The 43,428-nt window shown below is 67.0% G+C and carries 38 protein-coding genes and 1 tRNA gene (1 of these 39 cut by a window edge); 13 read left to right on the top strand and 26 right to left on the bottom strand.

The window, feature by feature from the left end:
- Window positions 1-366 precede the first annotated feature (366 nt).
- From AB0280_RS20015 to AB0280_RS20005, 3 genes are read right to left on the bottom strand one after another with little or no spacing between them, the layout of a single operon-like run.
- Entirely contained in the window at window positions 367-4,065 is a 3,699-nt protein-coding gene (locus tag AB0280_RS20015; protein WP_275180834.1) for a 1,4-alpha-glucan branching enzyme, read from the bottom strand.
- A 1-nt stretch (window position 4,066) separates the two neighbouring features.
- On the bottom strand, window positions 4,067-5,860 hold the full coding sequence (gene treS, locus AB0280_RS20010) for a maltose alpha-D-glucosyltransferase (RefSeq protein ID WP_275180835.1): 1,794 nt from the start codon (window positions 5,858-5,860) through the stop codon (window positions 4,067-4,069).
- Window positions 5,857-7,899 carry an alpha-1,4-glucan--maltose-1-phosphate maltosyltransferase gene (locus tag AB0280_RS20005; protein ID WP_307488084.1) on the bottom strand — a complete coding sequence of 681 codons (2,043 nt, stop codon included), beginning with the start codon at window positions 7,897-7,899 and terminating at the stop codon, window positions 5,857-5,859. The genes treS and AB0280_RS20005 overlap by 4 nt, the downstream gene beginning before the upstream one ends.
- A 191-nt stretch (window positions 7,900-8,090) precedes the next feature.
- Here AB0280_RS20005 and glgP point away from each other — a divergent pair, with 191 nt between their 5' ends.
- Complete coding sequence (glgP, locus tag AB0280_RS20000) at window positions 8,091-10,709, top strand: alpha-glucan family phosphorylase (protein ID WP_366368515.1); 2,619 nt, start codon at window positions 8,091-8,093, stop codon at window positions 10,707-10,709.
- Between the two features lie 75 nt (window positions 10,710-10,784).
- Here glgP and AB0280_RS19995 read toward each other — a convergent pair whose 3' ends face one another.
- The 8 genes from AB0280_RS19995 to AB0280_RS19960 form a co-directional block, all read right to left on the bottom strand.
- A complete protein-coding gene (locus AB0280_RS19995) occupies window positions 10,785-11,141 on the bottom strand; it encodes a barstar family protein (RefSeq protein ID WP_275180837.1) in 357 nt (118 codons plus the stop codon).
- Window positions 11,142-11,148: 7 nt separating this feature from the next.
- Window positions 11,149-11,637: a ribonuclease domain-containing protein gene (locus AB0280_RS19990; protein ID WP_366368512.1), complete on the bottom strand. Its 489-nt coding sequence runs from the start codon at window positions 11,635-11,637 to the stop codon at window positions 11,149-11,151.
- A 48-nt stretch (window positions 11,638-11,685) separates the two neighbouring features.
- Window positions 11,686-13,785, bottom strand: coding sequence for a glycogen debranching protein GlgX (glgX, locus tag AB0280_RS19985; RefSeq protein WP_366368510.1), 2,100 nt, complete (start codon window positions 13,783-13,785; stop codon window positions 11,686-11,688).
- 89 nt (window positions 13,786-13,874) lie between these two features.
- Entirely contained in the window at window positions 13,875-14,864 is a 990-nt protein-coding gene (rlmB, locus tag AB0280_RS19980; RefSeq protein ID WP_159632908.1) for a 23S rRNA (guanosine(2251)-2'-O)-methyltransferase RlmB, read from the bottom strand.
- Between the two features lie 79 nt (window positions 14,865-14,943).
- Window positions 14,944-16,410: a cysteine--tRNA ligase gene (cysS, locus tag AB0280_RS19975; RefSeq protein ID WP_159632909.1), complete on the bottom strand. Its 1,467-nt coding sequence runs from the start codon at window positions 16,408-16,410 to the stop codon at window positions 14,944-14,946.
- A gap of 31 nt (window positions 16,411-16,441) precedes the next feature.
- On the bottom strand, window positions 16,442-16,948 hold the full coding sequence (gene ispF / locus AB0280_RS19970; protein WP_159632910.1) for a 2-C-methyl-D-erythritol 2,4-cyclodiphosphate synthase: 507 nt from the start codon (window positions 16,946-16,948) through the stop codon (window positions 16,442-16,444).
- Window positions 16,945-17,727, bottom strand: a complete 783-nt coding sequence (ispD, locus tag AB0280_RS19965; protein WP_224024978.1) for a 2-C-methyl-D-erythritol 4-phosphate cytidylyltransferase — start codon at window positions 17,725-17,727, stop codon at window positions 16,945-16,947. Before ispD ends, ispF begins: the two co-directional genes overlap by 4 nt.
- 109 nt (window positions 17,728-17,836) lie before the next feature.
- Window positions 17,837-18,319, bottom strand: a complete 483-nt coding sequence (locus AB0280_RS19960; protein WP_011690592.1) for a CarD family transcriptional regulator — start codon at window positions 18,317-18,319, stop codon at window positions 17,837-17,839.
- Window positions 18,320-18,590: 271 nt separating this feature from the next.
- Between AB0280_RS19960 and AB0280_RS19955 the strand changes: the two genes are divergently transcribed.
- Window positions 18,591-19,178, top strand: coding sequence for a hypothetical protein (locus tag AB0280_RS19955; RefSeq protein WP_159635768.1), 588 nt, complete (start codon window positions 18,591-18,593; stop codon window positions 19,176-19,178).
- 80 nt (window positions 19,179-19,258) lie between these two features.
- Here the strand turns inward: AB0280_RS19955 and AB0280_RS19950 are convergent, their stop codons facing one another.
- Together AB0280_RS19950 and AB0280_RS19945 are read right to left on the bottom strand one after the other, a co-directional pair.
- Window positions 19,259-19,939: a response regulator transcription factor gene (locus tag AB0280_RS19950; protein ID WP_142119926.1), complete on the bottom strand. Its 681-nt coding sequence runs from the start codon at window positions 19,937-19,939 to the stop codon at window positions 19,259-19,261.
- Window positions 19,936-21,195 (bottom strand): sensor histidine kinase, encoded by a 1,260-nt coding sequence (locus AB0280_RS19945; RefSeq protein WP_275181025.1) that lies wholly within the window; start codon window positions 21,193-21,195, stop codon window positions 19,936-19,938. The genes AB0280_RS19950 and AB0280_RS19945 overlap by 4 nt, the downstream gene beginning before the upstream one ends.
- Before the next feature lie 206 nt (window positions 21,196-21,401).
- Between AB0280_RS19945 and phoU the strand changes: the two genes are divergently transcribed.
- On the top strand, window positions 21,402-22,064 hold the full coding sequence (phoU, locus tag AB0280_RS19940) for a phosphate signaling complex protein PhoU (RefSeq protein WP_159632912.1): 663 nt from the start codon (window positions 21,402-21,404) through the stop codon (window positions 22,062-22,064).
- Window positions 22,065-22,209: 145 nt separating this feature from the next.
- Here phoU and AB0280_RS19935 read toward each other — a convergent pair whose 3' ends face one another.
- The gene (locus AB0280_RS19935; protein WP_159632913.1) at window positions 22,210-22,956 is read right to left on the bottom strand and encodes a phosphoglyceromutase; all 747 of its coding nucleotides are present in this window, start codon (window positions 22,954-22,956) and stop codon (window positions 22,210-22,212) included.
- 133 nt (window positions 22,957-23,089) lie between these two features.
- Between AB0280_RS19935 and AB0280_RS19930 the strand changes: the two genes are divergently transcribed.
- Window positions 23,090-23,914, top strand: a complete 825-nt coding sequence (locus tag AB0280_RS19930; protein WP_307488044.1) for a class I SAM-dependent methyltransferase — start codon at window positions 23,090-23,092, stop codon at window positions 23,912-23,914.
- Between the two features lie 16 nt (window positions 23,915-23,930).
- Here the strand turns inward: AB0280_RS19930 and AB0280_RS19925 are convergent, their stop codons facing one another.
- Window positions 23,931-24,284 carry a DUF2516 family protein gene (locus AB0280_RS19925; RefSeq protein WP_159632915.1) on the bottom strand — a complete coding sequence of 118 codons (354 nt, stop codon included), beginning with the start codon at window positions 24,282-24,284 and terminating at the stop codon, window positions 23,931-23,933.
- Between the two features lie 9 nt (window positions 24,285-24,293).
- A complete protein-coding gene (locus tag AB0280_RS19920; protein ID WP_307488041.1) occupies window positions 24,294-25,484 on the bottom strand; it encodes a trans-sulfuration enzyme family protein in 1,191 nt (396 codons plus the stop codon).
- 133 nt (window positions 25,485-25,617) lie between these two features.
- Here AB0280_RS19920 and tmk point away from each other — a divergent pair, with 133 nt between their 5' ends.
- The 4 genes from tmk (at window position 25,618) to AB0280_RS19900 (ending at window position 29,246) form a co-directional block, all read left to right on the top strand.
- Window positions 25,618-26,343, top strand: coding sequence for a dTMP kinase (tmk, locus tag AB0280_RS19915; RefSeq protein WP_307488039.1), 726 nt, complete (start codon window positions 25,618-25,620; stop codon window positions 26,341-26,343).
- Window positions 26,340-27,503 (top strand): DNA polymerase III subunit delta', encoded by a 1,164-nt coding sequence (locus AB0280_RS19910; protein WP_224024971.1) that lies wholly within the window; start codon window positions 26,340-26,342, stop codon window positions 27,501-27,503. The genes tmk and AB0280_RS19910 overlap by 4 nt, the downstream gene beginning before the upstream one ends.
- Window positions 27,500-29,068 carry an alpha/beta hydrolase gene (locus tag AB0280_RS19905; RefSeq protein WP_307488037.1) on the top strand — a complete coding sequence of 523 codons (1,569 nt, stop codon included), beginning with the start codon at window positions 27,500-27,502 and terminating at the stop codon, window positions 29,066-29,068. The genes AB0280_RS19910 and AB0280_RS19905 overlap by 4 nt, the downstream gene beginning before the upstream one ends.
- Before the next feature lie 105 nt (window positions 29,069-29,173).
- Window positions 29,174-29,246 (top strand) — tRNA-Thr (locus AB0280_RS19900).
- A gap of 103 nt (window positions 29,247-29,349) precedes the next feature.
- On the opposite strand, the gene AB0280_RS19895 is transcribed toward AB0280_RS19900, so the two are convergent.
- The 3 genes from AB0280_RS19895 to AB0280_RS19885 all read right to left on the bottom strand — a co-directional run bounded on the left by AB0280_RS19895 (window position 29,350) and on the right by AB0280_RS19885 (window position 30,670).
- Complete coding sequence (locus AB0280_RS19895) at window positions 29,350-29,757, bottom strand: hypothetical protein (RefSeq protein ID WP_275180870.1); 408 nt, start codon at window positions 29,755-29,757, stop codon at window positions 29,350-29,352.
- Between the two features lie 28 nt (window positions 29,758-29,785).
- Complete coding sequence (locus AB0280_RS19890; protein ID WP_224024965.1) at window positions 29,786-30,277, bottom strand: HAD domain-containing protein; 492 nt, start codon at window positions 30,275-30,277, stop codon at window positions 29,786-29,788.
- Window positions 30,278-30,454: 177 nt separating this feature from the next.
- On the bottom strand, window positions 30,455-30,670 hold the full coding sequence (locus tag AB0280_RS19885; RefSeq protein ID WP_224024964.1) for a hypothetical protein: 216 nt from the start codon (window positions 30,668-30,670) through the stop codon (window positions 30,455-30,457).
- A gap of 380 nt (window positions 30,671-31,050) precedes the next feature.
- Between AB0280_RS19885 and AB0280_RS19880 the strand changes: the two genes are divergently transcribed.
- Window positions 31,051-31,962 carry a polysaccharide deacetylase family protein gene (locus tag AB0280_RS19880; protein WP_275180875.1) on the top strand — a complete coding sequence of 304 codons (912 nt, stop codon included), beginning with the start codon at window positions 31,051-31,053 and terminating at the stop codon, window positions 31,960-31,962.
- A gap of 142 nt (window positions 31,963-32,104) precedes the next feature.
- Window positions 32,105-32,746: a hypothetical protein gene (locus AB0280_RS19875; protein ID WP_224024960.1), complete on the top strand. Its 642-nt coding sequence runs from the start codon at window positions 32,105-32,107 to the stop codon at window positions 32,744-32,746.
- 84 nt (window positions 32,747-32,830) lie between these two features.
- On the opposite strand, the gene AB0280_RS19870 is transcribed toward AB0280_RS19875, so the two are convergent.
- Window positions 32,831-34,072 (bottom strand): NAD(P)/FAD-dependent oxidoreductase, encoded by a 1,242-nt coding sequence (locus AB0280_RS19870; RefSeq protein ID WP_159632924.1) that lies wholly within the window; start codon window positions 34,070-34,072, stop codon window positions 32,831-32,833.
- A 130-nt stretch (window positions 34,073-34,202) separates the two neighbouring features.
- On the opposite strand from AB0280_RS19870, the gene AB0280_RS19865 reads away from it, so the two are divergent.
- The 3 genes from AB0280_RS19865 (at window position 34,203) to AB0280_RS19855 (ending at window position 36,688) form a co-directional block, all read left to right on the top strand.
- Window positions 34,203-35,237, top strand: a complete 1,035-nt coding sequence (locus AB0280_RS19865) for a hypothetical protein (RefSeq protein ID WP_307488031.1) — start codon at window positions 34,203-34,205, stop codon at window positions 35,235-35,237.
- A 72-nt stretch (window positions 35,238-35,309) separates the two neighbouring features.
- Complete coding sequence (locus tag AB0280_RS19860; RefSeq protein ID WP_307488030.1) at window positions 35,310-36,401, top strand: hypothetical protein; 1,092 nt, start codon at window positions 35,310-35,312, stop codon at window positions 36,399-36,401.
- Window positions 36,402-36,502: 101 nt separating this feature from the next.
- Window positions 36,503-36,688, top strand: a complete 186-nt coding sequence (locus tag AB0280_RS19855; protein ID WP_307488028.1) for a hypothetical protein — start codon at window positions 36,503-36,505, stop codon at window positions 36,686-36,688.
- Between the two features lie 137 nt (window positions 36,689-36,825).
- On the opposite strand, the gene AB0280_RS19850 is transcribed toward AB0280_RS19855, so the two are convergent.
- The 6 genes from AB0280_RS19850 to AB0280_RS19825 all read right to left on the bottom strand — a co-directional run.
- A complete protein-coding gene (locus AB0280_RS19850; protein WP_307488026.1) occupies window positions 36,826-37,671 on the bottom strand; it encodes an aldo/keto reductase in 846 nt (281 codons plus the stop codon).
- Between the two features lie 116 nt (window positions 37,672-37,787).
- Entirely contained in the window at window positions 37,788-38,231 is a 444-nt protein-coding gene (locus tag AB0280_RS19845) for a hypothetical protein (RefSeq protein WP_307488024.1), read from the bottom strand.
- Between the two features lie 7 nt (window positions 38,232-38,238).
- Window positions 38,239-38,865: a bacterial proteasome activator family protein gene (locus AB0280_RS19840; protein ID WP_159632930.1), complete on the bottom strand. Its 627-nt coding sequence runs from the start codon at window positions 38,863-38,865 to the stop codon at window positions 38,239-38,241.
- A gap of 78 nt (window positions 38,866-38,943) precedes the next feature.
- Complete coding sequence (locus AB0280_RS19835; RefSeq protein WP_307488022.1) at window positions 38,944-39,147, bottom strand: YbdD/YjiX family protein; 204 nt, start codon at window positions 39,145-39,147, stop codon at window positions 38,944-38,946.
- Entirely contained in the window at window positions 39,147-41,444 is a 2,298-nt protein-coding gene (locus AB0280_RS19830) for a carbon starvation CstA family protein (RefSeq protein ID WP_307488021.1), read from the bottom strand. Before AB0280_RS19830 ends, AB0280_RS19835 begins: the two co-directional genes overlap by 1 nt.
- Before the next feature lie 147 nt (window positions 41,445-41,591).
- Window positions 41,592-43,428, bottom strand: the 3' portion of a protein-coding gene (locus AB0280_RS19825; protein WP_366368499.1) for a hypothetical protein. It continues 1,019 nt past the right edge of the window; 1,837 of the gene's 2,856 nt are visible here — the last part of the coding sequence; its start codon lies beyond the right edge, outside the window; it ends in the stop codon at window positions 41,592-41,594.

The raw sequence follows: 43,428 nt of genomic DNA, 5'->3' as shown, positions 1-43,428 counted from the left end.
GGGGCGGCACGATTCGGCAAATTCAACCAATTACATACATAATCGGTATCAACAAACTTGGCACACTATTGAGTTCTCAAACAACAGACACACCCAGCACCACCCAAACCAACGTTCAGGATCGCTCCGGAGCAACTTTTCAAACTTACCGGCTGGCTTCCTGCGTGTCAAACCGGCGTCCGCGACCATCCTCAGCATATGCTTGGGGGATCGGTTTTCCGTCTGACTCCGTGGAGCAGCGCGGAAACAAACTCTACCACCACTCCTCCCGGATCGCCAGTCGGCCCTCGCGTGGTGTCCCGCAGGCAGCCGAAAGGCCCGGAATCACGCGGATTCCGGGCCTTTCGTGGATGACCGCCGTGGGGGTCAGCCAGCCGTTGATGCTCCCGGCTTGAAGTAGGACGCCCCGAGCGGAGGCAGCGTGACAGTCAGCGTCGCCGGCTGGCCATCCTGTCCTTCGTCCACTGCCTTCAGCTCGCCGTCGTTCAGTACACCGGATCCGCCGTAGGTGGTGTGGTCGGTGTTCAGGACCTCGGTCCAGGCCCCGGCAGTGGGGACACCCAGGGTGTAGCCGACATGCGGGGCGCCGGAGAAGTTGATGGCACAGACAACCGGGTTGCCGTCGGCGTCCCACCTGATGAAGGACAGGACGTTGCGGTCCGCGTCGCCACCGTTGATCCACTGGAAACCAGCCGGAACATTGTCCTGCGTGTACAGCGCCGGGGTGGACGCGTACAGCTCGTTGAGGTCCTTGGTGAGCAACTGCAGTCCCCTGTGTGCGGGGATGTCGGCGAGCCACCAGTCCAGGCCGTGCTGTTCAGACCACTCGGCTTCCTGGCCGAACTCGGTGCCCATGAAGATGAGCTGCTTGCCGGGGTGGGCCCACTGGTAGGCGAAGAAGGCCCGGAGGTTCGCCAGCTGCTGCCAACGGTCACCGGGCATCTTGCGGAGCATGGAGCCCTTGCCGTGGACAACCTCGTCGTGGCTGATGGGCAGCAGGAAGTTCTCCGTGAAGGCGTAGACCAGGGAGAACGTCACCGTCCCGTGGTGCCACCTGCGGTTGTAGGGGTCCTCGGAGATGTACTTGAGGGAATCGTGCATCCAGCCCATGTTCCACTTCAGGCCGAAGCCCAGGCCGCCGTGGCTGGTGGGCGCAGTAACGCCCGGGAACGCCGTGGATTCTTCCGCGATCATGACGGCGCCGGGGTGGGTCTTGTAGACGGTGGCGTTGACTTCCTGCAGGAAGGAGATGGCCTCGAGGTTCTCCCTGCCGCCGAAGCGGTTGGGCCGCCATTGTCCTTCCTGGCGTGAGTAGTCGAGGTAGAGCATGGAGGCCACCGCGTCCACGCGCAGGCCGTCGATGTGGAATTCCTCCAGCCAGTAGAGGGCGTTGGCCACCAGGAAGTTCCGGACCTCGGTGCGCCCGAAGTCGAAGATCAGAGTGCCCCAGTCGGGGTGTTCGCCAAGTGCCGGGTCCGAGTGTTCGTACAGGGGCTCGCCGTCAAACCGGGCCAGGGCCCAGGCGTCCTTCGGGAAGTGTGCGGGCACCCAGTCCAGCAGGACGCCGATTCCTGCCTGGTGGAGGGCGTCCACCAGGTAGCGGAACTCGTCCGGGTGTCCGAACCGGGATGTGGGCGCGAAGTAGGAGGTGACCTGGTAACCCCAGGAACCCCCGAACGGGTGCTCTGCGACGGGCATGAATTCCACGTGCGTGAATCCCAGCCACTTGACGTACTCCACCAGTTCCTTGGCGAGCTCGCGGTAGCCGAGGCCCAGGCGCCAGGATCCGAGGTGCACCTCGTACACGCTCATGGCGGAGTTGTGGGGATCGCGTTTGGCCCGCGCTTCCATCCATTCCTCGTCCTTGAACGCGTAGGAGGGTTCCACCACCCTGGACGCGGTCAAGGGGGGAACTTCGGTGCCGAACGCCAGCGGGTCGGCCTTTTCAACCCAGTAGCCGCCCCGGGTCAGGATTTCGTACTTGTAGCAGGCCCCCGCGGCGACGCCGGGGATGAAGACCTCCCACACGCCGGAGGAACCCAGGGAGCGCATGGAGTGTTCCCGTCCGTCCCAGGCGTTGAAGTCACCCTTGACGCGGACGGCCTGCGCGTTGGGGGCCCAGACGGCAAAGGACACACCGTTGACGTCTCCCAGCGCCGACTTGTAATGCCGGACATGGGCGCCGAGCACCTGCCACAGTTTCTCGTGCCGGCCTTCACCGATGAGGTGGAGGTCAACTTCACCCACGGTGGGCAGGTAGCGGTAGGGCTCGTCAACGGTCACCGGGTCCTTGCCCGGGTAGGCGACCGTGAGGCGGTAGTCGGGAACGTGCCCTTGCTCCAGCGGTTCCAGGACGGCAACCCACACGCCGTGGGCCTCGTGTTCCATGGGAACTTCACCGGCACGGGTGACCACGGTGACTGCTTCGGCGAGGTGCTTCACGGTCCGGATGGTGACGTGCCCATAGTCGTCCAGGTGCGCGCCCAGGACGGAGTGGGGGGCGTGGTGTTCACCGTTCGCGATCCTGCCCAGGGTGCCTTCATCCACGTGCAGGGGCACCCCCGGGCGGTCAGTTCGTGCTGAGCCAGTCATTTCGTTACCTTCCGATGCTGCACCGGCGGAGTCGCCGGCACCGTTACTGCCCAGGAGCCGCCTGGCGGCGTTTACTGGAATCGCCACCCAGTCGGGCCTGTTACGCATTTCATAAACAACTTCGTACAGCGCCTTGTCCAGCCACAATGCCACAAACAGCGGCGAGGTTTGGTCCACCGTTCCAGGAATGACCCCGGCGTACCCTGCCAGGAAGGCGTCGGCGCAGTCATCCACCCAGCTGTCCGGCACCTGGGCACCCTCCTGCTCGCGCTGGGCTGCGCCGGCGGCGTAGTCGAAGGAGCGCAGCATGCCGACGACGTCGCGCAGGGGCACGTCCGGCACGTTCCGTTCGGCGATGGGCCGCAGGGGCTCGCCCTCGAAGTCGAGGATGGCCCAGCGGGACCCGTCGCCCGACTGGCCGGTGACCTGGAGGATCTGGCCCAGGTGCAGGTCGCCGTGGATGCGCTGGAGGGGCCCCTCGGGTGCCTTGTCCAGGTTTGCCAGCAGGGCGTCCAGGGCATCGTCGTAAGGTCCGACGGCGGCACGCGCCTCCGCCCAGGCGGCCCGGACGCGCTGGGCAACGGCGGGTCCTGCACCCTTGCCGGGTTCAGGCCCGCTCGACTGCCCCAGGGCCTCCGCAAGGCGCTTGTGCACCGTGGCGGTGGCGGCGCCAAGGGCCCTTGCTTCCGCCGTGAAGTCCGTGCCCGAGCGGGCTGCGTCCACCGCCAGCCGCCAGGCATCGCGTCCACCGGCGAGGAATTCGTGGGCCACCGCAAGCTCACCCTGGACGTACCGGGTAGCTTGGCCGGTGCCGGTTGGGGTGTGGTTGCCGTGCCCCAGCCACTCGCCCCGGACCCAGCCGAGGGTGGCGGGGACTTCCGACGTCCCTGCCTTGGTCAGGGCCGCTCCCACCTCGATCTCCGGGTTGGTTCCGTCCGACAGGACCCGGAAGAATTTCACCATGGCGGCCGATTCGCCGTCGTCCACAATGACGGAACTGTTGGACTGCTCACCGGAGAGCACCTTCACGACGCCCTTCGCCGTGGGCAGGCGGTACGGTCCTTCCACGCGGAATCCCGTCGCGGTGCCGCTGTCCGCCTTTCCTTCCTGCCGAATGAGCTCCAGCCACGCGCCCACGAAGTCGGGGTCGTGGACGGCGTCGTACACCCAGGGGCGGGTGGGATCCATTCCTGCCGCTTCACCCACCAGCGCACGCTCCATGCCCCCTGCCGGCGCCGGCCGGAAGCTCAAGGGAACCTGGACGACGGCGGTGCGCTGACCGCCGTCGGGCCCCTGGGTGGTGACGTTGAGGAGGAATACGGCCAGCGCCGCGTGTCCGCTGGGGTCCGCCAGTCCCAGGCTGCCGGCCTGGGAGATGGCGAAATCGGGGGTTTTGACCGGGAACCAACGCTGCTGCGGCAGCCATTCCTTGAGCAGCGCGGTGAGGGCGGGAGTGAGGATTGGCTGGTTCATCTCAGTTCTCTATCGACAGGATGGGCATGGCCTGGGTGTACGGCGAGGACGGGTTCGACCCCGCCGAGCGCATCCGAAGCCAGAAGAAATCGTGGCTTCCGATGGTCAGGGTAAGGGTGCCGTCGTCGCCGATGCCGGGGAAGATCTGTCCGCCGAACACATCGCGGAGCCCCCGGCCTGCATATTCGGGGATCCGCAGCGTGGCAGCGACCGGATGCTGGGAGAGGTTGAAGGCACACAGGATGGTCTCGCCGTCTGCCCCGGCAGGGTTGGTGTCCGACAGTTCGCGCAGGTACGCCAGGACGGCGTCGTGGTCTGCTTCCACATGCTTGAAGCCGCCCAGTCCGAACGCCGGGTGGTTCTTGCGGACGCTGAGGATCTGCCGGGTCCAGCGCAGCAGGGACCCGGAGTGGGCAGCCTCAGCTTCGACGTTGGCCATGGCGTAGTTGTACACCAGGGACTGGATGGGCGGCAGGTACAGCTTGCCGGGATCGGCATGGGAAAAGCCGGCGTTCCGGTCCGGGTTCCACTGCATGGGGGTGCGGACGGCATCGCGGTCCTCCAGCCAGATGTTGTCCCCCATGCCGATCTCGTCGCCGTAGTACAGGAACGGGCTGCCCGGAAGCGAGAGCAGGAGGGCGTTGATCAGTTCGATCTCGGCCCGCGAGTTGTCGAGCAGGGGTGCCAGCCGGCGGCGGATGCCGATGTTGGCCCGCATGCGCGGGTCCGGGGCGTACCAGCCCAGCATTGCCGCACGCTCATCGGCGGTGACCATTTCCAGGGTCAGCTCGTCGTGGTTGCGGAGGAACGTGCCCCATTGCGCGCCCTCGGGGATGTCCGGGGTGTCGCGCATCGTTTCGATGATGGGCGCCGCCTTTTGGTCCCGCAGCGCGTAGTAGAGGCGGGGCATGATGGGGAAGTGGAACGCCATGTGGCACTCGGGTTCATCGACGGTGCCGAAGTATTCCACCACCTCGTTGGGCGGCTGGTTTGCTTCGGCGATGATCACGCGGCCGGGATAGCGTTCATCCACCATTTCCCGCAGCCGGCGGAGGAACTCGTGGGTGGCCGGAAGGTTTTCGCAGTTGGTGCCCTCCTCCTCGAAGAGGTAGGGAATGGCGTCCGCGCGGAAACCGTCAATCCCCTGGTCCAGCCAGAACCGGACAACGTCGAAGACGGCCTCGATCACCTTGGGATTTTCGAAGTTCAGGTCCGGCTGGTGGCTGAAGAACCGGTGCCAGAAGAACTGCCGGCGGATGGGATCGAACGTCCAGTTCGATTCCTCCGTGTCAACGAAGATGATGCGTGCGTCCTGGTATTTCTCGTCCGTGTCGCTCCAGACGTAGAAGTCGCCGAAGGGACCGTCCGGGTCCTTCCGGGATTCCTGGAACCAGGGGTGCTGGTCGGAGGTGTGGTTCAGCGGGAGGTCGATGATTACCCGGACGCCGCGGGCATGCGCTTCTGCCACGAGCCGCTTGAAGTCGCTGATGGTGCCGAATTCATCCAGGACCGAGTTGTAGTCGGAGATGTCGTAGCCGCCGTCCCGCAGCGGTGACTGGAAGAACGGGGGCAGCCAGAGGCAATCCACGCCCAGCCACTGGAGGTAGTCCAGCCGGTCGATGAGTCCGGAGAAATCCCCGGACCCATCGCCGTTGGCATCCGCAAAGGCCCGGACCAGTACTTCATAGAACACTGCCTTGCGGTACCACAGAGGGTCATGCTGAAGGCCAGGCGCATTTAGCTCGAACGTGCTCTTGGGAGTGAAGTGGCCGGAACTCTGCGGGTTGAAACTCACTGATGCATTCTCCTCACGCTCAGGATGTGGGCGGGCTCCACGTGCGGATCAAGCCGCACGTAGTTGAACTCGCCCCACTCCCAGCTTTGGCCGGAGATGAGGTCATCCACATAGAAGCCGCCGCCCGGGGTGATGTCCTGCGGGTCCAGTTCGAGGGCCGCCAGGTCCAGGGAGACGCTGCACTCCTTGGTGACGTGCGGGTCCACGTTGACCACCACGATGATGGTGTCCTTGGAGCCGTCGGGAAGGGTCTTGTGCTTCGAGTAGACAACAGTGGAGTCGTCGGTGCTCTGGTGGACCGTGAGGTTCTGCAGGTCCAGCAGCGCGGGGTGGTCCCGCCGGATGTGGTTCAGCCGGGTGATGTACGGGGCCAGCGTGCGTCCGGACTCGGCGGCGGCGTCCCAGTCGCGGGCCTTGTACTCGAACTTCTCGTTGTCGATGTACTCTTCCGCACCGGGCCGGGCAACGTGTTCGTACAGTTCATAGCCGGCGTAGACGCCCCAGAGCGGGCTTCCGGTGGCGGCCAGGACAGCCCTGATCCGGAACGCTGCCGGTCCGCCGTACTGCAGGTATTCCGTGAGGATATCCGGGGTGTTGACGAAGAAGTTGGGCCGGAAGAACGCCGGTGATTCGTGGCTGACTTCCTCGAAGTAGGTCTCGATTTCCTTCTTGGTGTTGCGCCACGTGAAGTACGTGTAGGACTGCTGGAAGCCGGCCCTGCCCAGGGCGTGCATCATGGCCGGGCGGGTAAAGGCTTCGGCCAGGAACACAACACCTGGTTCGGCTTTTTCCACTTCCGCAATGAGCCATTCCCAGAACCACACGGGTTTGGTGTGCGGATTATCCACGCGGAAAATCTTTACGCCGTGGCTGACCCACAGCAGCACGATCCGCAGAATTTCCCGGGAAAGTCCTTCCGGATCATTATCGAAATTGAGCGGAAAGATGTCCTGGTACTTCTTTGGCGGGTTTTCGGCGTAGGCAATGCTGCCGTCCACCCTGGTGGTGAACCATTCCGGATGGGACTGCACCCACGGGTGGTCCGGGGCGGCCTGGAGTGCGAGGTCCAGGGCTACCTCCAGGCCCAGTTCGTTGGCACGCGCCACGAAGGCGTCGAAGTCCTCGAAGGATCCGAGGTCGGGGTGGATGGCGTCGTGGCCACCTTCCTTGGCTCCGATGGCCCAGGGTGAGCCGGGATCATTGGGGCCGGCCACCAGGGTGTTGTTGGGTCCCTTGCGGAACTGCACGCCGATGGGGTGGATGGGCGGCATGTAGAGGACGTCGAAGCCCATGGCTGCCACGGCGTCCAGCCGTTTGGCGGCGGTACGGAAGTTACCTGACGTCCAGGCGCCGGTGTTGTGGTCCTTTACGGCGCCTTCGGACCGGGGGAAGAACTCGTACCAGGCGCCCCGCCCGGCCCGGTCCCGCTCCACCAGGAGGGGGTATTTTTCAGAAAGGGTGACGAGTTCCCGGATGGGCTGGCGGGACACGATGTCCGCGACTTCCTGGCTGAACCCGGCCCCAAGCCGTTCCTCCGTGCTGCGGGACTGGTCGCCCAGGACCTCCGAGGCATGCCGCAGGGCTGCCCGGTCCACCTCGTCCCGGAAGTCCTCTGCGGACGCTTCGCCCAGCAGTTTGGCACCTTCGGCGAGCATGAGTTCGACGTCGACTCCGGCGTCGATCTTCACTTCGGCGTTGTGGTGCCAGGTGCCGTAGCGGTCGTGCCAGGCTTCGATGACAAAAGACCAGTTCCCCGTTTCCGACGGCGTGAGCACGCCTTCCCAGCGGTCCGTGCCCATGCCACGTTCCCCGCGCGGTGGCGCAAGCCGGACGCGCTGGCGCTCGGCGCCGGAGGGGTCAAGGAGCACGGCGCTGACGCCGAGCTGGTCATGCCCCTCGCGGAAGGCGGTGGCGCCCACGACAATGGCCTCGCCGGGCAGGGCCTTGGCCGGGAATTTGCCGCCCTCGACGACGGGCTGCACGGCAGTGATGGGAAAACGCCCAAACCGCAAGTCCTCGGTGATACTGCGCTGGGGCATTTTGGTGGATGCGGCACTGGTTCCTGAGTTAGTCGTCACAGGCTCGACGTTAGCGAGAAATGACCCGGATTGCTAAGCCTGCTCCCTAAAATCGCCGTGCCGCGGCCTAATTTCTTCATGCCCCTGTCATTTACCCAAAAGAAACCGAAAGCTGGTTCCGGCCGCGCATGTTGTCGGTTAGTGTGACGCAGGTGAAGGCAATCCGCAGGTTTACGGTCCGTACAGTCCTCCCCGAACCCATTCGGCCTTTGGCCAGGCTGGCCAGCAATTTGCGGTGGTCCTGGCACCGCCCCACCCGGGAGCTTTTCGCCGGGCTGAACCCGCGGCTGTGGGAGGAAAGCGGGCAGGACCCCATCGGTTTCCTGGGCATGGTCAGCCGGGAGGAATTCCAGCAGCTCGCCGCGGACCAGTCGGTGGTGGACCGGGTGCGCGCCGCAGAACAGGACCTTGACCGGTACCTCCAGGAACCGCGCTGGTATCAGGGCCTGGGCCCGGATGCACCCGCCTCCATCGCCTACTTCTCCCCCGAGTTCGGCATCACCGAGGTCCTCCCCCAGTACTCGGGCGGCCTGGGAATCCTCGCCGGCGACCACTTGAAGGCTGCCTCGGACCTCGGCGTCCCCCTGATCGGGGTGGGCCTGCTGTACCAGGCGGGCTACTTCAAGCAGTCACTGTCCCGCGACGCGTGGCAGCAGGAGACCTACCCCGTCCTGGATCCGGACGGCCTGCCGCTGACCCTGCTCCGGGAACCCTCCCCCGACGGCAACGGCAAGGCCCTGGAGGTCTCCCTTCCCCTGCCCAACGGGCGCCGGCTGCTGGCACACATCTGGCGGGCCGACGTCGGACGCGTTTCCCTGCTCCTCCTGGACTCCAACGTGCCGGGCAATGACGACGCCGCCCGCAGCATCACCGACCGTTTGTACGGCGGAGGCGGCGACCACCGGCTGCAGCAGGAGCTGCTGCTGGGGATGGGCGGGGTCAAGGCCCTGCGCGCCTTCCAGAAGCTGACGGGCAGCGCCGCGCCGGAGGTGTTCCACACCAACGAAGGCCACGCGGGGTTCCTTGGCATCGAGCGCATCCAGGAACTGATGTCCGGCGAACAGGCCCTGACATTCGACGAAGCACTCGCCGCCGGGCGGGCCTCCACCGTGTTCACCACGCACACGCCGGTGCCGGCCGGCATCGACAGGTTCGAGATTAACCAGATCAGCCATTTCTTCCAGGCCGGACTGGCTCCGGACGTGCCCGTGGACCGTGTCCTGGAATTGGGACGGGAGAACTACGCGGACGGTAACCCGGCCGTGTTCAACATGGCGGTCATGGGCCTGCGCCTGGCCCAGCGCGCCAACGGCGTGGCCAAGCTCCACGGCGAGGTGTCGCGCGGCATGTTCTCCGCCCTCTGGCCGGGCTTCGACCACTCCGAGGTGCCCATCACCTCGGTCACCAACGGCGTGCACGTGCCCACCTGGGTGGACAGCCGCATCTCCAAGCTCGCCCGCGACCAGTTTGGCAGCGAGGCCGAAGCGCTGGGCAAATGGGACCTGGCCTACAACGTCAGCGACGCCGACGTTTGGGCGCTGCGCCGCGAGATGCGCGCTGCCCTGGTGGAGGACGTCCGCCGCAGGCTGCGGGCGGCCTGGAAGAAGCGCGGCGCGGCGGACGCAGAGCTGGGTTGGACAGACAACGTCCTGGACCCGGACATCCTCACCATTGGCTTTGCCCGCCGCGTGCCCACCTACAAGCGGCTGACCCTGATGCTGCGGGAACCGGCGCGGTTGAAGGCGCTGCTCCTGCACAAGGACCACCCCATCCAGCTGGTTATCGCCGGCAAGTCGCATCCTGCCGATGACGCCGGGAAGAAAATGATCCAGGACCTGGTGCGGTTCACGGATGATCCGGAGGTCCGGCACCGCATCGCGTTCCTGCCCAACTATGACATCGCCATGGCCAGGACCCTGTTCCCGGGCTGCGACGTCTGGCTGAACAATCCGCTGCGTCCGCTGGAGGCCTGCGGCACGTCGGGCATGAAGGCAGCCCTGAACGGCTCGCTGAACCTTTCCGTCCTGGACGGCTGGTGGGATGAGATGTACGACGGCGAGAACGGCTGGGCGATTCCCACGGCCAACAACGACGCTTCCCCCGAGGAGCGGGACGACATCGAGGCGGCGGCGCTGTACGAGCTGCTGGAAACACAGGTGGCGCCGCGCTTCTACGGCGGAACGGTGTCCGAAGGCGCTGGTGCTGCGGGGCCCTCGACCACGCGGAGCGAGAAGGTGCCCACGCACTGGGTGTCCATGATCAAGCACACCCTCTCGCACCTCGGCCCGGCCGTGTCCGCTGAGCGCATGCTCCGCGACTACGTGAACATCCTGTACCGCCCCGCCGCGGAAGCGGGACGCAGCGCCACTGCCAACTCCTACGCCCAGGCCCGTGCGCTGGCATCCTGGTCCGCCAAGGTACGCGGCGCCTGGCCACAGGTCCACGTTGAGCACGTTGATTCGGTGGGGGTATCCGAGGATCCGCAGATCGGTGACACGCTCCAGGTCAACGCCTACGTGGCGCTGAACGTCCTCACCCCGGAGGACGTCTGCGTCGAGGTGGCCTACGGCCGGGCCGAGGAGAACGACGCCCTTGCCGACATCACCATGATGGAGCTCGAGGTGAAGGAAGACCTGGGCAGCGGGCGGCACCTGTTCAGCGGCTCCCTGGTCATCGACCGCTCCGGGCCGTTCGGTTACACGGTCCGCGTCCTGCCCCGGCATGATGCCCTGGCCTCCAAGGCGGAGCTCGGGTTGATCGTCAACGCTTAGCCCATTGCGGATAAGGACCGGCAGGCCTGCTTCCTGGCAGGCCTGCCGTTCCGTTTAAGGAAGCACCGCGGTCACTTAAAGAAGCACTGCGGTGACGGCCAGGTCCTTGCCCGCATACCGTTCCGCGTCCTGCAGGATCTCGCACAGGATGCCGAACGACCTGTCGGCGCGGAACGGCGCCGCCACCTGCCACAGGACCGTGACAGGCGGGGTACCGTTTTCGCTGATGCTGTCCGCAAAGTCGTGGAGCGAGTCGTTCAACGCATCCAGGTTCACGCCGTAGTGCTCGGGAAAATCCAAAACCTCGCCGAAGGTTTCCAGGACGGCGCGCTTGCTGTCCGCCGGGGGAACCACCACGCTGCGGCGCCCGGCGTCGGCCACCTGTTCCTGCAGTTCTTCAAGGGTCCAGGTGTCGCCGGAGAAGATTTTCATGGTTGTGCTAGCTGCCTTCCGCTATGTACTTGAACGTTGCGTAGTGATCGCCGGTGTAATACTTCTCCCCGCCATTGCCCGCCACGATGCGCCGTGCACCCCGGTCCGGTTCACCGGGGGTGGGGACGGTGTACTCGCGGTAGTAGCCGCGGTCCCGGGCTGGGAGGACCCGCTCGAAGTTTCCGAACACCTGGTCATCCTGCCCGTACTGGAACGGGCCGCCCGCCCGGATCAGCGCCAGCACCCGGCGGCCCTCCACCGGAAGCGCGGATTCCCTGATCTCCGGGAGGCTGGACGGGTTGGCTCCCCGGTGGGGCGCTGACTGCTTCGCTGCCGGGGACGTGGCCGTTCCAGCCGGAGTGGACGCGCGGCTGGAACCAGCGTCCGGCGTCGCGCCGTCCGTCTGCCCGCCCAGCAGCCCGGCACCGCCGAAGGCCACCACGGCCAGGACCACCAGGGTGGTGAGGAGCAGCGGGAGGATGGAGCGGTTGCGCATTCGGGATTACCTGCCGGATGGGTGGACTGGCGTCTGGTGATGCTGTAGCTACGTGCGGTAGATGCTGATGGAGTTGGCCTCGGCCAGGTCGACGTCCCCGGCAGCCACCTGGATGCCCTGCCGCTGCTTGTGGCGGGGTGAGGTGGTCAGCCGGAGCTCGAACAGGCTCGGAGCCGGCCGTCCGGCGTCGGGCAGGGTGACCTCGACGTCATGGGCGCCTCCGTTGACCACCACCAGCCCGGCAAGGTCGCCGCCGTCGTCGCGGAGCAGGAGCTGCAGGACGCGGTGGTGCGGATCGTTCCAGCGCTCGGCGGACATGGGCTGGCCGTGCTGGTCGAACCAGTAGAGGTAGGACTGTTCATCCCGGACCGGGAAATCATGCGGCTGGGCGGCCAGGAACTCCTTGCGCAGCCGGATGTACCGCTTGGTACTGCGCAGCATCTCGTGCGCCTCCGGCGTCAGCGTCCAGTCCAGCCAGGTGATGGCATTGTCCTGGCAGTAGGCGTTGTTGTTCCCGTGCTGGGTCCTGGCCAGCTCGTCCCCGGCAGTGATCATAGGAACGCCGAGCGAAACCATCAGCGAGGCCATCAGGTTGCGCCGCGACTGCGCACGCCGTGCCAGGATGGCGCTGTTCTCGGTGGGACCCTCCACGCCGTGGTTGTAGCTGCGGTTGTCCCCGTGCCCGTCCCGGTTCTCTTCGCCGTTGGCCTCGTTGTGCTTGCGGTCGAAGGACACGAGATCGTTCATGGTGAAGCCGTCATGGGCGGTGACGAAGTTGACCGAGGCCAGGCGCGAGCGGCCGGACGCCTGGAAGAGGCCTGCGGAACCGGACAGGGCGTCGGCGAGTTTCGCCATCGTCCCGCCGTGCCCGCCGGAATCGATGGCCGCGCGGTCTGCCAGCCAGAAGGTCCGGACAGCATCGCGGAAGTGGTCGTTCCAGTCAACCCACCCCCGGGGGAACCGGCCCGTCTGCCAGCCTCCGTAGCCAATGTCCCAGGGTTCGGCAATCAGCTTGACCCCGGACAGGACGGGATCGGCGGCGACGGCGGTGAGGAAGGGGTGATGGGGGTCGAACTCGTTCGCGGCGTTGCGGCACAGCGTGACTGCCAGGTCGAACCGGAAACCGTCGATGTGGAACTCGTCCACCCAGTACCGGAGGGAGTCGGTCACCAGCTGGACCACATGCTGGTCCCCGAAGTTGAGGGAGTTGCCGCAGCCGGTGGTGTCGAGGTACTTGCCGTGGCCGTCCACCCGGTAGTAAGTGCCTTCGCCGAGGCCGCGGAAGCTCAGGACAGGGCCGTCCGCCGTGCCCTCGGCCGTGTGGTTGTACACGACATCGAGAATGACTTCCAGCCCGGCGGCGTGCAGTGCCTTCACCATGGCCTTGAACTCGTCCTGGACCGCCTGCGGGCCCGCTTCCTGGGCTGCGCGGGTGGCGTAGCCGGGGTGCGGGGCGAAGAAGGCGGCGGTGTTGTACCCCCAGTAGTTGCTGAGGCCCAGGTCCTGCAGGTGTGGCTCGTCGATGTGGAAGTGGACGGGCAGGAGCTGGACTGACGTAATGCCCAGGCCGGTGAGGTGCTCGACGACGGCGGGGTGGGCCAGGCCGGCATAGGTGCCCCTGAGCTCCTCCGGCACGTCGGGATGGAGCATGCTCTGGCCGCGGACATGCGCTTCATAGACGATCGTGTTGCGCCACGGCAGGCGCAGCCGTTCGTCTGTTTCCCAGTCGAAATCGACGGCGGTGCGGACGCTGGTAAGGAAGCCATCCTGCTGGTCCACTCCCCTGCCGTATGGGTCCAGCAATAGGGGCTGGCGGGCGGAGCCGTTGCCTGCCGGACGCTCCGGCGGCAACGGCTGGCTGTCCGACGTCGGGCGGAAGCCGTAGCGCGATCCGTAGGGCAGGTCCTCCACGATGCCGTGGTGGACCCCCTTGGTGATGTTGGGCAGGGTCTGGGTCCGCCATTGGCCGCCGGGAGGGCAGTAGGCGATGTCCAGGCTGGCGACGCCGGGGGCGAAGCAGGCAACGTTGGCGCGTCCGCCGGCGTGGTGGCGGGTACCGCCGGAATCAGCGCGCGGGACGCTGACACCGAGGGGAACGGCCGTGGAGGCGTCCATGGTGGAAGCGGTGTCGAAAAGCGGCATGACCATCACCTAAATAGTAGCGGTCAGCGGCACTTGACCTGCCCATACGCGCCTGCGGCGCCGGGAACCCACCCGCGGATTACGGACCCGTGAAACTATCCGGCCGCGCGCTGGCGGGAAACCTCGTACAGCGAGATTCCCACAGCCATCGAAGCGTTCAGGGATTCCATGGCGGAATCGATGGGGATGGAGACGATCTGGTCGCAGTTTTCCCGCACCAGGCGGCTCAGGCCCTTCCCTTCCGAGCCCACCACGATGCACACCGGTTCGGTGGCCAGGGTGAGATCGGGCAGTGAAACGTCGCCGTCGCCGTCGAGCCCCAGGACATAGATGCCCATGGTCTTGAACTGCTTGAGGGCGTTGTTCAGGTTGGAGGCGCGGGCCACGGGCACGCGGACGGCCGCGCCGGCGCTGGTTTTCCAGGCCGAGGCGGTAACGCCCACGGAACGGCGCTCGGGCACGATGACGCCGTGGCCGCTGAAGGCGGAGACGGAGCGGATGATCGCACCCAGGTTCCGGGGGTCGGTGATGCCGTCCAGGGCCACGAAGAGCGGCGCGTTGGCGATGTGCCCCTTCTTCCACTTGTCCACGGTTTCCTCGGCCAGCTCGTAGGCGTCCAGGTACTCGTAGGGCGGGATCTGCAGCACCAGGCCCTGGTGGACGGCGTCATCCGTCATCCGGTCCAGTTCAGGCTTGCCCGTCTCCAGCAGCGGAATGCCGCGTTCGGCGGCGAGCTTCAGGGATTCCTTGACCCGGTCGTCCATTTCGATGCGGATGGCAACGTGGAGGGCCTTCGCGGGGATGCCGGCGCGGAGCGCCTCGACCACGGAGTTGCGCCCGGTGACTACTTCCTCGGTGGCGCGGCCCTTGGGGCCGGACTTGGCGGCGCCGGCGCTGCGGGCACCGGTCCCGCGCTTCGCAGCGGACCGCTCGGAAAGCTGCCGTGCCTTGTGCGCCTTGTGGTACACGCGGTCCTCGGCTTTGGGCGTGGGGCCCTTGCCCTCGAGGGCCTTGCGGCCATGGCCACCGGTTCCGACGGTTGGGCCCTTCTTCGCTTTAACCGATCGGCGACCATTGTTGGCCATGATGTTCCACCCTTGATTGTGCTGACTGAATCTGCATACCAGTCTACTGACCCGAAAAAAATCGGGGGCAGCGGCCTGTTCAGTCCCGCTTGAGGCTCCAGGTGGCGCCGTCCGGACCGTCCTCCACGACGACCCCGGCTTGGTTGAGGGTGTCCCGGATGGCATCGGACCTTGCCCAGTCCTTGTCGGCGCGGGCAGCCGCCCGGGCGGACAGCTGCGCCTCCACCAGAACGCCCAGCGCCTCGGCTTCACGCGTGCTCACCGCCGCGGAGCCTGCCACGGCGTTCAGGCCCAGGACCCCGGTCATGAGGATGACGGCGTGCATCGCGTTCCGGGCAGCGTCGTCGTCACCCTCGGCGAGGGCTGTGTTGCCCGCCCTGACGGTTTCGTGCAGGGCGGCCAGGGCGCGCGGGACGTTGAGGTCGTCGTCCATTGCTTCGCAGAAGGCATCCACGGCTGCGGACGATGAACCGTGGGGGCCGTCCGCGAGGCCCGTGTCGCCGTCGAAGCGCGCCGCAGCCTTGGCCAGGAATCCGTCAATGCGTTCGACGGCGGCGGCGGCCTCCTGCAGGGACGTCGGGCGGTAGTCCAGGATGGACCGGTAGTGCGCCTGCCCCAGGTAGTAGCGGACCACGCGGGGCGGGGCGAGTTCCAGCATTTCCGCCGGGCTGATGGTGTTGCCAATGGACTTGGACATCTTTTCGCCCTGGTAGGTCACCATGCCGTTGTGCATCCAGAAGTTGGCGAACGGGTGTCCGGCCGCCTGCGACTGCGCCATCTCGTTTTCGTGGTGCGGGAACCGCAGGTCCAGTCCGCCGCCATGGATGTCGAAGGCGGTGCCGAGGTACTTGGTGACCATGGCGGAGCACTCAAGGTGCCAGCCGGGCCGTCCGTTACCCCAGGGCGAGGACCAGCTGGCGGTGGCCGGCTCTCCTTCTTTGGAACCCTTCCACAGCGCAAAGTCGCGGGGGTCCTTCTTGCCTCGGGGATCGGCGTCGGGCGCTGCCTGCATGTCGTCGATGTTCTGCCGGGTCAACGCGCCGTACTTGTTCCAGGAGCGGACGTCGAAGTACACGTCGCCCGAGTCATCCAGGGCCGGGTAGGCGTGGCCGCGGTCGATCAGCTGCTGGATCAGGGCGTGCATCTCCGGAATGTGGCCGGTGGCCCTGGGTTCGTAGGTGGGGCGCGAAACACCGAGGGTGTCGTAGGCCTTCAGGAACTCCTGCTCGTAGCGGTACGCCAGGGCCCACCATTCTTCGCCGGCTACTTCTCCGGGTTCCGGGCTGAAACCGGGGGCGAAGGAGGCCTCGGACTTGGCCAGGATCTTGTCGTCAATGTCCGTCACGTTGCGGACAACCGTGACGCGCAGGCCCCGGTACTGCAGCCAGCGGGTGAGCTGGTCGAACGCGATGGCTGAGCGGATGTGGCCGACGTGCGGCATCCCCTGGACCGTGGCTCCGCAGTAGTAGAGGCTGACCTTGCCCTCGACGAGGGGGACGAAGTTCCGGACTTCGGCGGAGGCAGTGTCATAGAAGCGCAGGGTCACCGCTCCAGACTAACTGATGGGCCCGGCCACCTCACGGGCGTAGGGGCTGCGGATACACCAGGGCGGTGGCTACGGCGGAGATGCCCTCCCCGCGCCCGGTGAATCCCAGGCCGTCACTGGTGGTTGCGGTGACGCCGACGTGGGCGCCTGCCGCCTCGCTCAGGACCTTTTGCGACTCTTCCCGGCGGGGCCCGAACTTGGGCCGGTTGGCCACGAACTGCACGGCCACGTTGCCGATCTCGAACCCGGCCGCCCTGACGATCCGTGCGGCCTCGGCGAGGAGGGTGGCACCGGACGCTCCGGCGAATTCCGGACGGTCCGTACCGAAGTGGGTGCCGAGGTCGCCGATGCCGGCGGCCGAAAACAAGGCGTCAGCGGCGGCATGGGCCACGGCGTCGCCGTCGGAGTGTCCGGCGAGGCCGCGTTCGCCGGGCCAGAGGAGGCCGCCGAGCCACAGCGGACGGGGGGAATCCTCCGGGGCGTACGCATGGACATCGATTCCCACGCCCGTGCGCGGAAGGACCACGTCCGGGCTCATCCTTCCACCCAGCGGGCACCAAGCGGACCCTCAAGGAGCCCTTCGGCGAAGATGAGGTCCAGGGGGGTGGTGATCTTCAGGGATTGTGTGGACCCGCGGACTGCATGGACCGGGGTACCCAGCATCTCCACGAGCATCGCGTCATCGGTGACCGCTGCGGCCTGCTGGCCGTCCAGGCCCTGCGCCGCCTCGTGCGCCTTCAGCAGGGTGCCGATCGTGAAGCCCTGCGGAGTCTGCACTGCCCGCAGTTCCTCGCGCCGGGCGGTCCCCGTGACGACCTCGGGGGCAATCGCCGAGTCATCGCCGGCCGTGGCCGCCACAGTCTTGACCGTGTCCACCACAGGGAGCACGGGAATGACCGCGGCGGCGCCGGCAACGAGGGAGTCGCTGACGCGATGGAAGACGGATTCGGGGGTGAGGGCCCGTGCGGCGTCATGGACCAGGACGGCCTCGATGCCGTCCATGAGTGCGGCGATTCCGGCGCGCACGGACCCGGCCCTGGTGGATCCGCCGTCGACAACGGTCAGGAGGGGGCCGCCGTCGGCAAGTTCCTCCCGGAAGTCGTCGCACAGCCGGCGCAGGTCCTGGTCGCCGGCGGGCAGCGCGACGCACACCTGGGTGGCCACACCGGACGCGACAATGCCGCGCAGGGCATGCATCAGGATTGGTTCTCCGCCCAGCGGAACGGCTGCCTTGGGCATGCCGTAGCCGAGGCGCTGCCCGGAACCTGCGGCAACCACGATGACCGCTGTGACCAGGCGCGTGGGTGATTCACTCATGCGGACTAGCCTACGACGCCGCCACTTCCGATGGGCGATTTAGGCACCGCCGCGGTGGGCCCAAAAAAAGAAGCCCCGGCGGCACTTGCGTGCAGCCGGGGCTAAATTCTTAGGAAGCCAGGACCTCGTCGAGAACGCTTGCAGCCTTCTCCTCGTCGGTCTTTTCAGCCAGCGCCAGTTCTGAAATCAGAATCTGGCGGGCCTTGGCCAGCATTCGCTTCTCGCCTGCGGAAAGGCCCCGGTCGTGATCCCGGCGCCACAGGTCGCGAACAACCTCTGCCACCTTGATGACGTCACCGGAAGCAAGCTTCTCCAGATTTGCCTTGTACCTGCGTGACCAGTTGGTGGGCTCCTCGGTGAACTCGGCGCGGAGCACATCGAACACGTGCTCCAGGCCTTCCTTGCCCACTACGTCCCGGACCCCAACAAGGTCAACGTTCTCTGCTGGAACTTCAATGGTCAGATCACCCTGAGCCACCTTGAGCTTGAGATACATCTTCTCTTCGCCCTTGATGGTGCGCATCTTGATTTCTTCAATCTTCGCAGCACCGTGGTGAGGGTAAACTACTGTCTCGCCGACCTCAAATACCATGTGGACATTTCCCCTTTCCCGCAGACCAGTTTATCACGATTCAGGCATATGACCGGCCGGAGAAAGGGCTCCCAACCGCGAAAATACGCGGGAAAACGGCCCAATCAACCCCCTCCACCCCCTTGACGGATGCGCTGATTAGTGCATCAGGTGAGCGCTCCCACGGGGGATGTGACACCGCCGAATCCTCGTTTGCCCCTCTTTGCCGATAGGCTATGGCTGAAAAAGACTTCAAATTTCTCGAGGAGTACGTGACGTGCGTTCCACTGCGATGAACCGGGCCCAGCGCGGCAAACTGGCACTGACGGCTGCTGCCCTTGGCGCCAGCCTGCTGACCGCGGGCTGCGGTTACATCACGCCCCAGCAGACCAGCCATCAGTACTCCGCCTCGGACGGCATCCGCGCAGACCTCGGTCCGCTGCAGCTGCGGAACATCCTCATCGTCTCCACCGGCGAGAACGAGCCCGGCCGCCTGATCGGTGCCGTCTACAACTCCTCCTCCAAGGACGTGAAGCTGACCGTCAACGGCGCGAAGGGCTCACAGACCGAGGTCTCGGTGAAGGCCAACTCCTCCACCATGCTGACCGAGAAGACCGACGCGGCCATCCTGAGCACCACCGGCGGCAAGCCGGGCTCCCTGGTGGACGTCAAGATCAGCGAGAACGGCACCAACGTCAGCAGCACGGTCAAGGTTCCCGTCCTGGACGCCACCCTGCAGGAGTACAAGGACTACGTCCCCACCCCGAGCCCCTCGGCGACGCCCACGCCGTCGTCCTCTTCTTCCGCAGGTGCGGGCGCAACGTCCTCCGCCGGCGCAACCTCCGGCGCCACGGCAACGGCAACCGCCACCACCCGCTAAAGCGGGCGCTGCAAGCAGCGGACACCAAAAGGGAGGAGCCATGCGGCTCCTCCCTTTTTGCGGTATTTGGCGATGCTGCCTTACGGCTCGAACTTGTAGCCGAGGCCGCGGACAGTCACCAGGTAACGGGGGGCCGAGGGGTCCGGCTCGATCTTGCCGCGGAGGCGCTTCACATGGACGTCCAGGGTCTTGGTGTCGCCAACGTAGTCCGAGCCCCACACACGGTCGATCAGCTGCCCGCGCGTGAGCACCCGGCCCGAGTTGCGCAGGAGCATCTCCAGAAGCTCGAACTCCTTCAGGGGAAGGAGGACCTGCTCGCCGTCCACGCTCACCACGTGCCGTTCAATGTCCATGCGGACGGGCCCGGCCTGGACTGTGGCGGAGATCAGTTCCTCAGGTTCTCCCTGGCGCCGCAGGACAGCCCGGACGCGGGCCACCAGTTCACGGGATGAGTAGGGCTTGGTGACGTAGTCGTCGGCGCCGAGTTCCAGGCCCACCACTTTGTCGATTTCCGAGTCCTTGGCGGTCAGCATGATCACGGGGACGCTGGAGCGCTGCCGGAGCTGGCGGCACACCTCCGTGCCGGAAAGCCCGGGGAGCTGCAGGTCCAGCAGCACCAGGTCGGCGCCGTTGCGGTCGAATTCGGTAATGGCGTCCAGCCCGTTGTCCACCACCTCAACCTCGAACCCTTCTTTGCCCAGCAAATAGGACAAGGGATCGCTGAACGACTCCTCGTCCTCAACAATCAAAATCCTGCTCAAGCGCTAGCTCCTCGTTCTGTTGCGCCGGCGGCGCGGGGTACTTGGGTCAGAGTGGCCTGTTCGGGCGCCCCGTGCGCCGGCCCCGGAGCCGGTGCAGGTGCCGTTGCGGCGGAAAGCGACAGCCCGGCGTCGCCGTCCTGCCCTTCCATCTCGGGCAGCCGGAGGGTGAAGGTGGATCCCTGCCCGGGCTGGGACCACAGCGTCACCTCGCCGCCATGGTTCGATGCCACGTGCTTGACGATGCTCAGGCCAAGGCCCGTGCCGCCCGTCTGGCGGGAGCGGGCGGCATCCACCCGGTAGAAGCGCTCGAAGACGCGTTCCTGGTCCTCCGGCGAGAGCCCGTCCCCCTGGTCGGTCACGGAGATGGAGACCAGGCCGTCCCGGGACCGGACGCCGATGCCAACGCGGGTGTTCGGGGGCGAGTAGCGAATTGCATTGTCGATGAGGTTCCGCAGTGCGGTGACCAGGAGGTCCTGGTCACCGAACACCTTGCCTTCGGTGCGGCCGCCCACCACGATGCTGATGTTCTTGCTTTCGGCGGGCAGCTGGGACCGGTCCACGGCTTCGGCGATGACGGCGTTGATGTCCACGGGGCCGCCCTGCTGCGTCACGCTGGCGCCCTGCAGGCGGGAAAGTTCAATGATGTCCTGGACCAGGGCGGCCAGGCGTGCGGATTCCTTGTGCATGCGCTTGGCGAAGCGGCGCACAGCTTCTTCGTCGTCGGCGGAGGACTCCAGGGCCTCCGCCAGCAGGGAGATGGCACCCACCGGGGTCTTCAGTTCGTGCGACACGTTGGCCACGAAGTCGTTGCGGATCTCTTCTGTCCGGGTGATCTCGGTCCGGTCATCGGCCAAGAGGAGGATGTATTCCTCACCCAGCATGGCGGCCCGGACCTGGACGATGATGGTCCCTTGTCCCAGCGGTCCGCGCGGAAGCTCGAGCTGTTTTTCCAGGATGACGCCGTCCCGCCGGACCCCCGCGGTCATGTCCAGGAGTTCCTTGTGCACCACGGTGTGCCCGCGGACCAGGCCGTACGCGTAGGCCGCGGGGCTGGCGCGGACCACGCCGTCGACGTCGTCCAGCACCACGAAGGCCCGTCCGACGACGGCGAGCACCTCCGCGGCTCCCGCCGGCAGGGCAATCTCTTCGGCATCGACGTCCAGCAGTTCGCGCTGCTTCTCGCTGACCCGGTAGGCAAGCACGCCGAACGTGCCAAGCGCCAGGCCGATAAGGCCGGCAACCAGACCAATGAGCATAGGATCCACAGCTCCACTTTATGCTCTTGCCCGGCGCCTCCAGCCGACTCAAGGCACTAACCGCGAACGGTTCAACTAACGTTCACCTGTGTGGGCATAATCGTTTACCGGGCGATGACAAAGTTAGAGGTCAGAGCGCCCAACGGCGACACGATTCCTGCTGCCCTGGAGCGGCCGGCGGGAGTTCCAAGGAAAGGACGCCCTAAGTGCGTAAGGTTTTTCAGGAAGAACTCACCCAGGTTGGTGACCAGCTGGTGGAGATCTCCCGGCTGGTCAGCGAAGCTATGGACAAAGCCACCACCTCATTCCAGGTGGCGGACGTGGACCTCGCCCAGGATGTCATCGCTGCGGATGCGCGCATTGACTTCCTGCAGAACAGCCTCGATGAGCGGGCCATCGACATCCTGGCGCTGCAGGGTCCTGTCGCCAGCGACCTGCGCATGATCGTAGGGTCCCTCCGGATGAGCGCATCCCTGGAGCGGATGGGTGACCTGGCGCGCCACATCGCACAGCTGGCCCGCCTCCGGTACCCCTCCACGGTGATTCCGGCGTCCATGACGGAGACCTTCAACCGGATGGCGGAGCTGGACCAGGAGATCGCCGACAAGCTGACGGTCCTGCTGGAAAGCCGCGACCTCGAGGTGGCCCGGGACATCCTCAAGGCGAACACGGCCATCAACGATCTGCACTTGAGCGTCTTCAAGGCCATCGCTGCCCCCGAGTGGTCGGAGTCCCCCGCCACCACGGTGGATGTTGCCCTGGCCAGCCGCTACTTCGAGCGCTTCGCAGACCACGGTGTTTCCGTCGCGCAGAAGGTGACCTACCTCGTGACCGGCGCGTGGCAGCCGAACGCCACCGAACACAGCTGAACAAAAACCGCGGAGTACGACGGCGGGCTGGTCACCTGAGGTGACCAGCCCGCCGTCGTCGTTTCACTTTTGACGCAGCGCGTTCTTCGGCCGGAGTGCGTCTAAGGGAGGAACCTCCGAGCACCCGGCGAAGAACCGCGAAGTCTTATTTCTTGCCCTGGTTGGCGACTGCCAGGATGGCCTGCTCGGCGGCCTCGGGATCGAGGTAGGTGCCACCAGGCTTGATCGGCTGGAAGTTTTCGTCGAGGTCGTACACCAGCGGGATGCCCGTGGGGATGTTCAGGCCGGCGATGGCCTCATCGCTGATGCCGTCCAGGTGCTTGACCAGCGCGCGGAGCGAGTTGCCGTGCGCGGTGACCAGGACGGTCTTGCCGGCCTTGAGGTCTTCCTTGATGTCCGATTCCCAGTAGGGCAGGAGCCGCACCAGGACGTCCTTCAGGCACTCGGTGCGCGGAAGGGCGTCGCCCAGGTCCGCGTAGCGGGGGTCGTGGGCCTGGCTGAATTCGCTGTTGTCGTCCAGGGGCGGCGGCGGGGTGTCGTAGGAACGGCGCCACTCCATGAACTGCTCTTCACCGTATTCGGCCAGGGTCTGGGCCTTGTCCTTGCCCTGCAGCGCACCGTAGTGGCGTTCGTTCAGGCGCCAGTCGCGCTTGACCGGAATCCAGCCGCGGTCGGCCTTGTCCAGGGCAATGTTTGCGGTATTGATGGCCCGCTTCAGCAGGGACGTGTAGAGCACATCCGGGAGGATATTGTTTTCCACCAGCAGCTCGCCGCCACGCGCTGCTTCCGCGCGGCCCTGGTCGTTCAGGTCAACGTCCACCCAGCCGGTGAACAGGTTCTTGGCGTTCCATTCGCTGTGGCCGTGGCGCAGCAGAATCAGCTTGTAAGTCATGATTTTCATCCTAGCCGAGCAGTGTTGCCGCCCACCCAGCGTTACATGGCTCCTACAGGGGCCGGGGGTACCGGCCGGAAGCCGGCCCGGAGGCAAGGGATAGGGTTGGGCAGTGGTTCAAAAGGCTGAACGGGTGAACGCCCCGCAACTTTCCGGGAGGACGTCCCCCGCCAGGCGGGGCCGGCCGGTTGGCAACGTGACCCGCGGCACCACCAACCCCAACCGGATGCGCCGGGTGGACCGCTGGCTGACGGGACCGCAGGCCTGGCGGCTCCGGTCGGCGGCGGACCCTCTGGTGGTTGACCTGGGCTATGGCGCGACGCCGGCCACCGCCGTCGAACTTTATGAAAGGCTCGCCGCCATCCGGCCGGACGTGCGGGTCTGCGGGATTGAGATTGACCCCGCGCGCGTGCGGGCGGCCCTTCCGCTGCAGCGTCCCGGGCTGGCCTTCCAGGTGGGTGGCTTTGAACTGCCCGTTCCCGGGCGCCCCGTCCTGGTCCGTGCGTTCAATGTCCTGCGGCAATATGAGGAAGCCGACGTACAGGGTATCTGGCGGATGGTGCAGGACCGGCTGTCCCCCGGCGGTTTGTTCGTGGACGGCACCTGCGACGAAATCGGACGGCGCGTTACCTGGGTGGCGCTGGACCGGGACCGGCCGCTGTCCCTGAGTATTTCGGTCCGTTTCGGCAGCTTCGAACTGCCGTCGGAAGTGGCCGAACGGCTTCCCAAGGCCCTCATCCACCGGAACATCCCCGGAGAACCGGTTCATGCCTTCATGCAGGCGATGGACCGGGCATGGCTTGAGAGCGCACCGCTGGCCTCATTCGGCAACAGGCAGCGCTGGGTTGGCATGTGCCGCAGCCTGCGCGCGGCCGGGTGGCCGGTCCAGGACGGCCCCGCCCGGTGGCGCCTTGGGGAGCTGACGGTGGACTGGGAGGCAGTGGCCCCCCAGGTTTAGGCCCTGCCGGGGCGGATCACCAGGGACCGTAAGGGCCCATGTTGCGGCTGCCGCCGCGGCCTGCGTCCTTCACGGCGGGACGGACATCGGCCAGGTAGACGGAGGCTGCGACAACCGCGGCCAGTCCGAACAGGCCAAGAGTGCTGAAGAGGCCTCCGCCGGCGCCGAACAGCGAAATTACGCCAATCAGGGCCGACCCGCCGGTAAGGGCGAGCCAGAACGTCTTGGTCCGCTTGCCGGTGGCTTCGAAGGCGTTGGGCCGGTGCCGGGCACAGTCCACGAACGCCCAGAGCTCAAGCCCCAGGGCCACCAGGCCGAGGATGAAGAACACTGCCTGCTCTATGTAACTGATTATTATTCGACCGTCCACAAGCCCAGCCTAGCCGTCCAGCGTGTCCAGCGCCTGCTTCAGGTCAGCCCAAAGGTCTTCGACACTCTCCACCCCGACGCTCAGCCGCACCAGGTTCTCGGGGACGCTGGCGGGTTCGGCTGTGTGGCGGCGCCGGCGTTCGATGAGGGACTCGACACCGCCCAGGGACGTGGCGGGCAGCCAAAGATCCAGTGCCTCCACCAGCTTGTCCGCAGCGTCGGCACCGCTGAGCCCTGCTGCGGGCGCCACCTGCACGCAGATGATGGAACCGAATCCCTTCATCTGCGCTTTGGCGCGGGCATGGCCCGGATCGGTATCGAGGCCCGGGAACCGGATGGACTCGATGGCGGGGTGCGCGGCAAGGCGTTCCGCCAGGATCATGGCCGATTCCTGGGACCGCTCCACGCGCAGCGCGAGGGTCCGCAGCCCGCGCAGGGCCAGCCACGCCTCGAACGGCCCGGCGATGGCGCCGTGGATGATGCGGTGGTGCAGCAGTGCGGAGCGGATTTCCGGGTCGGAGGTGGCCAGCGCACCGAGGACGACGTCGGAGTGCCCGGCCAGGTACTTCGTCACCGAGTGCAGGACGACGTCGGATCCCAGCAGCAGGGGCTGCTGGACCAGGGGCGTGGAGAACGTGTTGTCCGTGACGACGATTGCGCCGGCCTCATGCGCGGCCTCCGCGACGGCGGTCATGTCAGCGATGCCCAGCATGGGGTTGGTGGGGCTCTCCAGCCACAACATTGCGGCGGCGTTCCCCGCCGGGCCTTTTGAAGCGAGGGCGTCCTTGACCGCATCGGTATCGGCAATGTCCACGGTCCGCAGTTCGATGAAGCCTTTCTGCGCGAGTTCCGAGGCCATCACCAGCGAGCCGGAGTAGCTGTGGTTGGGCATGACCAGCACGCCGCCGGCGGGAATCAGGGACAGTGCCGAGCTGACCGCTGCCAGGCCCGATGCGTAGAGCAGGCCCGGAAGCGCGGCCCCCTCAAGCTGGCCAAGCGCTTCCTCAAAGGGGTCCCAGGTGGGGTTGGAGTAGCGGCCGTAGCCCCGGTCCCCGTCCCCGAGCGGGCCGGTCCCGAAGTAGGTGGAGGAAAGGGTGATGGGAGGATTGACAGGCTGGTCCCTTTCCCGTGGCGGACGTCCCGCTGCCACCACCACCGTCTCGGGTGAAAGGGACGCGGCCTGGTGCTCGGAAAGACTCATGGTCAAAAGCGTACTGTTCGGCCCAATCGGGCGGAAAAGCAATGTCGCTTTGTGGACGCCGGTCCATCCACCCGTCCTGCACAGGGGATATTCGGAGGCCCGGAATGTCGCCGCGCCTCGGTAGGCTTGAGAAGTGAACAAACAGAGGGCCGGCGTATTCATCGCATTCGAAGGTGGCGATGGTGCCGGCAAGTCCACCCAGGCGGCCCGGCTTGCTGCGGCACTGGAATCCCGTGGCTACACCGTGCTGCGGACCCGTGAACCCGGCGGCACCCCCGTCGGCGAAAAACTTCGCTCCCTGGTCCTGGATCACGGCAACGGCGAGATCGACGCCCACACGGAGGCCCTAATCTTTGCGGCTTCCCGCGCTGCCCACGCCGCCCAGGTCATCCGCCCCGCGCTTGGCCGTGGCGAGATTGTGCTGACTGACCGGTACATCGACTCTTCCGTGGCCTACCAAGGGGCCGGCCGCGACCTGGGCCAGGACGCTGTGCGTTCCCTCAATGAGTGGGCCACGTCGGGCCTCCAGCCGCACCTGACTGTCCTCCTGGACGTTGACCCGCAACTGGGGCGTACCCGCAGGACCGCGGGCCAGGCAGCCGAGGACCGCCTGGAATCCGAAGCTGACGAGTTCCACACCCGGATCCGTGACGCCTTCCTTGAGCTCGCGGCGCGCCGCCCCGCCTCCTATTTGGTCCTGCCGGCCCACTTGCCGGTCGATGACCTGGCCGCACGGATCCTCGCGAAGGTCGACACCCTGCTTGATGCTCCCTTCGCAGCCGTGCAGGATGCAGGAGTGCAGGATGCTGTTCCGCAGCCGGCCGTCCCGGGTGCCGCGAGCGACGGCGGTGGCTCGTGACCGTTTGGGATGACCTGCAGGGCCAGCCCGCCGTCGTCGAACAACTGCGCCAGGCTGCCAGCGGTGAAGGCCTGACGCATGCGTGGCTTTTTACCGGGCCGCCGGGGTCCGGCCGCTCCAATGCGGCCAAGGCGTTCGCCGCGGCGTTGAACTGCGACCAGGAGGACGTGGGCCTGCGCGGCTGCGGACAATGCCAGGCGTGCCACACGATTTTGGGCGAAACCCATTCTGACGTGACGTTCGTGCGCACCGAAAAGGTCACCATCACCATTGACGAGGCCCGCGAACTCGTAGCGACGGCGGGGAACCGGCCGTCGTCGGGGCGTTGGCGGATCATCGTGGTGGAGGACGCTGACCGCATGGCGGAGCGGACCACCAACGTGCTGCTCAAGGCCATCGAGGAACCTACGCCGCGCACCGTGTGGATGCTGTGTGCGCCATCCCCTGCAGACGTCCTGGTCACCATCCGCTCGCGCTGCCGCAGCGTTGCCTTGAGGTTGCCGCCGGCCTCGGATGTCGCCGCCCTGCTCGTCAGGCGCGACGGCGTGGACCCGGCCCTGGCGGAACAGGCAGCCCGCACAGCGCAGAGCCATGTGGGCATTGCCCGCCGGCTGGCCAGGGATCCAGCGGCAAGGGAACGGCGCCTGGAGACGGTCCGTTTTCCGCTGGGACTGCGGGGCGTAACGGCCGCCGTCATGATGGCGGACAAGCTGGTCAAAATCGCCACCGCAGAGGCTAACAGCTCCAACGAGGAGCGGGACGCCGCGGAGAAAGCCGCCCTCCTTGCCACTTTGGGGGCGCCGGAATCCGGAACCCTGCCCCCGGCCATGCGCAGCCAGCTGAAACAGCTTGAAGACGACCAGAAACGCCGCGCCAAGCGATCCATCACGGACTCTCTGGACCGGACGCTCACCGATTTGCTGTCGTTCTACCGGGATGTACTGGTCATCCAGCTGGGGAACGCCGTGGAACTGGTCAACGTTGAGTTGAGGAGTGAGCTGGAGGAGTTCGCCTCCCGCAGCACTCCGGAATCCACGCTGGCCCGGATGGACGCCATCAACAAAGCCCGTGACCGCATCACCACCACCAATGTTGCCCCGCTGCTGACCATCGAGTCCATGGCGGCCAGCCTGATCCAGCCCTCCAAGGAGACCCGATGACTGCCCGCCCCCTGCCCGCACGCCACAGGTCCCTGACGGTCGCCGTCCGCGCCGCGGGTGCCTTGGTCCTGGCCATGGTCCTGGCCTCGTGCAGCCTCCTCAACGGCGGCGGCAAGAACCCGCCGGAGACGGCCACCGCCAAAGCCGATCCTTCGATCGTTGCGTCCGCTCCTGCCGGGCTGGAAAAGTTCTACTCGCAGGAAGTGGTGTGGCAGCCCTGCGAGGGGGAGTTCCAGTGCGCCAAAGTGACTGTCCCCATGGACTACGCCAATCCGGGCGGCGACACCATCCAGCTTGCTGCGCTGCGGGCGCCGAGCACGGGCAAGAAGACGGGCAGCCTCCTGGTCAACCCCGGCGGCCCGGGTGCCTCCGGCTATGACTTCGTCAAGGATGCCGCCGGAACCCATTTTTCAGCTGCTGTCCGCAACGCTTATGACCTTGTCGGTTTCGATCCGCGGGGCGTCAAGCGCTCCGCCCCCGTTGCCTGCATGACGGACGCGGAACGTGACGCATCCCGGGCCAAGATCTACGCCCTCGACACCGATGCCGGGCTGCAGGAGGCGCTGGCGGACAACAAGGCCATCGCCGGCCAGTGCGCGGCCCAAACCGGCCCGGTCCTGGCCCACATCGACACCGTCAGCGCCGCCAGGGACCTGGACGTGCTCCGGGCCGTGGTGAACGACACCAAGCTGAACTACCTCGGATACTCCTACGGCACGTTCCTTGGGTCCACCTACGCCTCGCTGTTCCCGGACAACGTGGGCCGCATGGTCCTTGATGGCGCCCTGGACCCCTCCATCACCAATGAAGAGCTGACCAGCGGCCAGGCCCGGGCCTTCGAAAAAGCGCTCCACACCTTCGTGGCCAGCTGCCAGAAACAGGGCAAGTGCCCGCTCAGCGGCGACGCCGACTCCGGCGTGCAGCAGATCCGTGACCTGATCAACTCCATCCGGGAGACGCCCCGCACCGCCAAGGACGGCCGGCTGGTCAACGCAACCACGTTTGTCAGCGGCCTGATCACCCCGCTCTACAACGACCAAAGCTGGCCCGCCCTCACCCAGGCACTTGAGGCCGCCATGTCCGGAGATGTGAGCCTCATGCTCCGGCTCGCCGACCTCGGAGCCGACCGAGCGTCCGACGGTTCGTACACCTCCAATTCGACCTTCGCGTTCAACGCCATCAACTGCCTTGACTACCCCATGGTTTCGGACGCCGCGGGCATGCGGGCCGAAGAGAAGCGGCTGGAACAGGACTCCCCCACCCTTGGCTACTTCTTTGCCTACGGCGGGACCACCTGCGCGGACTGGCCGTACAAGAACGTCCGCACACCGGCGCCGGTGGAATACAGCGGGGACTCCCCCATCGTTGTCATCGGCACCACCGGCGATCCCGCAACCCCCGTCGACTGGGCTGCATCACTGCGCAAGCAGCTGGGGAACGCAGCGCTGCTGACCTGGAAAGGCGAGGGGCACACCGCGTACGGCCGGGCCAACAGCTGCCTCGAGGACTCCGTGGACAAATACCTGGTGAGTGGAAAGGTTCCGGCCGACAACACTGTCTGCTGACCGCCCCGGCAGCCCGGACCCACCCCATTTTGACCGGGGCGCGGGGACTCTATTACAGTTGACTCTTGCATGAAGCGCCCGGTTCCGCCGGGGATTTCGTGCGGTGCTTCCTTAGCTCAGTCGGTAGAGCGTTTCACTCGTAATGAAAAGGTCATCAGTTCGATTCTGATAGGAAGCTCGGGATAAATCCCGGACAGCCCCTTCTTTTAGGGGTTTCCGGGGTTTTTCGCTGGTTAACCGGCTTTTCCGGCTTCTACCGCACGCCCGGGAAATGGCCTCCGTTACCGGCCCAGCCCCCGCTGCCGGTAGCCGCGGGCCCAGATGACCTCAGCCACGGCGCTGAGGGCCATGGGAAATGCGACGACGGCGGCCAGGTGACGCAGCAGGCTGTAGGGGTCCGCCAGCGCCGCCCAGCCCACGAGGACGCCTGGCAGCCCGACACAGACGGTCACCCACACCGGGTTGCCCCGGGCATGTGACCATACGGAAGCTGCAACGGACACGGCACACCCGGCGTAGACAAACAGGTTGCCGGTCCACGACTGCTCCATTTCAGCCGGCGTGGGCAGCCAGAGAAACCAATCGGCACGAGCGATCCCGTAGCCGACCAGGACCAGCGAGCTGAAGACGAGCAGGATCCAGGCAGTGGTTCCGGCCCACCGCCGCGCGGCGTCCGAACCCGTCCCCAACGGGCTGTTCTCCTTGGCAACCAACTCGTCACTTGCCGGCGATGAAGGCCTCGATCCGGGCCACGTGGACTTCCGCCAGGCCGTGGTCAGGATCAGGCTGTTCGAGGTGCACCGGCTGGCCATGACCGCTGGCCCATTCCCTGGCGTCCGGGCCAAGGACGTCATCGATCCATACGACTGAGTCCCAGTCAGCGTTGTCGCCGGCGTCCATCCTGGACAGCCACCGGGCAATCGATGTCAGTTTTGGCGTCGGCACGCCCGCGTCGGACTGCCGGAACACCATGGTGACCCGCAGCGGTTCGACGTCGAGCTCCAGCTGGGCTTCCAGCCCGGCTACCGTGTCCGCCGGCCAGGTGGACGCCCACGCGATGCGTCCGCTGCGGGCCAGGCGCCGGACCAGGGCGCGCTTCTCGTTGGAGAGCCGAAGCAGCGGCCCGTCACTCCCGCCGCCCGGGCGCACGGCGGGATTCAGGACGCCATCGATGTCGAGCAGGATGATGGGCTTCACGGTTTGATGCACGACGGGAAAGTAACGGCACCGCGGGCTGTCCGACGGACCACCGGGCCGGTGAACCCGGCCGCCGCCGGTGAGGTTGCTGCTGTCATGTCCCACTCCCCCAAGTGCCAATGTTGCGCTGAGTCTACTACCTGCGGGTGCGCCGAATTTTCGCGGGCCACGCCGTGGTCGGGCGGGGCCTCAGGCCTTTGGAAACTCGTTCAGCTTCGATCGGATGAAGTCCTGGTCTTCGCGGGAAACGGCCGCCTCGCCGTGCTGTCCCGTGGGAAGGCTCTCCCCGCTCTCTTTGGAGATCACCGCCGTGATTGTTCGTGGCAGTATCTGGCATCCCGGGTTGTCGATCAGCCACTTCTGGGTTGCCGGGTCAAGGCGGCCCCACCGGTCTTTGAGGTTCATTGCTGGATGTAGCCTCCGTGCTCAGGTGACAAAACTGACTCTGAAGCGGGCTGCTGCGCCCACCCCAAACCACAAGTAAACGCCGGCCCGGGCGGAGGGCACAGGGACCAAAGTCCCTGCGGCGGGCGCTTTATTACGGCCGCCGCCCCGGCGCCGGCCAAGGTTCAGGAAACGGCAAGGCAGCCAAGGTATCCTCCCGGTATGACCCCCCGCTTCCAGGCTGCTGTTGCGCGCGCTGCTGCCTTCGACGCTGCATTTCCCGCAGGCTGCAGCCTGCCCGCGCCTTCCCCGTCTGCCGGCCCGGACAGGGCAAGCCGGGCACGGGCCGCAGAACAGTTTCGGAAGGGGAACTAGCGGTGGAACCACAGGTCCCCCGGCATATGAGCCAGGACGGGAAGGGCCCCGGCCGCAGGGCGGTTTTGCTGGCAGCAGTGCTGACGATGTCCTCCGCCGTGCCCGACCTGCAGCCGCACCCCAAGCACCAAGTGAGGGGATCGGATACGCCGGCGCCCGACGATGCAGCGGGTACCAGCTCGACCGTCCTGCACTCCGGCCCCGACGGCGACGCGCCCGCCCCCAACACGCCGGCAGCGCCCGTACCGTCACGCGCCCGGATTGTTGACACCTACGGGAAGCACCCGGCCCGGTACTGGGGCCTGGAGGCACCCGGAGTCCTGACGCGACTGCCGCCCCCATCACAGGGAATCGCCCTTACTTTTGACTTTTGCGGCGGCCCCGGCGGCAGCGGCTATGACCAGGCGCTGCTCGACACGCTGCGCCAACGCCACATCCCGGCCACGCTCTTCCTGAACTCCCGCTGGATCAATGCCAACCCCGCTGCCACGCGGCAGCTTGCGGCGGACCCCCTCTTCGAGGTGGCCAACCACGGGACTTCCCACAAGCCGCTGTCCACCACCGGCAATACGGCGTATGGCATCCCGGGCACCCGGAACGCCGGGGAAGTCTATGACGAGGTCATGCCGAACGATGACGCCCTGGCAGGCATTACGGGTAAGCGTCCCCGGTACTTCCGCCCAGGCACCGCCTACATGGACGACGTCGCCACGGACATCCTGGGTGCTTTGGGCGTCAAGCCGGTGGGCTTCAGCATCAATGGCGACGGCGGCGCAACTTATCCCGCCGCCGTCGTTGCCAGGGAGGTGGGCAAGGCCCGGGCGGGGGACGTGGTCATCTGCCACGGGAACCACCCCAACGGCGGAACAGCGGAAGGCCTGAAACAGGCAGTGGACAAACTGCTCGCGGCAGGCATGTCCTTCGCCCACCTGCCCTGACCCACTGCACCGAAGCGTCAGCCCTGGCTCCGCCGTGCCGGTCCGCTGGCGGCCCACGTGCCGATCCGATACGTTGACAGGGAACCTGCCAAGCCGCATCGGAAGGACCTGTCCTGACGCTGCCGAACGTGAGGAACTGCCCATGCCGGAACAACACGGCCTTCCCGCAATCGGCTGGGTTCCCGCCTGGGCGGACCTCCAGGAACGCGGCGCAGACCCCATCGGCGCGGGCTTCGTCGTCGAGGCCGGCATGGGGCAGGACCCCGCAGGCAAGGAATACGTGGCAGGCTGGCCGGGACCTGACGCTGAGAAACTTGCAGGGCAGGCCGCTGGCGAGCCCGGGGTGCGCCTTACCCTGCTTTGCGCTGACGCCGGCGCCGCAGAGGGCCTGGCACCGGGCGGCCTCGCTCCCGTGGCTGAGCAGGTCCTGCTCATGGCCCCGACAGCCGGGCTCGACGCGGCTGTGGAGCTCCCTGAAAACTCCCAGGTGGCCCTGGCACCGATGGAGACCTATGACGCCGTCGAAATCACCGTTTTCGACCACCCTGTCGCCAAGGGACGCATCCAGGTGCGGGATGCCTTCGCGGCGGTGGCCATCACGGAACTCCCGCAGGGGCCCGGGAAAGAGGCCTTCGAACGGGGCCTGTTCGCTGCGATGGCGGAGGAGGCATTCCTCCATGGCGCCGAGTACCTGCATATGGTGGTCAATCCGGACGCTGCCGCCTCCTACGAGGCATCCGGGTGGGCCGTTGCGGGCCGTCTGGTGAGTTTCGAAAGGAACTGACGACGGCGGCCCAGCCCACCGGGTTGGCGCCAGCCCACCGGGGCTGGCGCCCGGCAGCCAGCCCCATCCGCCGGGTGAAGGGCCCTAATCCGGCCTGCCCACCACCACCTGGGAGGGGCTGTGGGTGACGTAGCCGTTGGCCCAGGAAAACAGCGCCCTGACTTTCTGCTGGAATCCGGGGAGCAGGGCCAGGTGGACCGCCAACCATGACACGAATGCCAAGGGCCCCTGCAGCTGCAGGCGCCGGCGGCCCAGTTCCGCGACCGCCGCGCCGCGTCCCACCATGGCCATGTACCCCTTGTCCCAGTAGCGGAAGGGCTCGCGCACACCGCCGGTAAGGTCCGCGTAGATGTTGCGGGCCGCCCACTTACCCGATTGCTGGGCCACCGACCCGAGCTGCGGCAGCTTGTTCCCGGCTGCGTCGGTGATGTTGGCAGAGTCGCCCAGCACATAGACGCCCTCGACGTCAGGGACGCTCAGATCGGGCTGGACGTCCACGCGGCCGCCCCTGCCCTGCTTCAGGCCGGACTCGGTAATGATCCGCCCGGCCTGCAGCCCGCCGGCCCACACCACCACCCGGGCAGGAATCACCGTCCCGTCTTTGAGGGTCACCCCGTCCGGGCGGACGTCAGCCACGGGCTGGCCCATATGCAGCTGCACGCCGAGTTTGGTGAGGCGGTCCCGGGCGTACGCCTGCGATTTCTCCGAAAAGGCCGCAAGGACGTTTGGAACCATATCCACCAGATGGACATGGCAGCGATCCGCCAGCTCCGGCGAGAAGTACTTCGGCACGAGGTATTTGACGTTTTCGGCCAGTGCGCCGGCAGTCTCCACGCCGGTGGGACCACCGCCGACCACAATGACGTCGGCGCCTGCCCCGGGCTCGCGGTCGGCCTCGTCCAGGATGGCGGTAATGGCCGCGCTGAGCCGCGTTGCATCCGCCACCGAGTACAGCGGGTAGGCATGCTCATCCGCGCCAGGGGTGTTGAAAAAGTTCGGAACTGCCCCCGTGGCAATGACCAGGGCCTGGGCCCGGTAGGTGGAACCGTCCGCGGTGGTCACGGTCCGGTTCGCCGCGTCGATGGCGGTCACCTCCGCCGTCAGGACCCGGACGCTGTTGATTCCGCGGAACTCCGCGCGCAGCGGCCGCGTCACCGTGGACACGCCGATCTGGGACGCAGCCACCTGGTAGAGGAGTGGCTGGAACTGTTGATAACTGTTGGCGTCAAGCAGCAGAACGCGGACACCTTTGCGGCCCAACTCTTCAGCCGCAGCTTTCCCGGCAAATCCGCCGCCGACCACGATGACCTGATATGAATCGTCCATTCGTGCAACTTACCCCTCCCGGCGTTTGAGTAACAGGGTGCCTTTTCCCTACCCGCCGTGGGGGCGTGTGCCGGTCTCCCACGCCGGTGAATCTGCGGAAGGCAGCGTTCCCGGCCCCTAAGATGGCGGCATGGAAGACGAAGCCCTGGCGGACATTGCCAACCGGCTGTATGCAGGGGCGCTGGAGGACTTCATTGCGGCCCGCGCCGCCGCCGCCAAGGAGGCAGCGGGCCGGGACAAGGACCTTGCGGCAGCGGTGCGGGGACTGCCGAAACCGTCCGTCGCCGCGTGGGCGCTCAACATGCTTGCCAGGCAGCGGCCGGACGTGCCGGCCCGGCTGGGCGACCTTGGGGCACGGATGCGGGCCGCCCAGGACTCGCTGGACGCCGCTGCCCTGCGCGAACTCGGCCGGGAGCGGCGCACCATGCTCGCAGACGCCGTCGACACCGCCCGGGCTGTGGCCCGGGAGCAGGGCCGGCCCATCAGCGACGCGATGGCATCCGACGTCGAGGAAACCCTCCGGGCCCTGACGGCGGACACGGGTGCAGCCGACGCCGTTGCCAGCGGGCGGTTGCTGAAAGTCCTCTCCGCAGACGGCGTCAACGACGTGGACCTGGACGGTGCGGTGGCCCTCCCCGGCCTGCTCCCGGCCGCACCGCCGAACCGGGCCGCCGGTACTCCTCCGCCTGCACGGCGGTTGGCCAGTAAGAAGACGGCAGAAGCGAAGCCGCCGGGCGGGGAAACGCCGGCGGCGAACGTGGCGGCATCGAAGACGCGGACGACGCCGCCGCACGGCACCGGGCCAACTCCGGCCAAGCCCCGGCTTGAGGCAGTCCGGCAGACTCCCCGCCCGGCCTCGCCGCCCGCGCTGGAACGGGCCAGGGCCGCCCTCGCGGAGGCCCGGGAGGCCGAAGAAGCAGCATCCCAACTGGCCGGCGGCCTGCGGGAGCAGGAAGAGCAGGCGCGTGCGGACATCGCGGACCTGCAGCAGGAAACGGCTGAACTCAGGAGCCGGCTCAAGGCCGCCGAAGAACGCCTTGATCGCTCCCGCAAGCGGCTGGCCACCACCGCGGCCGAAGCGAAACAGGCCGCAAGGGCGGCAGACAAAGCCAGCCGGACCGCCATGCTGGCGCAGGAGCGCGTACTCCGCCTGGGCAGCAACTAAGGGAAGGCGCATACGGGAACGGCCCGGGAAAATCCTCTCGCCCCGGGCGCGGGCGGGACCTACTCTGGAGCTATGGACGCCGCAGCAACTCATGCCTTTGCGATTCCGCCGGTATCAGTCCACCGCCCCACCACGGCCAGGGAAGACAGCATCACCCTGGCAGCGGGCGCCTGGCTCCTCACCGGGACCTACGTTGACGGGTGGGCCCACAACAACCTGCGCGACCTCGAGACGTTCTTCACTCCGTGGCACGCGGTCCTCTACTCGGGCTTCGCTGCCTGTGCCGTGTGGATCGCCGCGCTGACCTGGCGCCGGCATGCACCGGGCACGCGGTGGACGGACGCCGTCCCCGCCGGCTACGGGGCCGCAGCAGCCGGCGTCGTACTCTTCCTCGCATCCGGGGCAGGAGACTTCGCCTGGCATTCGGTGTTCGGGATCGAGCAGAACATCAGCGCCCTGTTCAGCCCGTCCCACCTGGGCCTGGCCACCGGCGGCTTCCTCATCCTGGGCGCACCCTTCTCCGCCGCGTGGCACACCCCGGCCCGGCCGTGGCCACGGCTGCTCCCGGTCGTCGCCAGCGCCGTGCTCGCCGGCATGGTTGCCGCGTTCATCCTGCAGGAGTTCGCGGTCTTCGCCCGCCACGGACTCATCCAGACGTACACAACCGTTGCCGGGACGCAGCCCACGGTGACGGTTCCGACGTCCTCAAGCATCATGGTGTCCCTGGCGTCGTTCCTCGTCTCGACGGTCGCGCTCTTTGTTCCCGTCCTGTTGCTGTCGCTGCGTTGGCGCCTGCACCCTGCCGTTCCGGCGGCCATGGCGCTGGTGCCTTCCGTGGCCCTGCAGGTCATGGTGGCGCTGCGCGACGCCTGGCTGGTCCCGGTTGCCCTGGTCGGTTCCATCCTCGTGGGAGTGGTGTGGGCGGTGGTCCGTCCCACCCCTGGCCGTCCCGCACGGCTCATGGCTGCGGCAGGCCTCACTCCGGTGGTGTTCTGGGCCCCGTATTTCGCCGGCGTGGCACTCCACGACGGCGCCCTGAGTTTCTCTCCCGAGGTCTGGAGCGGGACCCTTGTCTGGACCGGACTCGGAATGCTCGCACTCGCCGCACTTACGCTGAAGGTGCGGACGGCCGCGGCCACCACCCAGGATGCAGCGGCGCGCTGACCGGGCGGCCACAACCCCTCCCGCGGCCCCTGCCCGGCGCCGGTCCACAACACGCGGAGCCGGTTCCAACGAATGTCAGACCCCGGTTGCAGACTGGATTCATGAGAAACCAAGCAACACAGGAATTTCACGTGACGTACTTCGACGCCGACTGCGGCCGGGCCCGGTCCGAGGTCTTTGACACGCTTGAAGAAGCCGAGCGCTTCGCCGGCCGGCACTGCCACGGCGAGGACAGCTGGGCCGTGGTTGACGTCGTGACCGTGGAGCACGTCCAGATCGCTGCCTGACCGGCGGGGTCCGCCGGGCCCGGTACAGCCCACATAAAAGGCCGCAGCCCGTGCTGCCTGGCGGTTGCCGGCAGCACGGGCTGGGGTTGGCTTGGCGGGCTTCCACCGGCCGCTGGGACCGGTGCCGCCGTCGCGGCCTAGGCGAAGTCGGAGACCGCGGGATCGGGTCCGATGCGGCCTTCGCCGCCTGCGGTCCGGTCCAGGTTGTTGATGGCTTCGACGTCTTCCGGATCGAGGGATACCTCGAGGGCTGCGAAGTTCTCCTTGATCCGTGACTCGGTCACAGACTTGGGGATGACCACGTTGCCGATCGCCAGGTGCCAGGCGATGACCACCTGGGCCGGGGTGGCCTGGTGCTTGGCAGCGATGGAGACGACCGCCGGGTCCTGCAGCAGTTCCCCGCCCTGGCCCAGCGGGGACCATGCCTGGGTCAGGATGCCCTTGGCGGCACCGAACTCACGCAGTTCGCGCTGGCTGAAGTAGGGGTGCAGCTCAATCTGGTGGATGGCCGGAACCACGCCCGTTTCGTCGATAAGCCGCTGCAGGCCCTCTGCAGTGAAGTTCGAGACACCGATGGACTTCACCCGTCCGCGCTTCTGGAGTTCAATCAGCGCCTTCCAGGTGTCAACGTACTTGTCCTGCTTGGGCTGCATCCAGTGGATCAGGTACAGGTCGAGGGTTTCCAGGCCGAGCCGGTCCATGGACTCCTCGAAAGCGGCGAGGGTGGACTCGTAGCCCTGGTCCGCGTTCCACAGCTTGGTGGTGATGAAGATTTCTTCCGGAGAGAGGCCGGAGCTTGCAATGGCACGGCCCACGCCTGCCTCGTTGCCGTAGATCTTTGCGGTGTCGATGTGCCGGAAGCCGGCCTCGAACGCCTGGCGCACGACCTTTTCAGCCACGTCGTCCTCAACCTGCCACACACCGTAGCCGAGCTGAGGGATCGTGTTTCCGTCGTTGAAAGTCAAGGTAGGTGAAAGAGTCATGCTTTCATCCTGCCAAAGCTGCCCGTCCCGGCGCCCCTGATTCGGGCCCTGTCAGCCACACGCTTAACTGGAAAGTAGGCTTCCAAATCGGGAATATTCCGGCGGCACCCGCGCAGCTATTCCGCGTGAAGCTGCCTCTCGGCGTCCTCCACCTGCTGGAAGACAGACTCGGCGCGGCGGTGGACGGATGCTGCACCCACCGGTACCGGCCCCACGGCGAGCCGCAGCATAGCCGCCGCTTCTGCCGTCGTTGCCAGCGAGTTCCCTGCCTTGGACAAGGATCTATGGACGTCCGCCAGGGCCGCCGGTATGTCCAGCCCGTCGCTTGGGGCACGCCGCTGCGCCTCCATGCAGACAGTCCGGACGCGCGGAAGCAGGGCAGCGAGCTGGTTGGCGATGTCCACCAGCTCGCCGTACAGCTGGTCATCCTCCACGCCCTCGAGGACCTGGTGGAAGCGGTCCAGTCCCCGGTGGAAGCGGTCGTGCGCGCGGCGCCACAACCCCTTGCCCAGTTCCGCGTCATCCTTGCGCCCCTGCCTGGCGGCGCTGAGAAAGCCCAAGCGGGGCCTACAGGTACTGGCCCGGGCCGTGGTCCGGGTCCTCACGCTGGCCGGGCCGTGCAGCCTGCCCCGGCCGGGCGCCGGCCGGGGCCCGCTGTGGCTCGCCGTTTTCCCCAATCACGACGCCGGGGGCAATCATGGTGCCGGGCGGCAGCTGGCGCAGCTGCAGCTGGGCTGCGGCGTGTTCCCGGGCGGCGTGCTGGGCAGCGATGGCGGTCTGGATACCGTGGAACAAGCCTTCGAGCCATCCCACCAGCTGGGCCTGGGCGATCCGGAGCTCGGCGTCGGAGGGCGTGGCGTCGTCGGAGAAGGGCAGGTTGATCCGGTCCAGTTCCGCTACCAGCTCGGGTGCGAGGCCGTCCTCAAGCTCCTTGATGGAGCGCTTGTGGATGGCGGCGAGCCGGCCCCTCGCGGCGTCATCCAGCGGTGCGGACTTCACCTCTTCGAGGAGCTGCCGGATCATGGTGCCGATCCGCATCACTTTGGCGGGCTCATCCACCAGGTCCTGCAGGCTGCTGCCCCGCGGCCTGCCGTCCCCGTCAGACGGGGCCTGGACAGGTGCCTCGTTGTCATCAACGGGGGTGCCTTCTACAGGGAGGTCCTCAGCTGCCTGAGTGTCATTGGGATCGCTCATGCGTTCATACTCTCACGGCCCATCGGCACAGGGCCCACCGGTGAAGCCCTGTGGCAGGCTTGTCCGCTGCGGGCTCAATCAGCAGCACCGGCCCTGGGGATTGCTGTCCTGGCGGTCGGTGCGGTCCCGCCAGAACTCCCGCTCGGTCAGGGGTGCTTCTGGATGCCCGGCCGCCCGGTGATGTTCCAGGTACTTGGCGTACGCGTCCGCGCCCATGACGCCGCCCAGGTAGCGGGCAAACCCGCGGAACCCGTTGGCAACCATGGCCATGCCCGTGCTCATCAGTGCCCAGCCCGTTCAAGGCGGGCCTCTGCGGGCACCTTCGCCCACTCCGCAGCAAGCTCACGCTCGGCGGTTGTGGGCACCAGCCCGGCGGGGGCAAAGACGCGCGACGGAACAGCCGGGTCCTCGTTGTCGGTGGTGGCCACCCCTGCCGACCGGTCCCGGAATGCCCTGGCCGTGGCGAGCAGCGCCGTCGCAATCACGATGATGCTCAGCACCACGAAGATCACGGACAGCCAGCCCTGGATGGCCGTGTTGCGGACCACGGCTTCCATCGCAGCGACCGATTTCGCGGTGCCGAACTCCTTCTTGCCGTCGGCCAGCGCCTTGCTGAAGGCGGCGTTGTTGGCGAAGTACCCCACAGCCGGGGTGGAGGAGAAGATCTTCTGGTAGCTCGCCGTGATGGTGACCACCGCGGCGAACGCCAGCGGCAGGGCCACGATCCACAGGTACTTGAAGGTGCCGCGCTTGGCGACGATGGCCAGGACCACGGCCAGCGCGATGGCGGCGAGCAGCTGGTTGGCGATGCCGAACAGCGGGAACAGGGTGTTGATGCCGCCCAGCGGATCGGTGACGCCCATCAGCAGCACCGCGCCCCAGGCTGCCACCATGATGGCGGTGCAGAGCCAGGCACCGGGCCGCCAGGAGGCTTCCTTGAACTTGGGGACGAAGTTGCCGATGGAGTCCTGCAGCATGAAGCGGGCAACGCGCGTGCCGGCGTCCACAGCGGTGAGGATGAAGAGCGCCTCGAACATGATGGCGAAGTGGTACCAGAAGCCCATGAGGGCGGTGCCGCCGACGAACTGGTGCATGATGTGCGCCAGGCCCACGGCCAGCGTGGGGGCGCCGCCGGTCCGGGACACGATGCTTTGCTCGCCCACGTTCCGGGCCGTTTCGGAGAGCAGGTCCGGGCTGATGTTCACCCCGGCCAGGCCCAGGCTGTTGACCCAGGTGGCTGCCGTTTCCACGGTTCCGCCGGTGAGGGCTGCGGGGGCGTTCATGGCGAAGTAGAGTCCGCGGTCGATAGAGATGGCTGCCACCAGGGCCATGATGGCCACGAAGGATTCCATCAGCATGCCGCCGTAGCCGATGTAGCGGGTCTGCCGTTCCTTCTCCACCAGTTTGGGGGTGGTGCCGGACGAGATGAGGGCGTGGAAGCCGGACAGGGCGCCGCAGGCGATGGTGACGAACAGGAAGGGGAACAGGGCCCCGGAGAACACGGGTCCGTTTTCCCGGCTGGCGAATTCGCTGAATGCGGGAACGGTGACCTCGGGACGGACCACGATGATGGCCAGCGCGAGCATCACGATCACGCCGATCTTCATGAAGGTGGAGAGGTAGTCGCGCGGGGCCAGGAGCAGCCACACCGGCAGGATGGCGGCGATGAAGCCGTAGATGATGAGGCCCCAGGCGATGGTCACCTTGTCCAGGTGGAACACGGCTGCGCCCCATTCGGTCTGCGCCACCAGACCGCCGCCGATGATGGCGGCCATCAGCAGGACGAAGCCGATGATGGAGACTTCCATGACCTTGCCGGGCCGCAGGTAGCGGAGGTAGACGCCCATGAAGAGCGCGATGGGGATGGTCATGCCCACGGAGAACACGCCCCACGGGCTTTCACCCAGGGCGTTGACGACGACGAGGGCCAGGATGGCCACGATGATCACCATGATGAGCAAGGTGGCAACGAGGGCTGCCGTGCCGCCGATGACGCCGAGTTCCTCGCGGGCCATCTGGCCCAGGGAGCGGCCGCCGCGGCGCATGGAGAAGAACATCACCAGGTAGTCCTGGACGGCGCCGGCGAGGACCACGCCGACGATGATCCAGATGGTGCCGGGAAGGTAGCCCATCTGGGCGGCGATGACCGGGCCCACCAGCGGGCCGGCCCCTGCGATGGCGGCGAAGTGGTGGCCGAAGAGCACGTTGCGGTCCGTGCGGACATAGTCCTTGCCGTCGGCCTTGTACTCGGCCGGGGTGGCGCGCCGGTCGTCAGGCTTGGTGATGTAGCGTTCGATCACCTTGGAGTAGAAGCGGTACCCGATCAGGTAGGTGCACACGGAGGCAAAGACGAACCAGATGGCGTTGACGGTCTCGCCGCGGACGATGGCCAGCATGAACCAGGCGACGCCGCCCAGCAGGGCGATCGCGGCCCAGAGTGCGATCTTTGCCGGAGTCCATTTCCGGTCCTCGGCGTCGAGCCGGGCGCCGTCCACGGCAGGCGGGGGAAGATCCGGGTCAGTAGCCAGCCCGCCCTCCGCCCGGGATCCGTTCTTCCGTTGGTCAGGCACTCCGGCCATGTCTCCTCCTTGAGAGATTTCCCACTTTTCCTACTGGGCACCCTACCAACGCCGGTCCGCGCTTTAGCGGCCGACGGCGGCGCGGCGCCGGGCCGTGCGGTGAGCGGCAGCGACGCGGCGACGAATGAGGGGACGGAGGCTCTGCCCTTACGCCAGGCTGCGCCGGGACAAGGGCAGGCCGGACGGGGTAAAGGTCCAGGCAAGCACCGCGCCCGTCACCGGTACCGCCATGACGAGGGCCAGCAAGTGCAGCCAGGGAATGTCCACTGCCGTCCGCATGTCCGTCGACAGGACAAGCAGGAGCGCAGGTACCACCCCTGCCAGCACTCCCAGCAGGGCGCCCACGCCACTGGTGAAAAGGGCCTGCGATCCTGCCAGGGCCTTACGCAGCCGCGGTGAGGCTCCCACCCCGGCAAGGGTGGCATGGTCCGTACGGGCATCGGCCAGGGATAGGCCGGTGGTGATGCCCGCTGCGCTGAACGTGATGAGGGCCGCCGCGGCCACAATGGACCAGGTCATCCACTGGCTGCCCTGGGAAATGCCCGGTTCGGCCCGGAAGGCCATGCCGGGTTGCCGGTAGACGGCCGCGACGGCAGCGGAGGCTGCATCCGCCTCGGCCTCCGACGGATACGCCGCCAGTTGAACCAGCAGCCCGGCAGGCTCTGCGTGGAGCTCCAGGCGTGCTGCGGTTTCCGGCGAGACAACGCCGAAGTATGGGACCGGGACCACCGGCTCAAGAACCGCTGCGGCCAGGGAAGTGCTCCTCACCACTGAGGGCACCGTGCCCGGCCCTGACGGCGCCGGCCCTTGGGTCCGCACATCCTGCGCCTGCAGCAGGACAGATCCGTCACGGACGAAGACGGGGTTGGTCACCACCATCCCGCCGGCCTCCAGCACCGCCAGGGACTCCGCAGAGGGGTCGCGGCCCAGCACTGCCCGGATGTCGTCCGCGCCGCCCACCAGGATGGCCCTGCCGGAGGGCTGTTCATTGACCATGGACCCGCGGCACCGCCAGTCCCCCGGGTCCACTACCCGTCCCACGGGTGTCGTCGGGCACGTATTGGCCTGCGGCCTGGCAAGCGAAAACAACAGGCAATTCGAGGTGTCCGTCAGCGCCGGCAGGCCAGGATCGGCGGGGCCCTCCGGGCAGTTCCGCAGGCTTGCGGGGGCGGTGATGAGCCGGGTCGATTGAACCGTCCCCAGGGCACCATCCACCGCTGCGGAGAGCACGCCGGCGTCAATGTGCACGGGCGGCCGCATGCTGCCATCGGCAGCGAGTGGCTGGTCCACCGTAAGCGGCAGGTACGCCTGGTTTTCCAGGGCGCCCCAGTAATGCGAGTCCCGCAGCCCGGCCTGCTGGCTGGCTGACAGCACCAGGGCAGCGCTGGCCAGGGTGGCGGCGGCGAGTACGGCGGCCACGGCGGGGACGCTCCGGCCGCGGTTCCTTGCCGAATCCCGCGCCGCCATCCGGAGGGAGAGGGACAGCCAGCGCGTCCGGGACGTCAGCCGGGCGATCAGCCATCCGGTCAGCATTACCAGGCCCGCAACTGCGGCCACCGCTCCGGCGATCAGCATGGTGGCCACCACGGGCAGTTGCTCCGCCCGCTGGTCGGGATCGTTCGTGGAATTGCTGAGAAGCCAGCCGCCCATCAGCAGCCCTGAGGCAAGTGCCAGCGCGACGATGCCGGCCACCGTGGTGCGGCGCCCCGTGGGCGCTGGCGCCCGCCCGGATTTGAGCGCACCCAGGACGGCCTGCCTTGACACCTGGCGCGCCGGGACCAATGCGGCCAGCAGGCAGGCGCCCAATCCCATGGCCATGGCCACGGCTGTCAGGAGGAGGTCCGGGTGCAGGCCGGCCAGCCGGGCGGAGCCGGTGGAACGGACCACGTGGACGACGACGGCCGCAGCCCCCAGCCCCACTGCGGCGCCGGCGGCCACGGCCAGGCTGCCAAGCCACAGTCCACCGGCAGTGACGACGGCTCCG

Origin of the sequence: Pseudarthrobacter sp. 902506025, from assembly GCF_040702325.1 — a bacterium.
Taxonomy (GTDB): Bacteria; Actinomycetota; Actinomycetes; order Actinomycetales; family Micrococcaceae; genus Arthrobacter.
The sequence above is the reverse complement of the archived record's forward strand: the minus strand, read 5'-3'. Positions and strand labels throughout refer to the sequence as shown.

Bases quoted from the DNA above. Each gene is read 5' to 3' on its own strand.
- AB0280_RS19865 (WP_307488031.1), top strand. From the start codon at position 34,203: ATGGAAGACGAAGCCCTGGCGGACATTGCCAACCGGCTGTATGCAGGG.
- AB0280_RS19875 (WP_224024960.1), top strand. From the start codon at position 32,105: ATGCCGGAACAACACGGCCTTCCCGCAATCGGCTGGGTTCCCGCCTGG.
- AB0280_RS19935 (WP_159632913.1), bottom strand. From the start codon at position 22,956: ATGACTTACAAGCTGATTCTGCTGCGCCACGGCCACAGCGAATGGAAC.
- rlmB (WP_159632908.1), bottom strand. From the start codon at position 14,864: ATGGCCAACAATGGTCGCCGATCGGTTAAAGCGAAGAAGGGCCCAACC.
- AB0280_RS19995 (WP_275180837.1), bottom strand. From the start codon at position 11,141: ATGAAAATCTTCTCCGGCGACACCTGGACCCTTGAAGAACTGCAGGAA.
- ispD (WP_224024978.1), bottom strand. From the start codon at position 17,727: ATGAGTGAATCACCCACGCGCCTGGTCACAGCGGTCATCGTGGTTGCC.
- AB0280_RS19870 (WP_159632924.1), bottom strand. From the start codon at position 34,072: ATGGACGATTCATATCAGGTCATCGTGGTCGGCGGCGGATTTGCCGGG.
- AB0280_RS19955 (WP_159635768.1), top strand. From the start codon at position 18,591: ATGAACCGGGCCCAGCGCGGCAAACTGGCACTGACGGCTGCTGCCCTT.
- AB0280_RS20015 (WP_275180834.1), bottom strand. From the start codon at position 4,065: ATGAACCAGCCAATCCTCACTCCCGCCCTCACCGCGCTGCTCAAGGAA.
- AB0280_RS19880 (WP_275180875.1), top strand. From the start codon at position 31,051: ATGAGCCAGGACGGGAAGGGCCCCGGCCGCAGGGCGGTTTTGCTGGCA.
- AB0280_RS20005 (WP_307488084.1), bottom strand. From the start codon at position 7,899: ATGCCCCAGCGCAGTATCACCGAGGACTTGCGGTTTGGGCGTTTTCCC.
- AB0280_RS19850 (WP_307488026.1), bottom strand. From the start codon at position 37,671: ATGACTCTTTCACCTACCTTGACTTTCAACGACGGAAACACGATCCCT.
- AB0280_RS19990 (WP_366368512.1), bottom strand. From the start codon at position 11,637: ATGCGCAACCGCTCCATCCTCCCGCTGCTCCTCACCACCCTGGTGGTC.
- AB0280_RS19855 (WP_307488028.1), top strand. From the start codon at position 36,503: ATGAGAAACCAAGCAACACAGGAATTTCACGTGACGTACTTCGACGCC.
- AB0280_RS19960 (WP_011690592.1), bottom strand. From the start codon at position 18,319: ATGGTATTTGAGGTCGGCGAGACAGTAGTTTACCCTCACCACGGTGCT.
- AB0280_RS19920 (WP_307488041.1), bottom strand. From the start codon at position 25,484: ATGAGTCTTTCCGAGCACCAGGCCGCGTCCCTTTCACCCGAGACGGTG.
- AB0280_RS19885 (WP_224024964.1), bottom strand. From the start codon at position 30,670: ATGAACCTCAAAGACCGGTGGGGCCGCCTTGACCCGGCAACCCAGAAG.
- AB0280_RS19905 (WP_307488037.1), top strand. From the start codon at position 27,500: ATGACTGCCCGCCCCCTGCCCGCACGCCACAGGTCCCTGACGGTCGCC.
- AB0280_RS19835 (WP_307488022.1), bottom strand. From the start codon at position 39,147: ATGAGCACGGGCATGGCCATGGTTGCCAACGGGTTCCGCGGGTTTGCC.
- glgX (WP_366368510.1), bottom strand. From the start codon at position 13,785: ATGGTCATGCCGCTTTTCGACACCGCTTCCACCATGGACGCCTCCACG.
- AB0280_RS19840 (WP_159632930.1), bottom strand. From the start codon at position 38,865: ATGAGCGATCCCAATGACACTCAGGCAGCTGAGGACCTCCCTGTAGAA.
- AB0280_RS19860 (WP_307488030.1), top strand. From the start codon at position 35,310: ATGGACGCCGCAGCAACTCATGCCTTTGCGATTCCGCCGGTATCAGTC.
- AB0280_RS19830 (WP_307488021.1), bottom strand. From the start codon at position 41,444: ATGGCCGGAGTGCCTGACCAACGGAAGAACGGATCCCGGGCGGAGGGC.
- AB0280_RS19945 (WP_275181025.1), bottom strand. From the start codon at position 21,195: ATGCTCATTGGTCTGGTTGCCGGCCTTATCGGCCTGGCGCTTGGCACG.
- ispF (WP_159632910.1), bottom strand. From the start codon at position 16,948: ATGAGCCCGGACGTGGTCCTTCCGCGCACGGGCGTGGGAATCGATGTC.